We start from the raw sequence: 57,671 nt of genomic DNA on the forward strand, positions 1-57,671 counted from the left end.
ATATTTTGTTAACTTTGCAACTTGAAATTTAGTTCGTTGAAAATATTGAAATTACAAAATCCGTAGTACCCGAAAAACGAATCCTATGAACGTAATATGCTCATATGTAGGCAGATATAAAATATTGTTCTCAACTTGGGATAACATCTTTTATTTTCAACAGATTTTTATTAAACAACTTTTTATCATACTCAGTAGCACTAATTTGCTCAGCTTGTATTTCACCTTGTCGCAACCACGCTGATATTGCATGAGGTTCAAAAGTATGTTTTAATGATGTATAAGCTGCTACTTTTAATTCCTTTTCTATGTATAATTTTTTCCATGCTTCACATGATGATATTGAGAAGTACTCAAACAAGTTAATGGTTTTTTCTTCTATTTTTCTTGTTTTAGGCAACCAATTATTTTTTGACATTTCAGCATATGGAAACTTTCTTGTCCATACTTCAGCTTGTACAACTGCATATTTCCTTTGCTCTCTAGCTTTATATTCATTATATCTTGCTTGTTTATTAATCCAGAAATAAGCAGGAATTTTAGTAATATTTTCAAACAAAATTGCCATTTCAGGAGTAAGTGAACTATTACCTTTTAAGACTGCAATAATTGTCTGCTCTGGCTTTCCAGTACGTATTGCAAATTCTTTTCGGCTCATCTTCATTTCTTCCAATTTCTCATTAAGGGTCTCGCAAGGATGAAATACTATTTCAGGGTAATATTCATTTAATGTGGCCATAATTTATCCCTCCTTATGATAATTTGTTATTTCAATTATTTCTACACTTTTAATTTCAATTAAAACTTGTTTGCTATCATCATTCTTTGGTATTGGATTTTTAGCAGGCCTAAATATTAGCCTATACGGTTGATCCAAATCACAAGACCATTGGTCTTTTCTGTTTTCAGATAACTGATGAAAACATCCAGGCAAATGTTCTAAGTCAATAAAACTCTCAACAGCAACCATATCGTCTAATCTTTTTTTATAAAGCTTTGCTCTTCTTGCACCCATTTTTTTTTACTGCTATGCTATAATTGTTAGCATATTTTTTCAATTTCCTATCGGCAAAAATAATAATCATTTTTCAGAAATAAATATTATTAACAGAATGTATTAATTAAAATATCTTAGCTGATAGCAAATTCTTTTAAAAACCATTCTTTTCTATATGCAATGATAATCATTAAAAGGGAGATGCTGAAAAAATATTCAAAGTGTTAATTTACAATCAGTATCCTATGATTTTCTAATTTCAGGAACTAATTAAAGCCAAAGAAAATAAAAACTAAATTTCTAATTATTAAATTAAAAAAAATATCTATTTTTGCAGGCTCAAAATTTTTTGATAATTTTTAATGAATTAATAAATGGCAACATTAGAAAAAATAAGGAAAAAGGGACCATTAGTAGCAATTATTATTGGGATCGCATTAGTAGCATTTATTCTTGGCGATTTTTTGTCTTCAGGAAAATCAATGTTTACTGATTCACAAAACGAAATGGCAAAAGTTTTTGACAAATCAATTTCATATACCAACTATTTCGAGCAAATAGAAAGATTGAGACAAATTTATATAAACAATCAAGGAGGAAAAACTACTATTGATCCTGAAACAGAAGAAAGTATCAGAAAGCAAATTTGGGACGAAATTATCAAAACTGCTGCTATGGAGAATTCCTACAACGAGTTAGGATTAGGCATTCACCCTGAAGAACTTTTCGAACTTACTCAAGGTCAGAATTTACATCCTATAGTTCAGCAAATTTTTCAAAACAAAGAAACCGGACAGGTTGATAGAACCCAGATTATCAACTTTTTGAAAAACATGGATAGCGAAGAAGCAATAGATTCAAAAAATTATTGGTTATTCCTTGAAGAACAAATTGTTACTTCTCAAGTTTTTACAAAATATATGAACCTTGTGAAAAAAGGAATGTATGCAACCAACTTCGAAGCAAAAGCAGCATTAGAAGAAAAAACCCTTGAAGCAAATTTCGACTTTATTGTTCAAAAATATAATACTATTTCTGATAGTGCAATAAACATTTCAGAACAAGAGGTACAAGAATATTACGAATCGCACAAGAAAAAATATCAACAAGAAGCTTCACGCGATATTTCATATGTTACTTTTGATGTTATAGCATCGACTGAAGATGACAAACTTGCAAAAGAAGCATTAGACAAACTAATTCCAGAATTTGTGGAAGCAGAAAACGATATGCAATTTATAAATCTAAGCTCAGACGAGTCGTATGACGAAACAAACTACAAGCAAGGTGTACTTCCTGAAATGTTAGATACTTTTGCATTTAGTTCCGAGATTGGAGAAACGTACGGACCATATAAAGAAAATAATACCTACAAAATTGCTAAATTATCTGCAATAAACTTTTTACCGGATTCGGTAAAAGCAAGTCATATTTTGATAAAAGTTGAAACTCAGGAAGATTACACTGCTGCACATACTCTTTTAGACAGCCTAAAATTATTAGCAGAAGCAGGAGCAGATTTTGCCGAATTAGCAAAACAACATTCGCTTGATGGCTCAGCAGCCGGTGGAGGCGATATAGGCTGGTTTAAGGAAAATCAAATGTTGAAACCATTTAACGACTGGTGCTTTGAAGCAAAGGTTGGAGATTTTGGCATTATTGATTCTCAAGCTGGTGTTCATCTTGTTAATTTGAGCGACAGAGGAGAAGAAATTAAAAAAGTTCAAGTTGGGATTGTTCAGATAAAAGTAATTCCGGGAACTAAGACTTATAGAGATATTTACGCCAGAGCAAACAGTTTTGCAGGTAAAAACAGAAATCTTGAAAGCTTTGAAAGTGCTGTTGTTTCAGAAAATCTAACCAAACGTGTTGCTCCAAATCTTATAAAATCTGAGAAAAAAATTGCAGGATTAGAACGTCCTGATATTTTAATAAACTGGGCTTATCGTGCTGAATTAAATTCGGTTTCTCCTGTTTTCGATCTTGCAGATAAATATGTAGTTGCTGTTCTTACAGGATTGAGAGAAAAAGGAATTGCCCCACTCCAACAAATACGCCAACAAGTTGAAGCAGAGGTAATCAAGAGCAAAAAAGCTGAACAGATTATTTCAAATCTTGAGACAGAAATTGCTGCAAGTAAATCGCTTGAAGAAATTGCTGCAAAAATTGAATCGAATGTAGAAAAAGCTGAAAGCATTAATTTCTCTGCTTTTCAGGTGCCGGGAGCAGGAGTAGAGCCAGAATTAATTGGAGCAGTTTTAAATTCTGAAGAAAACAAAATTTCTAATCCTGTCATAGGAGCAAACGGAGTTTATGTTTTCAAAATAACTTCAACAAATAAAAAAGAAGAAGGCGATTTAGTTGCCGAGCAAACCAGACTAACAACAGGTGCCCAATCAAGATCTGAATATCAGACCTACGAAGCAATAAAAAAACTTGCAAATATTGTCGATAACAGATAAAAAACAATTTCTATACAAAAAAGCCCAGGTTAAATTTTAGCCTGGGCTTTTTTTGTTTTGGTAAAATCAAAACTTCTGTAACACAATAACATTTTTATAATGCTCGTATCGTTCCAATATTTCAGTTACATAATTATAAGTTTCAATTCCCCGACAGTATCCATGCTGAACAACAGGATCATGATAATATTTGGGTTGTGATTTTTTTATTAGATAATAATCAACACTTTCGTTCCAAACATCAGGATCTTTTCCATTCTTTTTTGCAAGGGCTCTGGCATCAATTACATGCCCAAGACCAACGTTGTATGAGCCTAATATAAATTTTATTTTTTCTTTTTCATCATCAATTTTTTCAGATAAAACTTGATCGAGCCAAATAAGAAACTTCACGCCAGCTTCTATGTTTTCTTCAGGATTTGCTAAAGAATCTACGCCATATCTCTCTGCTGTAGAAGGCATTAGCTGCATTAATCCATAAGCTCCAGCCCATGATCGTACATTTGGTTTAAATTTCGACTCCTGATAAATTAATGAAGCCAACAGTCGCCAGTCCCAATTTAGATTTTCGCTGAATTTTTTTATAAGTTCGTCATATTCAGAAATTCTGCCACCTGAAATAGAATTATATTCACTTTTTGCAATATTCGCCGAACGGCTATTTCGGAAATACTTATTATAAATATTTCGGAAACGAACTGTTTTCTTAAATTCTATCAACCATTTGTCAATTTCTGTGCGAAGATCATTTGCATCCTTTTTTACAGCCCAAGCCAGATTTTGCGGAAAACTTATAGTGGTTCCAACATCAATATTAGGATAATAAGTTTGATTGACCAAACCAACTATTTCGTCACATACAGTGTAATCTATTTCGCCACTTGCAACAAGAGAAATTAGCTGCTCAGTTTCATAATTCGATAATTCAACTACATTGATGTTTTTACCAATTTCATCAGAAAGCGTAATCAATCTGTCGTAAAAAATAGACTTTTTCTGAACAAAAACTGTCTTGCCTCCAATATCTAACTGATTTCTAATGAGATGATTTTCTAAAGAATGCTTTTTTAGTTTTTCCCAGCCTTCGGGTTTTCGTTGAACCAAAACTTGTCGGGTCTGGTTATGTGGCTCAGTGAATGCAAATCGTTTGGCCCTATCTTTTGTTACAGTAAGGTTCATTGCAATAATATCGCATTCTCCGTTTTGCAAACAATTGAAAGTTTCTTCCAAATCGTTACTCACAACAACTTCTAGTTTTACGCCAATATATTCTGCAAATATTTTCAAAAGCTCGTAATGGTAGCCCATTGGTTCGCCTTTATACACAAAATAATTTGTTGAATTATAATCGGTTACGGCAACAAATTTTCCCTCAGATAAAATGTTTGTAAGGTTTTCAGTTTTTGTAGTATCCTGAGTAATATTTTGTTTGCTGGATTTGCTATTGCATGAAAAAATTAATGGAAATATTACAAAAAATATTATTCTGACAAGAAATTTCTGCTTAATAATTAATACCATATCGCATATTTTAATAATATTTATAGTACGAATATAACCAAATAAGTTTATTATTCAAATTTTGCGGATTGTAGCCTCACAATTTTATTGGCAAAATCTTTTTTTGAGGTGCTGAAATGAAATGTTTTGGTGATAGCTATCTGTAAGCTAAAATACTAAATTGCATTATCATAGGCTGTTCTTCGAAAACCTTAGGAAACAAACTCCTTCGAAAGTTTCATGAAAATAACCTTTTTTGCCATCTAAAGGTAAATTGAATTTGTAAAAGGCTAAATGTCCGATTTGCGTTTTTACATGTTATTGCGTACTGAATATTAACAATTTAGATTAATTTTGTTTTCTTTTTCTTGATAAAAAGAAACAAAAATCAAGGCTACAGATAATTTTGATAAAAATTATAGGCGTTGGCCAGAAAAAATGGAGGGCGAGCGATGGCATTTGGGTTGTAGCATCATTTTTTCTTGACATTTTGTTACTTTTATGTCAAGACAAAAGTAAATGATAGGACAATAAACTGAACTTTATATTTCATAATTATAGGATGAAAGTTAATTTCCAGCACCTCAAAAAAAGATTTAGCCATTTTTAAAAATAAGACTCACAAACAACGATTTTTTATATATTTGCCAGATTTTTTAAAAATGATTATCAACAGAGATGGCAAAAAAATTTCCTGTATATAAACAATTAGATCTTTCACAAATAAATAAAGATATACTAAAGATTTGGGAAGAGAACAATACATTTGAAAAAAGTATAAGCTCGAGAGAAGGTCAAAAGTCTTTCGTTTTCTACGAAGGACCACCATCTGCAAATGGAAAACCTGGCATTCATCATGTAATGGCACGAAGCATAAAGGATATTTTTTGCAGGTATAAAACTATGCAAGGATTTCATGTAAAAAGAAAAGCTGGTTGGGATACACATGGTCTGCCAATAGAATTGAGCGTAGAAAAAACCCTTGGCATTACAAAAGAAGATATTGGAAAAAAAATCTCAATTGAAGACTACAATAAAGCTTGCCGAAAAGATGTAATGAAATATACCGATCTTTGGGAAGAACTTACATTAATTATGGGATATTGGGTAAATATGGACGATCCATATATTACCTACGATAACAGATATATCGAAACTTTATGGTACCTTTTGAAAAAACTTTACGAAAAAGGCTATTTGTACAAAGGACATTCAATTCAACCATATTCCCCGGCAGCAGGTACTGGTCTGAGCACTCACGAATTGAACCTACCCGGCTGCTACAAAGACGTGAAAGACACAACATGCGTAGCACAATTTAAGATTGTGAGAAATCAGGATTCTGAGTTTTTGTACGACAACTCAAACGATGATGTATATTTTCTGGCATGGACAACAACTCCATGGACACTTCCTTCTAATACAGCTTTAGCTGTAGGTCCGAAAATTGATTACGTAAAAGTCAAAACTTATAATCAATATACCGGAAAACAAATTTCTGTTATTCTTGCAGAAGATTTGTTTACACAGCATTTTTCTAAAAAGAATAAAGATTTAAAACTTGAAGATTATAATACAGGAGATAAAAAAATTCCATACGAAATAATTTCAGAACATATTGGTAAAGATTTCAATGGAATAAGATACGAACAAATATTGAAGTTTCATCAACCTACTGATGGAGATGCATTTAGGGTAGTACTCGGTGATTTTGTTACAACAGAAGATGGGACAGGAATAGTTCATATAGCACCAAGTTTTGGAGCCGACGATTACAGAGTTGCTGCACAAAATGGAATTGGCTCGCTTACTTTGGTCGATAAGCAAGGGAAATTTATTGATGGTTGTGAAGAAATAAGCGGCAGATTCGTAAAAAACAGCTACGATGAAAATCTTACTGAAGCCGATCCTACTGTAGATGTAGATATTGTTGTAAGACTGAAAAAGGAGAATAAAGCCTTCAATATCGAAAAACATGAGCACAATTATCCGCATTGCTGGCGAACTGACAAACCAATCCTATATTATCCATTAGATTCTTGGTTTATAAAAACTACTGCAGTACGCGACCGAATGATTGAACTAAACAACACAATCAATTGGAAACCACCTGCTACAGGCTCAGGCAGATTTGGAAAATGGTTAGAAAATTTAGTCGATTGGAATCTCTCACGTTCAAGATATTGGGGCACACCACTACCCATTTGGGTTTCGGAAGACAAAGAAGAAAAAATCTGCATTGGATCTGTAGAAGAACTAAAAAAAGAAATTGACAAATCTGTTGAGGCCGGATTTATGCACAAAAACCCAATTTCGGAATTTGAAGTTGGAGATAATTCAGAAGATAATTATAACAAAATTGACCTACACAAACCATTTGTTGATGATGTAGTTTTGGTTTCGCCAACTGGCAAAAAAATGTTCCGTGAGAAAGATTTGATAGATGTTTGGTTTGATTCCGGTGCAATGCCATACGCTCAATTGCATTATCCATTTGAGCATAAAGACGATTTTGAGCAATTTTTTCCATCCGATTTTATAGCCGAAGGAGTTGACCAAACTCGTGGTTGGTTTTTCACCCTTCACGCAATTGCTGTGATGCTCTTTGATTCTGTTTCTTTCAAAAATATTATTTCGAACGGCTTGGTTCTCGATAAAGATGGAAATAAAATGTCGAAACGCTTGGGAAATGCAGTTGATCCATTCAAAACAATCGAAAAATATGGTTCCGACCCGGTTAGGTGGTACATGATTTCGAATTCGCAACCTTGGGACAATTTGAAATTCGATATTTCAGGAATCGATGAAGTGAGAAGAAAATTTTTTGGCACATTATATAATACATACTCATTTTTTGCACTTTATGCAAATGTCGATGGCTTTGAATATAATGAACCCAATATTGTAATTAATCAACGTCCCGAATTAGACAGATGGATTTTATCGGTCTTAAATTCGTTAATTAAAGAAGTAGAATATTGTTACGAAAACTATTTCCCAACAAAAGCAGCGAGAGCAATTCAAAATTTTGTTTCAGAAAATCTAAGCAACTGGTTTGTTCGCTTAAGCCGAAAAAGATATTGGGGCGGAGAATATTCCACTGACAAAATCTCTGCATATCAGACTTTATATACATGTCTTGAAGCAGTAGCTCAACTTGCAGCACCAATTTCACCATTTTATACCGAACAATTATTTTTAGCTTTAAACAGCGTAAGCAATTCACATTCAGAAACTTCAGTCCATTTGTCATATTTTCCGAAATACAATGAAAAATATATCGACAAAGACCTGGAAGCAAAAATGGAGATTGCACAAAAAATATGTTCAATGGTGTTGTCTCTCAGGAGAAAAGTCAATATTAAAGTTCGCCAGCCACTTAGTCAGATTATGATTCCAATCTTAGACGAAAAGCATGTTGAAAAAATAAATGCTATTGAAAAAATAATTCTTTCGGAAGTAAATGTAAAATCAATTAAACTTATTACAGATGTTACAGGAATTATTGTAAAAAAAGTAAAACCAAATTTCAAAAAACTTGGCAGAAGGTTCGGGAAATTGATGAAACAATTAGCTTCAATAATAAACCATCTCAGTCAGGAAGACATTCTGAAAATTGAAAAGGAAGGAAAATATAGATTTTTTATAGACGACGAACCATACGAAGTAATGCTCGACGAATTAGATATTATTTCGGAAGATGTTCCTGGCTGGTTAGTTACAAGCGAAGGGAAACTTACTATTGCCCTTGATATTAATATCTCTCAAGAACTTAAAGAAGAAGGAATTGCTCGAGAGCTAATTAACCGTATTCAAAATTTCAGAAAAGATAGCGGTTTTGATGTTACAGACAAAATCACAATTGAGATTCAAAAAAATGAAGTTATTAATTCGGTAATAGAAAATTATTCCGATTATATTAAAACACAAACTTTATCGTTGAATATACTTCTTAAAGATGAAGTAGATCTTGCTGATGCAAAATTTATTGAAATTGATGATAAAATATCAACTATTGTAAATATAAATAAAATATAAGAAATTAAATAATTAGCTTATCTTTAACAAAATTTTATTGTTATGGCAGAAAAAAACAGATATTCAGATGAAGAGCTTAATGAATTTAAAGAACTAATATTAAGCAAAATAGAAAAGGCTCAAAGCGATTATGATACTCTTCGTAGTACTATTGCTCAAACTGACAATAATGACATTCAAGACACATCGCCCACATTTAAGGTGTTAGAAGAAGGAGCCTCTGTATTGTCAAAAGAAGAAGCTGGAAAACTAGCTCAACGACAGATTAAATTCATTCAACATTTGCAATCAGCATTAGTTAGGATAGAAAACAAAACATACGGAATTTGTCGCGAAACCGGAAACCTTATTTCAAAACCACGTCTAAAAGCAGTTCCGCACGCTACTCTTAGCATAGACGCAAAACGAAATCAAAAATAGCAATACCCGTATGAAGCGACCAATTATTGTTGTTCTAATCATATTGCTGCTCGACCAAATCTTAAAAGTATGGATTAAAACTCATATGCTTATGGGGGAAGAGCATAAAATTTTTGGCAATTGGTTTATTATTCATTTTACTGAAAATAATGGAATGGCATTTGGCATGGAGTTAGGCGGCCAAACAGGTAAAATGATACTAAGCATTTTCAGACTATTTGCTGTTACTGCAATCGGAATTTACATATATCATCTTGTAAAAAACAAAGCAAACCAAGGTCTAATAATTTCAATTTCGATGATATTTGCCGGAGCACTCGGAAATATTATAGACAGTATGTTCTATGGTATGATTTTCAACGACAGCTATCATCAGCTTGCAACATTTTTGTCTGCCGAGGGCGGATATTCATCTTTCCTACATGGCAGAGTTGTTGACATGCTCTATTTCCCAATATTTGAAGGACACTTCCCACAATGGTTCCCTTTCTGGGGAAGCGAGCAATTTATTTTCTTTAGACCGGTTTTTAACATTGCAGATTCATCAATAACAATAGGAGTATTCATTATCATTCTTTTTCAGAAAAAATTTTTCAAACATAAATAATGAATGATAATAATTATTTTATGCAAAGAGCAATTCGTCTTTCGGAAAAAAGTATTGAAAATGGAGGCGGTCCGTTTGGAGCAGTTGTTGTAAAAAATAATGAAATTGTTGCGGAAGCAGCAAACCAAGTTACACAAAATAATGACCCCACCGCTCATGCAGAAATTGCAGCAATTAGGCTTGCCGCAAAAAAACTAAATACTTTCGACTTATCGGGATGCACAATATTCACTTCCTGCGAACCATGTCCAATGTGTCTTGGTGCAATTTATTGGGCACATATCGATAAAATATTTTTTGCAAATGATAGAAGCGATGCCAAAAATATTGGATTTGACGATTCTTTAATTTACGAAGAAATAAAGCTTTCTTTAGAAGAAAGAAAAATTCCTATCAAGCAAATTTTGCACACAGAAGGACAAATTGCTTTTGAGAATTGGCAGAAAAAGGAAGACAAGATTAATTACTAAATAGTAATTAAAAGCATGAGACATATTCCAAACATAATCACATCCTTAAATATTTTGTCGGGATGTATTTCTATAATTTTAGCTTTCGAGAACAATCTTTTTTTAGCTTCAATTTTCATTATAATTGCAGCGGCATTCGATTTCTTCGATGGTTTTAGTGCCCGATTATTAAAAGCTTATTCCGAAATTGGAAAACAATTAGATTCGCTCGCCGATATGATAAGTTTTGGTTTGGCTCCTTCAGTAATAGTTTTTTCATTAATTCTAAAATCTCTTAACATAAATACATTTTCTTTCGAACTGCCAATTTATCAAATATTTCTTTCTTTATTAGCCTTTTTAATTACGGTTTTTTCTGGTCTAAGATTAGCAAAATTCAATATTGACACTCGTCAAACTGTCTCATTCATAGGTTTGCCTACACCTGCAAATGCTATATTTATAGCCTCCTTGCCAATAATTCTTTTTTACAACGAAGATTCAGTTTTTGCAACAATAATAGAGAATGTATATTTCTTAGAATTGCTGGTAGTAATATTTTCATTCTTACTGGTCTCAGAAATAGAAATGTTTTCGTTAAAATTTAAGACCTACAATTTCGGTGAAAACAAACTGAGGTATTTGTTTCTACTGATTTCAATTTTGACAATATTTATTTTTAAATCCATTTCAATTCCAATAATTATTATTATTTATATAATTTTGTCGGTGTTGAATAGCTATTTATTGAAACAAAAATAAAAATAGACAAATGAAATATTTTGCAGAAATAAACATAATGCCACTTAAAGCCTTATTAGACCCACAAGGAAAAGCCGTAACTTTGAGCATGCACAACATTGGCTACAAATCGGTAGAAAATGTAAGAATTGGGAAGCATATTACTTTAGAAATTGATGCTGAAAATATAGATGGTGCTAAAGAGAAAGTAAGAGAAGCTTGCAAAAAAATACTCTCAAATCCAATAATGGAAAGCTTTGAATTTTCGATTAAGGAGTTAGTTTAATTTTGAATAATTACAGCCAAACTAAGGTTGACAATTCCATTATTAAGCATTTTTTTCCAAAACTGCATAAAATTGATTTCTATAATGGCATGATTATTCATTTTAACTAATACAAAAAATGAAAATTACAGGAATAATTTTAGCAGGTGGCAATAGTAGCAGAATGGGGGAAAATAAGGCACTCATCAACTTTAATGGGAAAAGAATTATAGATCATGTTTACGGTACAATTTCCTCATTTTGCGAAGAAATAATTATCAGCACAAATTCACATGATTTCGATTTTTTACAAGCGCGAATAGTTGCAGATGAAATTAAAAACATTGGACCAATTGCCGGTATATATTCTGCCCTAAAAAAATCAAGTAACAAATTAAATATTATTGTAAGTTGCGATATGCCATACATTTCAGCCGATTTGCTCAAGTATTTAATAACTTCTTCTGAAAATTACGAAATTGCCATTCCGAAACATGATGGAATTAATGAGCCAATTACTGGAAAATTTTTAAAACATACATACAAATTTTTCGAAAACGCCATAAATGATGGAATTCATTCGCCTCCAAAAGTGATTTGTAATTCAAAATTAAAAGAAGTAAGCATTACACCTGATTTAGACTTCTATTCCGAAAAACTGTTTGTGAATATTAATGATAAAAAAGATTTATCGAAGGCTCTGAAAAAAATATAAAATGGAAATAAACATACTTTTCTTTGGGATTTTAAATGATATAGTTGGAACAAATCAAATAAAAATTCCTTTTGTAAAAAACATTTCTGAATTAAAAGATTACTTATTTCGAAAATATCCTGATTTAGAAAATCAGAAATTTATAATATCTGTGAACGAAGAAATTGCAGATAATCTTACGCAACTCAGTCCTAATGATGAAATTGCACTTTTGCCACCTTTTGCCGGAGGATAAAATTTCTTACTCCTTGGAATTTACTATTTTTAGAAGTCCCCTTATAAAATAAAATTTATGACAAATTATTTGATAAATAGTCCTATTTCGCCAGAAATTGTAGCTGAAAAAATAAGAGAAGAAAATCTAAAAGCATTCCCGGGAGGTTTTTCGGTATTTTATGGGCAAGTGAGAAACGATCAGATTGAGAATAAATATGTATCATCAATAGTTTATTCTTGTTACGAACAAATGGCAAATAAAGAAATTGAAACAATAATAAACAGCATTTCGCAAAAATATTATGATATAAAATCTATAACGATTTTGCACAGCATTGGCGAGGTAAAGGTTGGAGAAATTTCGCTTTTTGTGATGATTTCGTCAGGACACAGAAAGCAAGCCTTTGAAGCTTTGCCAGAGCTTGTGGACTTGATTAAAGCTAATGTGCCTATTTGGGGAAAAGAAATGTTTGAGGATAAAACTTATGTTTGGAAGAAGTAAACTCTTTTGAATTTTTTGGCATAAAAAAAAGGATACTATAAATAGTACCCTTTTTTTTTGTTTAAATTTTAGCTTTTATTCGATTATTAATCGTTTAGAAGAAATTCCTTCGTCTGTAATCAATTTAATTAGGTAAACACCTTTTGAAACATCTTGTAGTTCAATTTGTTTTTCAAAGGATCCGTTTTCGATTTCATATGAAGCTGAAAAAATTTCCTGTCCAATCAAATTATGAATTCTAACATTTAATTCACTGCTAAAAATATCATTTATTGAGATCATAAATTTACCATTGCTTGGATTTGGATTTATGCTCAATGAATTTAATAAAGAACTTGAATTGATGCTAGTTAGGGTAACTTCATATGTTGAAGTATCGGTTCCACATTCATTTTCAGCTATAAGCGTAATTGTATATACTCCTTCAAGAGAGTATAGATGAACAGGGTTCGCATCACTTGAAGTATTGCCATCGCCAAAATCCCATGAATAAGAAACTGCAGCGGTCGAATTATTAGTGGTTGTAATTTCAAACCAGCTTACGTCAACAGTGAAATCTGCCACAGGTGGAGTGCTCAATTCAAGCCAAATGGAGTTAGTACCACTACATCCATTATTATCTGTAACTGTAACATCGTAGGTTCCAGAACTTGTTATTTCAATAGATTGAGTTGTAGAACCATCGAACCATGAATATTCAGGAACTGCAATATCGGCAGTAAGCGTAATAGTTTCACCTTCGCATAACAAGCCTGTTGAAACTATTGAGAAACTTGGATTTGGGAAGAAAGTAACATTATGTGAATCTGTTCCTGAACAACCAAATATATTAGTAATTTCGCAACTATAGGTTCCTGATGCAGTTACATCAATAACTTGAGTAGTCTCGCCTGTTGACCATGAATAAAAATCAGCAACATTAACTTCAAGTGTAACTGTTTCGCCTTCGCAAGATTCACTCTCTCCTACTATAAGGGCAACAGGATTAGGATTAAATGTTACTTCAACTGTATCGAAACCAGAACATCCCATATAAACTACTTCAACCCAATAAGATCCAGTTGTATCGACTATTAAGAATTGCGTAAAAGATGGTATTGTATCATAATTCCAATAAAACATTGAACCAGGGCCAGCATCAAGAGTAACAGTTGCTCCTTCACATTCGTTAATTTCTACGGGGAAATTTGGTGTTGGTAGAGAAGTAAACTCAACCATAACATCATCAGCGGAAGAACACCCATTAATACTTGTTACTGTAACCGAATATGTTCCATCAACTAAAATATCAAGCGTATTATTGGCAGAACCATCTGACCACAAATATGAAGCATAACCTGCAGTTGCCTGAGCAGGAAATATATCTCCATCGCAAAGCGGAGTGGGCTGTGTAGTCAAATCAACTATAGGATTGTCAAATACTTCTGTTGTCATTGAATCCGATACAGAACATCCCGGATTTGAAACTGTATAAACAATAGTAGCTACTCCAATATTTGTAGGAAAGTATAAACCACTTGCAACTCCAATACCAGTATAAATACCACCTGCGGGAGTTCCTACAAGTGTATCAATCGGATCTTCGTAGCAATAACTTGTTTGCAATCCGGACATACTAACGATCGGTGTTAGATAGTTTCCAACATCGATGGCAATATCATTGTTAAAATAGTTTGTATCATTTGCTACTGCAACGTTTGCACTACACATCCATGTGGATCCAACAAGCGACATATCAACAGTTTGCAGAAATGTATAATTTAAGCTTGCACCAATATTTATAGTTTGATTAACTGTTTCAGTAGTAAAATTTAAACCACCATCGGTCGAAAATGATAAATCAAAACTATTTACAACAGCGTTTCCTACATTAGTAACTTGAACTGTAATTTGTTCGGTGGCACCGAGTGTTCCGCAAGCTGATAAAGGTGCAATCCAATCAGAAATTTCAAGGTCGGTTCCAAGGTAAGCTACTCCAATCAAAGTTGCAAGTCCGGATATTCCATTTGCGGAGAAAATACCTTGATTTGGAAATCCAATAGTTTGATATGTTGCAATTGCTTCGAATTCTGTATTATCTGCTTGTCTCCAAATTTTCCATTTGAAAGTTTCACCTGCTTGAAAACCATCGTTTCCAAGGTCTGCTCCCCAAGCTGTTATTGACATATTTCCTCCACTGGGTTCATACAAAGTATATCCTGCACATGCTAAAGTGCCAAGAGAATCAAAGAAAACACCAACATAATCTCCTGATACAACCTGAGTTCCATCAATGGTGATTGGAATTGAATTCAGTACCAAAATTGTATGATTTGATCCTGTACCACCACCGCTTGGAAAATTCCAGCTTGGAGCCATAGTTTGTATGATTGCAGAAAGACTGGCCAAACCACTAATTCCATTTACAGCAAATGTGCTACTATTTGGAAATCCTAGCTCATAACCTGCTGTAGCATCATATTCCATGTTAGCGGAAACATCATAAATCTTCCACTTAAATACTTCATTAGCACTCATTCCATCTGGGAATGTTGTTTGTCCATCGTCGCCCCAAATTGTAACTGCATCATTTACTCCTTGCCATTCTATAAAACCAGCACAAGCTAATGTTCCTGCAGAATCGTAAAAGGCACCGACATAGTCACCAATATCTATGCTATTTCCATCAATATCGATTGTTGTAGTTGCCTGTACCAAAACTGAATGATTACCGCTTGTAATAGCTACACTCCAACTTGGTGGTTGAGCCGAAAGATTAATAAATAATAATAAACTGAAAAATAATGCTAATGATTTATAAATATTTTTTCTTCGCATTCTAAATGATTTTAATTTGTGTTATTAAAAAAAGAATAAGAAATTAAGACATATCTCAATTTCTTATTCATGATAATTTTATTTTTTTATACTAATACTTCTTGTTGCTGAGTAATTTTCAGTACTGATTTTATAAAAATACGTACCCGAACTATAATTTTCAACATTAAACTCAACAGTATTCATACCTTGGTTGAAATTTGAATTTACAATTTCATCAAGCATTTCGCCAAGTACATTATAAATATCTATTACAACATGAGTTTCTTCCGAAATGTAAAATTTTATTTCAGTAGCTGTAGAGCAAGGATTTGGTGCATTTTGGAACAATTCAACATGACCAGATATTTTTAGATCATTAACTACACTTATCCCATTATTTGAGTAGGAATCATTTCCTTCAATCCAACTTACAATTTCTAAAGTTTCTTCTGAATTTAGCTTTGTATTCCATAATTTTAGACTAAAAGTTTCACCTTCATCAATTAATGTAGAAACATTCGAAATTTCATTGTTCCCCCAAACAGTAATAGCAATATTTTTCCCAGTGAAAACAGTACTACCAACAAGATTTCCATGAGAATTAAAAACTCCTATTTCATCACCAAATTCTGGTTGAATTTGCCATGATTCTAATGGAATTCCAATTGTCATATTATTTCCGGAATTTATTTTATTAATATAAATTTTATTCTCTTTTTCAAAAGAAAATATTTTTGAGAAATTAGTATTTGCAGGGAATGTTAACACTTGCGAGGAAACCATATTTATTTGATAACCTTCGCCGGGGTTCATATTCCCGATGTTATTTATGAAATATGCCGGCCAATAAACCAAACCTAAACCATTTTTAACTAAAGTAACACTTCCGTATATAGTTAGCGGAACAAGCATAACAGCAATATCTGCCGGTGCTTGACGTAAGTATCCCATAATGCTCCATCCTGCTGGAATTGTTATAGGAGTAATTTCAGGAACTACTGAAATTCCCTCAACAGTTAGTATCTGAGCTGAGGTTACATAAATCTGATAACCTTCGCCAATCACTAAACTACCAATATTATTAATGCCCCATGCAGGCCAATAAACCATTCCCATTCCGTTTTTAACTATAGTAACATTTGCTGCAATATCTGCAAGAACGCTATCTACACCAGGCTCAAAAGGATCGATGTATGTAGAAAACATACTCCAGCCTTGTGGGATATTTATTGTTTGGGTTTCAATTGTGAGAGCAACTAAAGAGAGCAAACCACTTATTCCATTGGTTACATATGTGCTACCCATTGGAAAGTCGATAAGATTATATGTTGCAACAGCTAAGTATTCAGATTCTGTAGAAGCATCCCACAATTTCCATGTAAATTCTTCGCTGGCAGCAAAACCATCATTTCCTGCATCGACTCCCCAAGCAGTTATAGAATTGGTTACACCTTCCCACTTAATGTATCCACCGCAAGCAAGCGTACCGAGCGAATCATAAAATACTCCAATATAATCGCCACTTTCTATCTGCATCCCATCAATAGTCAAAGGAACAAAATCAGGAATTAAAATGGTATGATTTCCTGAGGTTACAGTAAAGGACCATCCTGGACCACTGTTTGCAACAACAGCTTCAATCATAAATCTACCAAGTGTAGTATATTCTGTCAAAGATGTACCTGTAGTTGATGCTCCATAGTAGGCACCTGATCTTTCAATAAATTCGTCTTGAGTTGAAAGTGGGAAATATCCACTAGCTATTCCTGCTGTTTGAACAAAACCTACGAAGAAATATTCATTTGTAAATGTTACAGGACTTTGCAAATTGAAAGTTATTAATGTACCAAGGTCGGATGCTTGAATAATATAATTTGCCGATTGTCCTAAAATATTAGAATCAGTATCTAAAACAACAGCATACATTGTATTTCCAGTATTGTCGGTGCTGTTTGACAAATTGAAATTTACTCCAACAACATCGTTTGAGCCATTCATAAAATATTTGTTCAATAGCATACCTTCACCTGTGTCGTATCCAACAGAGCTTGCCGGAGCAGATGTATCAGCATATGCAAAAATCTCAGAATTTACTTCTTGATAATATGAATCACTAATATTCAAATCGTTTTCATCAGTTGGGACAGAAACAGTTACTGTATTAAAACCTGCATTGCTTGGAGAAAAAGTAGCAAATTCGATAAGAGTATCACCATTCGATGGCAATGTAACCGTTTTTACATCTGTAAAATTGTTTGCACCTGTAATATCTAAAGTAACATTAACATTTGTCTGAGTTGCTGTTCCATAATTAGTTATCAATGCAGAAACAGTATGTGGAATTCCGTTTGGTTTTGGAAGTTTACCGAGCGTATAAACTACATCTACTCCCAAATCATTTGCAGGACAACCATTCCCAATGAAATAAACTGCTTCGCCAGCACTGGCAAAATTGCCATTATATGCAATTTGATTTCCATTGAATAATACTTCATAATAAGCAGAGTCTAACAGTCCATCGCCGTAATCATCAAAAATGATAAATGTATAACAACCTGAGGATTGAACACAAACATCGGTGCTATATAAAGTATAATTATCGTATATTGTTTCGATACCTCCAGTAGCTACAATATTTTCTGAAATATCAAAAATTGCCCAATATGTTTCATATCCATATCCATCTGTAAATATATTTACAGTAATACTTGCATTTCCACTTAAAATTTGGAAATTATGAGCATCATTTGTAGTATCCTCATCATTTGCAAGGTTTGTATAACCAACAAAATTGTATGTTTGAAAGGCTGAAAGATTTACCGTTGTATTAAATGTATAATCGTAAGTCGCACCACTTGCAATTGAAGTTGATACAGTTTCGGTAACAGCAGTACCTCCATCTAAAGTATAGGAAACTGGGAAATTAGAAATTGCATTAGTTCCAAAATTCATAATTGTAACTGTAACACTTTCGGCATTTGTTAATGCACATGAACTATTATTATTTGGAGATACAAAATCAATTACTCCAATATCATTGGCATTTCCACCGCCTACAACTGCTTCACATACAAATCTGCCATATCCAGTAGCTTCTGCAAGACCAGAAGCATCTAATCCAGCTGTATAATATGCATTTGATCTTACATAAGATTCTTCTTGAGTTCCAAGAGGATAATATTCAAAAGGAATAGTTCCTTGAGTTTGAGCAATTCCAACATAAAAATCAGTACCGGTAATAGTTGGTGGGTTTGTAATTGCAAACGACTTAATTGTACCAATATCGGCTGTTTGGATTACATAATTGCTTGAGGCACCTACAATTGTTCCTAGAGCATCAAGAACCATAGCATATACAGTCTGTCCTACGCAATCTGCATCGAAAGATAAACCAACATTAACAGTTGGAATAGATTTAGATCCAAACATTGTATATTTACAAAACATTGCTCCCTCACCATCGGCATATCCTAATCCACTGAAACTTGATGTCGAATCGGCATAGGCATATGTATTCCCAACTTCTTGCCAGTAAGAATAACTGTTGTTTGTGTTATTATCATCGTTTGCAACCGAAACTGTAATATCGTTTATTCCAGCAACTGTAGGAGTATATGCTGCAAAAGTTACAACATCTAATCCACCAACAGCTAAAGCTGATAATACTTGTGTATTTGTATATGAATTTGCACCTGATACGGTTAGCGTAACACTCAAATTTGTCAAAGCATTGTATCCATTATTTTGAACAACTGCTTGAACTACATGTGGAGTATTTACAGGAATTTTTCCAAGAGCATAAATAAACTCTGTGGAAGCATCATTAGGTACTGCATCTTCAATACTTACATCATCAACCATCCATGCATAATCCCATTCTCCATCGTAGAAAAACCCAATTCGCACTGCCGGTTGGTTTCCTGCAATTGTTGAAATATCAACTTCAACCACATCTGCTCCCATATCGTTGGAAGCCACATTTGCATTTACTTCAATTTGCTGCCACTGACCTCCTGTGTGAACAATTACATAAGTTAAATCCAGATACCTTCTATAAAGTTGTTCAAATCTTATTTTTACATAAGGGTGCCCGGTAAGGTCAACTGAACCTACTGTTCTAATGAAACCTTTTTGTACTAAAGGAGTAGGGTTTGATTCATTAAGTGCATCGGAATCGAACATTGCAAAGTTTCCACCTGAAGTAGATGAAATTGCTCCCATACCAGCTGAATAAAAACCGGTAGGGGCAAGTGTTGTAATTACCCAGTTTTGATTATTCGAAGCAATATTACCTATTTCCCAATCTGCAGGAGTCGAAAAATTATTTGACCAAATAGACTGAGTTGATTTATTGCTATTCTTTTTTGTATTGTTTTTGACAGAAGATAACAAACGGTGCTCACGTCCATCAGAATTTTCTTCTATAGATGAATTTATATTCATTTTTTTGTCGGAAGAAGGAACATTAATCCGTTCCGGAAGAGCTTTGTGATAATCAGAAAACTCTTTTTTCAGATTCAATTCTGTTTCGACTTTTTTTGATTTTTCGGAAATTGAATTGACCTGTGCGAAACTTACAAAAACAAAACAAGTCAAAAATCCCAATAGAACAAGTTTTTTCATAAAAATAGATTTAGTTAAAAATTAAATATTTGAGTATTGTTATACAATAAATTTGATATTATTCGAGACAAGAAATTAAAATGCTTTGTTGCAAAACTTATTAAAAATCCTTAAAAAATGTAGCAAGTTAAATATTTTTTATCAATTATTTGCTCTTATGCTTGTAATAGTGTGATTATGAATATTTAATTAGTTTTATTAGCTTATATAACAGCATTTTACATGAAATTAAAATATTGATATTTAAATCTTATCTATTCAAATTAAAACATCTCAACCCCAATTAGTCTTAAGATATCGTTCAAGTTTGCATAAATCAAGAGTGTGAATAAAAGTATCATTCCAATTATTTGCGATATTTCGAGAAACTTATCGCTTGGTTTTCTTCTTGTAACAATTTCGTACAAGAGCAATGTTACATGTCCTCCATCGAGAGCCGGAATTGGCAGAACGTTCATAAAAGCTAAAATTATAGAAAGAAATGCAGTCATTTGCCAAAATACTGCCCAATCCCAGGTTTTAGGAAATAAACCACCAATTAGCCCAAAACCGCCCAATTGTTTTGCTCCTTCTTTCGAAAATACTAATTTCATTTGTTTTACATAGCCAACCAAAACATCTACTCCATAACTTATTCCGGCAGGAAAAGACTCTATGAATGAATATTCGGTGGTTTTTACTTCATAAAAATGTGAAGGAGGTTTTGCATAAACTCCCAACTTTCCTTCTTCTCCAATTTCTGCTTTTAAAAATATTTCATTGAAATTTCGTTGAAGTTTCACTTCAATTTCCTTATTTCGATGTTTACTTATTTCATATGCAAATTCATAAAAAGAAGGAGTTTCAATACCATTTATTGCAAGCAATTTATCGTTTCTTCTTATTCCTGCTATGTCAGCCGCGCTATTTTCAATTATGCTGTCGGCAATATATGGATATCTAAATCCTCCGAAAGGAGTGGTTCTAACTCCTCTTTTTAGCATCATTTCCGGAAAATTTTCAGGAACAGGAATTTTTTCAATTTTGTTATTTCTTTTTACGGTAATTGTTTTTACATTATCAACTAACAAATGTTCAATTATGTCTCGAAATTGTTCAATCTTGTAAGTATCAACATACTGGACAATATCCCCGTGCTGCAAACCAATTTCAAGCCCAAGCGTATCCCAAACTGCTCCATCGGTTCCGTTTTCTACTGGTACGTACGATTGTCCCCATGTAAATAATATCATAGAGTAAATGAAAAGTGCTAAGACAAAATTAACGAGCACACCGCCAAGCATAATTAATAATCGTTGCCAGGTAGTTTTAGACCTAAATTCCCAGTTTTCCGGCTCTTTTTGCATTTGCTCCATATCGAGCGATTCGTCAACCATACCAGATATTTTTACAAAACCGCCCAAAGGAATCCAGCCCATACCATATTCAGTAGTAGTAAATGGTTCAGTTTCTTCCTTATTTTTTTCAAAAAATTTGATTTTCCAGCCGTCTTTTGTTTTTTTCAACTTGAGAATAGAAAACCAAGCATTGAAAAAAAGATAAAATTTCTCAACTCGTGTATTAAAAATTTTAGAGAATGCAAAATGTCCAAATTCATGAAGAATAATCAGCAATGACAGGCTTAAGAAAAAGCCTAAAGTTTGATATTTTATACTTGCCAAAAATTCAAACGCTTGTAAAAAAAAGTCCATATGATATTTTAAATTTCAGATTAAAATTGATTTTATATTTATAGTATATCGCGATGCTATCGAAAGTTTTCACCTATATTTTATATAATTAAGTCTCCAATAAACATTAAATTATAAAAAATATTGTTTGCATAAATCATTTGCAATTTGCCGTGCTTCAATATTGGTTTCAACATAATCGTCGTAGCTTGGGTTTTTAATAAAACTTACCTTGCCCATGGTCGATTCTATGATTTCCGACATTGATAAAAATCCAATTTTTTCATTTAAAAAAGAATTCACTACAATTTCGTTTGCAGCATTGATTATACATGGCATATTTCCTCCCGTTTTCATCGCCTCAAAAGCGAGCACAAGATTACGAAATTTTTTGTTATCAACTTCCTCAAAAGAGAAATTTGGAAAATTAGAAAAATTGAAACGAGGAAAATTCGATTTAATCCTTTTTGGATAAGAAAGAGCATATTGTATTGGCAGTTTCATGTCGGGTAGTCCGAGTTGTGCTTTAATGCTGCTATCGGAAAATTGTACCAGAGAATGAATTATAGATTGTGGATGTACAATAATTTCAATTTGTTCGGGTCGTACATCGAACAACCATTTTGCTTCTATAGCCTCAAAACCTTTATTCATTAAGGTTGCAGAATCTATGGTAATTTTATTTCCCATGTTCCAATTTGGATGCTTGAGTGCATCATTTTTTGTTACTTTTTTTAAGCTTTCAAAATCTAATTGACGGAAAGGTCCACCAGAGGCTGTTAGAATTATTTTTTCTATTTGATTATGCATTTCTCCAGTAAGGCATTGGAATATAGCCGAATGCTCGGAATCAACCGGAATAATATCTACTTGTTTTTTCTTGGCAAGCTGCATTATCAAATCGCCGGCAATCACAAGAGTTTCTTTGTTGGCAAGAGCAATATTTTTTCCCCAGGAAATAGCATTAATTGTTGGAAGAAGCCCTGAATACCCCACCATCGCAGTTAGTACAATATCTATTGAATCGTACTCAACAACCTGAGAAATTGCTTTTTCGCCGGCAAAAACTTTTATCTGGCTTTTGGTTAGAGCCGTTGAAACTTCATTATACTTGTTTTCATTTGCAATTACCACTGTCGATGGCTTAAATTTCAGAGCTTGAGAAATTAAAAGTTCGGCATTGTTATTTGCAGTAATCACTTCTACCTCGAACAAATCGCTATGATTTTCAATAACTTCCAATGCTTGTTGTCCTATTGAGCCGGTTGATCCTAAAATTGCTATTCTTTTTTTCATTTGCGTTTTTTTTCGATTTGTCAAAAAATTAGAAAACTATGTGATTTTGCGGATCCAATGGAATTCCGTTGTGCCACAACTCGAAATGAAGGTGCGGACCGCTCGACAATTCTCCCGAATCGCCAACAATAGCAATTGCTTCGCCAGCAGATACCTCATCGCCTACATTTTTAAACAATTTTGAATTGTGCTTATAGATTGACAACAAATCGTTTTCGTGTTGAATTTGAATTATATATCCATTCTCTATCGACCAGGTTGCAATAATGACCGTTCCCGGTAAGGTTGAAGAAACGACTGCATCTTTTTCGGAAACGATATCTATACCAAAATGCTCATTCATTTTTTCAAACTTAGATATTATCAAGCCACTTACAGGTTTATAGAAATGAATATTGCTAAATACATTTGCACGCTCGTTGTTTTCGAAAGCAGTAATGTTATACTGGGCTTCGTTTTCAATTTTTCTACGCAAAGCGGAATCCTCCTTCGATCGTTCGAACTTTATGTCGCTGTACACTACCTCTGCTTCCTTTTCAGGAACGTGTACGACTGGCTCTTTTCCTTCAATTATATTCTTCAGATTTTGAAAATATTGGTCTTTCAATTTTAGTTGATAGTTCAGAGAATCTACCTTCAGAGCATTGGAAATAATCATACGTCTCATATTTCCATCAGGATATCCTGGTATAAATTCTCGTAAACCCGTGAAGGCAATCAAAACCGTAACTAAGGCTATTAAAATTATAATTGAAAATCCTATTGAAGCAAAAACATTCAACCTCGACAAACGAAATGAAAAAACCTCTTCGAAAGTATTTTCATTATATATTTTAAGATGGTACTTATTTTTTAATTTTTTTATTAGTTTTTTATCTTTTTGGCTTTGTTCCATTTTGGACAATTTAATTATTCTTTGTTGGCTATTTGTAATTAGCAATTAGTAATTTAAAATCAGTGGGCTTCAAGCCAATTTTCCCCAACTCCATATTCAACAATTAAAGGAACTTTTAATTGTACGGCATTTTCCATTTCGGCAATCACAATTTTTTTCACTTCTTCCAATTCAGGTTTATAAACATTAAAATTAAGTTCATCGTGTACCTGAATAGTCATTTTCGATTTCATATTTTTTTGCTGGAATTTTTTATAAATATTTATCATTGCTATTTTTATAATGTCGGCAGCAGTACCCTGAATAGGTGCATTTATTGCATTGCGTTCAGCAAGCCCGCGAACAATTCCATTTCGAGAATTTATATCTGACAAAATCCTCCTTCTATCGAAAATAGTTTCTGAATATCCTTTACTCCTTACTTTTCTAATAGACATTTCCATGTATTTTTTTACTCCCGGATAGCTTTCAAAATAACTATCAATTAGTTGCTTGCTTTCTTTTCGCGAAATGTTAAGCTGACTTGCCAATCCGAAAGCAGAAATTCCATAAATTATTCCGAAATTAGCAACCTTAGCCATATTTCGCTGAGTTCTATCAACTTCATCGAGTTCAATTTTGTATATTTTTGAAGCTGTGGAAGCATGAATATCTTCTTGCTTGTTGAATGCTTCAACTAATGATTCGTCATTGCTCATGTGCGCCATCAATCGCAATTCAATTTGCGAATAATCTGCCGAAAAAAAAGTATAATTTTCGGATGTCGGAATAAAAGCTCTCCGAATTTCCCTTCCGTTTTCATCTTTTATTGGAATATTTTGCAAATTCGGATTGTTCGAACTTAAACGACCGGTTGCTGCAACTGCCTGATTGAACGAACAATGGATTTTTTGGGTTTTTTTGTTAACAAGTTTAGGTAGAGCTTCAACGTAAGTTGAATGAAGTTTTTTTAAGGATCTGAACTCCATAACTTTATCAACTATTGGATGCTTATCTCTCAATTTTAAAAGTACGTCTTCAGAAGTTGAATATTGCCCTGTTTTGGTTTTTTTTGCTTTTGTATTAATCTTCAATTTATCGAACAATATTTTTCCTAATTCTCTCGGAGACGATATATTAAATTGACTTTCTGAAAGGTGATGAATCACCTTTTCAATTTTGTCTATTTGCAAAATCAATTCTTTGGAAAAATTTTTTAGTGCATCTGAGTCTAATTTTACACCATAATCTTCCATCGATGCCAAAACATAAATTAGCGGCATTTCGATATCGTGAAAAAGCTTTTTTGCATTGGATTTTTCTAGATCAGCATCGAGAATTTTTTTCAACTGAAATGTTAAATCGGCATCTTCGCAAGCATACTCTTTGACTATTTCGACAGGAACCTGCCTCATATTTTTTTGATTTTTCCCTCTTTTACCAATCAATTCCTCAATCTGAACTGGTGAATAATGCAAATATTTTTCCGAAAGGAAATTTAAATTGTGCCGAAAATCTGATTCAATTAAATAATGTGCAATCATTGTATCAAACAAATTTCCATCAACTTCAATATCATAATTTTTCAGAACCGAAATATCATATTTTATGTTTTGTCCGATTTTAGAAATTCTGGCATTTTCAAACAAATTTTTAAACTTCAAAAGCAAAAGTTTTGATTGATTCTGGTCTGTGGGAAAAGGGACATAATATGCTTTGTGGTTTTCGAAACAAAAAGAAATTCCAATCAATTCTGCGTTTTGGGTATTTAAACTTGTAGTTTCGGTATCGAAACAAAACTCCTTGAGATTTTGAAGTTCGGAGATTAAATTATCAATTTTTTCATCAGTATCGGAAATGAAATATTTGTGCTCTACGGAATTTATGTTTTTTAAGCTTTCGCTTACTTGTATTTCTTCAGCCTCGATAGTATTAGCAAACAAATTTCCCTGAGTGTATTGCTCTTTTTTCTCAGGAAGAATATCCAATTTTGGTTCTGATTTCTCTGTAGTATTTAAACGATTCAAAAATGTTCTAAACTCTAATTCGCTAAAAATCTCTTTCAGTTTTTCATTATTAGCATTTTTCATTTTCAAATCTTCCAATTTGCAATCAATTGGAACATTGGTATCTATCGTTGCCAATACCTTTGACATTTTTATTTGCTTTTCGAAATTTTGGAGAGTTTCTTTTTGTTTGGGTTTTAATTTGTCGAGATTTTCGTAAAGTCCTTCCAAACTGGCAAATTCAGAAATAAGCTTTTTAGCCCCTTTTTCGCCTATTCCGGGAGCACCAGGAATATTATCTGAACTGTCGCCCCACAGTGCCAAAATATCAATAACCTGCTTTGGTTCAGAGACTTGAAATTTTTCTCTAATTTGTTCAACTCCCAAAATTTCCGATTCTTTTCCTGATCGTCTCGGTTTATACATAAACACATTTTCTGTAACCAATTGTGCATAATCTTTATCAGGAGTCATCATAAAGACCTCAATATTTTCATTATCGGCAACTTTTGCAATTGTCCCTACAATATCGTCTGCCTCAAATCCGGGAACTTCAATAAGAGAAATATTATAGGCTTCAATAATACCTTTTATATAAGGTATAGATAATTTAATATCTTCGGGAGTTGGCGGTCTGTTTGCCTTATATTCCGAAAATATTTCGCTACGAAAAGTAAGACTTGAATGATCGAAAGCTACGGCAATGTGTGTAGGTTTTTCTTTAGTTAAAATTTCTTGTAAAATATTTGTAAATCCAAAAGTTGCTGAGGTATTTAAACCTTTAGAATTGCGTATAGGATTCTTAATAAACGCATAGTATGATTGATAAATCAAAGCATACGCATCAAGTAAAAACAACTTATTTTTCATAATTCCAGACATTTCATTTTGTTGCAAAAATACTTAAAGCTGTGAGATTGAAAAATTGGCAATGTGAATTTACAATTTACTGTAATTTTATATGTTTGAATATTTATATATTTGCAGCCTAATTTTTTTTGATAATGACTAATAAAAAAGACAAAATAACTATTTGGAAACTAAGAAATTCGTACCTAACAACTATTGTCAGTATTTTTTTAGTTTTGTTTTTATTAGGATTGTTAGGAATGCTGATTTTGAATGCAAATAAATTATCTGTCTATATAAAGGAAAATATTGGTTACTCAATAATTCTTAACGAAAATGCCAAAACACTTGATATTCGTAGATTGCAAAAAGAATTTGATGCTTCGAATTATGTAAAATCATCGAATCATATTTCGAAAGAACAAGCTGCTGAAGAATTGCAAAAAGAATTAGGCGAAAATTTTATAGATTTTCTTGGCTACAATCCTTTGCCTGTTTCCATTAATATTCAGCTATTTGCAGAATATTCAAACACAGATAGTTTACGAATAATAGAAGAAAAACTTCTTAGCTATCCACAAGTTAAAGAAGTAATTTACAAGAAATCTCTTATCCACGAAATTGATAAAAACATCAACAAGATAAGTTTTATAATATTGAGTTTTAGCGGATTACTATTTTTAATATCAATTGCACTAATCAACAATACTATTCGCTTATCAATTTATTCGAACCGTTTTTTAATAAAAACAATGCAACTTGTCGGAGCAAATGGAAGTTTCATCAGGAAACCTTACCTTTTCCAAAGTGCATTTCAAGGAATTATTGGAGCCTTGATGGCAATATCTTTGCTGATTGTAATAATTCATTTTGCACAAGATATGTTTGAAATAGTAAGTTTTAATGATCTTAATGTATTGATAACATTATTTCTATCAATAGTTGTAATCGGAATTATTATTGCAATATCTTCTACATATTTTGCAATCAACAAATATCTTAGAATTAAAACAGAAAAAATATATTACCACTAAAAAGTATTTTATGTCGAAAAAACAAGTTAAAAGTCCGAAAAAGAAAAGTCTAACAGACACTCCATCAAACAAATCAGTTCCAGCAGGAACTTCGAAAACAAGTAGCGTTGAATTTGCTCTAGGCAAAGAAAATTACATTTTACTGACAATAGGATTTATAGTTATTATCGTTGGTTTTTTGCTCATGATCGGTGGAGCACCTGAAAATCCGAACGATTTTAATCCGGAAGTTTTCAGTTGGAGGCGCATAACTTTGGCTCCGGTTGTTGTACTTTTTGGTTTTATTTTCGAGATATACGCAATTATGAAAAAACCCGACGATAATAGTTTTATTGCTAATTTGTTTTCTAAAAAACAATAAAGCTAAATTATTTTTTTATCTGTCTTAAATTATTTTTTCTAATACAATAAATATGGAGTGGTTTGAAGCATTAATTTTAGGAATTGTTCAAGGATTATCGGAGTTTTTGCCAATCAGCAGTAGCGGGCATCTCGAATTGGGAAAAGTAATCCTTAATTTAGACGATGCTGCCAGAAACAACATAACATTTGCAGTAGTTGTTCACGGAGCAACTGTTCTGAGTACTATTGTAGTTTTCTGGAAAGATCTAATCAGTATTTTTTCAGGCTTATTCAAATTTCAGTGGAACGATTCCTCGAAATATGTTGCTAAAATTGCAATTTCGATGATTCCTGTTGGAATAGTTGGAGTATTTTTTAAAGAACAAGTCGAAAGTTTTTTCACTGGAAATTTATTGTTTGTTGGCTCTATGCTTTTAATTACCACTACATTACTTGCATTTACATATTATGCCAAGCAAAAAGAAAAGGACATTTCTTTCCGAGATTCATTTATCATTGGAATTGCTCAAGCATTTGCAGTAATGCCAGGAATTTCACGCTCAGGCTCAACAATCGCTATTGGTCTCCTTCTTGGAAACAAAAAAGAACATATTGCAAAATTTTCTTTTCTGATGGTTTTAATTCCAATAATTGGAGCTAACCTAAAAGATCTTTTTAGTGGAGAATTTACAAACGATACAAGTGTTGGAGCTTTTCCTTTAATTGTTGGATTTGTATCGGCTTTTGTAACCGGCTGGCTCGCTTGTACTTTGATGGTAAATATTGTTAAACGAGGCAAACTAATATATTTTGCGATTTATACATTTATTGTTGCCATAATTGCAATTACCATCAGTTTTTTATAAACAACATTATAAAATCCCTCATATTTTTTTTATCATAAAATTTTACTAAAAGACGAATTGTTTGGAAACTTTCCGATAAATTCAATTTTCAAAACAACAATGGATTTTCAAGCAGGACAACTACTATTGATAAATAAATCTAAACATTGGACTTCGTTTGATGTTGTAAAAAAAATAAAATATTTAATAAGGAAAAAATATGGGTTTAAAAAAATAAAAGTCGGTCATGCCGGCACATTAGACCCATTAGCAACAGGACTTTTGGTGGTCTGTACAGGAAAATCAACCAAAACAATCCAAGAACTTCAAGCCAAAGAGAAAGAATATATTGCAAAAATTAAACTCGGCGCAACAACACCATCCTTCGATTTAGAAACCGAAATAAATGAGCAATTCGAGGTCGAACATATCACTAAAGAGTTAATATGCAATACCTTAAAAAAGTTCGAAGGAGATATTTTACAGGATCCACCAATTTATTCAGCAAAAAATATAAATGGAGAACGAGCATATAATTTAGCAAGAAGAGGCGAAAAAGTAGAATTAAAAGCAAAAAAAATACACATAGAAAAAATTGAATATATAAGTTATGATTCCGCTGTTTTGACAATAAAAATTCACTGTTCATCCGGAACATATATACGCTCTTTAGCAAACGACTTAGGTTATGCCATGCAAAGTGGTGCACATTTGATTGAACTTATAAGAACTAAAATAGGAATTTTTAACATTGAAGAATCGGTCGATATAAAAGAGTTTGAAGAAAATCTTAAATTATTGTAACAAAAACTACACCCTTACGTAGAAGTTACCCCAAAAAATAAATATAGAAATATTATGAAATTATCTCAATTCCGGTATGAATTACCTGAAAAATTAATCCCATTGCATCCAACAAAAAATAGGGACGAATCGAAGCTGATGGTTGTACACAGAGACACTGGCAAAATTGAACATCGTATTTTCAAGGATGTAATCGAATATTTTGACGATAAAGATGTTTTTGTTTTCAATAATACAAAAGTTTTTCCTGCAAGAATATTTGGCAATAAAGAAAAAACAGGAGCAAAAATAGAAGTATTTTTACTTCGTGAGCTTAGTAAAGAAAACCGATTATGGGACGTTTTAGTTGATCCTGCGCGAAAAATAAGAATTGGGAACAAATTATATTTTGGCAACGACGAACTTGTTGCAGAAGTAATAGACAATACCACTTCACGAGGCAGAACACTCCGATTTCTTGGTGATGGTGATTATGAAGATTTTAAAACAACGCTTTATAATCTTGGTGAAACACCTCTTCCAAAATTTATAAACAGAAAAACCGAAGAATTAGACAAAGAACGATATCAAACACTTTTAGCCAAGCACGAAGGAGCAGTTGCAGCACCTACTGCCGGAATGCACTTCAGCAGAGAGCTGCTAAAACGCCTTGAAATTAAAGGAATTGATTTTGCTGAAATTACACTTCATGTTGGATTAGGAAACTTCCGTAACGTTGAAGTTGAAGACCTCACTAAACATAAAGTAGATTCTGAACAAATTTTTGTATCGGAACAAGCTGCAAATATTGTGAACAATGCAAAAAACAATAAACACAATGTGTGTGCGGTAGGAACCACAGTTTTGAGAACATTAGAAAGTTGCGTAACCACACAAAAGTTACTTAATCCATTCGAAGGTTGGACAAACAAATTCATATTCCCACCATACGAAGTAAAAGTTCCGAACCGCATGATTTCCAATTTCCACCTTTCCAAATCTACTTTACTTATGATGGTGGCTGCTTTTACTGGTTACGACCTAATTTTTAAAGCCTACGATGTGGCAATAAAGAAAAAATATAGATTCGGAACCTATGGCGATGCTATGTTGATATTATAATTTGCCTTATAAATTAATATTACAATACTTCTTTTCTTAAAATAGTTAGTTTACAAAATACACAAAGTCATATTTAGCTGATTTACAGTTTATAACACAAAATATTTATACTTCATAAATCAATCTAATTTAAATAATAAAAAAATATTTTTTTTATATAAATATTTACATTTTATTAATAAAAACTTACATTTGTTGCCTGATTATTATGATTATTTAATTTATAAATTAATACTTCTAAGGCTAAGAAATAGATTAACTTTTTAGATTCATTACAACATAATATATAACTATATCTTTCATAAATCCCCTTGAAATATAATTAATAAACTATCAAAAGATTATGTCAAAAACAAATGAAGTTATTGATATTGAACAGGTTGTTGTTCGTTTCTCCGGAGACAGTGGAGACGGCATGCAACTCACTGGCACTTTATTTTCAGACACATCAGCACTATTAGGAAATAATTTAGCCACATTTCCCGACTACCCGGCCGAGATTAGAGCACCTCAGGGTACAGTTGGAGGAGTTTCCGGATTTCAAGTAAACTTCGGAAACACAACTATTTATACACCTGGAGACATGGCAGATATTCTGGTGGCAATGAATCCGGCAGCACTAAAAGCAAATTTAAGATGGATTAAACCAGGTGCTACAATTATTGTAGATAATGATAGTTTTACAAAGAAGTTTATAGAAAAAGCCGGTTTCGAAACCGATGACCCTATTAAGGAAAGTAAGCTTGAAGATCATAACATAATTAAAGCGCCTATTTCCTCTCTCACAAAAGAGTGTTTGAAAGATTCTGGAATGGACAATAAAACCATCCTAAGGAGCAAAAATATGTTTGCTCTCGGAATGGTTTATTGGCTTTATAACAGAACATTAGATTTTACAAATAACTTTTTTGAAACTAAGTTTAAAAAAACTCCAGCTCTTGTTGAAGCGAATAAAAAGGTGCTTCATGAAGGATACAACTACGCCGAAACAACAGAAGTTTTAAGCTTTAGCTACAAAATAAGTCCAGCGAAAATTGAAAAAGGCACTTATAGGAATATTAATGGAAATACAGCCACAGCTTGGGGAATGATTGCAGCTTCTGAAAAAGCCGGACTACAACTTTTTTGTGGCTCCTACCCTATTACTCCAGCCACTGAAATTCTTATTGAACTTTCGAAAAGAAAAGACCTTGGAGTAAAAACATTTCAGGCAGAAGACGAAATTGCAGGAATTTGTACAGCAATAGGTGCTTCTTTTGCAGGAAATTTAGCTGTTACCACAACTTCAGGACCTGGTCTGGCACTAAAATCAGAAGCTATTGGTTTGGCAGTTATTACTGAGCTGCCGCTGGTTGTCGTAAATGTTCAGCGTGGTGGACCTTCTACCGGATTACCTACAAAAACCGAACAAGCCGACCTAAATCAGGCTCTTTATGGTAGAAATGGTGAAAGTCCAGTAGTAGTTTTAGCTGCAAGCACGCCATCAGATTGTTTCGATTTTGCGTTCAAAGCAAGCAAGATAGCTTTGGAGCATATGGTACCTGTGATTCTTTTGACAGATGGATTTTTGGCAAATGGTTCAGAACCTTGGAAATTTCCAGCTATGGCAGACCTTCCGGATATAAAACCTCGAATTGTAGATGAAAACACAAAAGAATACTTGCCCTACAGAAAAGATAAAGAATTTATGGCAAGAGAATGGGCAATTCCGGGAACAAAAAATTTAGAACACAGAATTGGAAGTCTTGAAAAAATGATTGACACGGGCGCTGTTTCTTATGTTCCTGAAAATCATCAAATAATGACAGAACTACGTGAAGAGAAGGTACAAAGAGTTGTAAAATCTATTCCCGAATTAGAACTTTATGGCGATCGCGAAGGAGATTTATTAGTTATTGGTTGGGGAAGTACTCGTGGGCATTTATTGACTGCTATCAACGAAATGCGTTCCAAAGGCGCTAACATTAGTTTAGCACATTTCAACTATATAAAACCACTTCCTAAAAATACACAAGAAGTTTTATCGAAATTCAAGAAACTTGTTGTTTGTGAATTAAATATGGGTCAATTTGCCAACTACCTCAGAATGAACTTTCAAGAGTTTCATTACAATCAATATAACAAAGTGCAAGGGCTTCCTTTCACTATGAATGAATTAACTGAAAATTTCCACAAATTATTAGAAGAGAAATAGTCATGAGCGAAATTCAAACTAAATTAAGTCCAAAAGAATTTAAAAGCGACCAACAAGTAAGATGGTGTGCAGGATGTGGCGACCATGCCATTTTAAGTGCAGTTCATAAAGCGATGTCGGAACTTAGAATTCCGAAAGAAAAATTTGCTGTTGTTTCAGGAATTGGTTGTTCATCTCGATTTCCATATTATATGGATACATACAGTTTTCATGGAATTCATGGCAGAGCTGCCGCAATTGCATCGGGCGTAAAAGTTGCAAATCCAGATCTTAGTGTATGGGAAATAACCGGCGATGGAGATGCTTTAGCAATTGGAGGGAATCATTTTATTCATGTGATAAGAAGAAATGTTGATATAAACATTCTCCTTTTCAACAATGAAATATATGGCTTAACAAAAGGACAATACTCTCCTACTTCTAAAGATGGGCAAGTAACAAAAACTTCTCCTTATGGAACAATTGAACATCCATTTCATCCGGGAGAATTAGCTATTGGTGCACAAGGAAAATTCTTTGCACGTGCTGTTGATACAAATATGAAACTCGCTACCGAAATTTTTGTTGAAGCCGAAAAACATGAAGGAACTTCTGTGGTTGAAATATTGCAAAATTGCATAATCTTTAATGATAAAGCTTTCGGGCATATAACTGACAAAGAACATAAAGCAGACCGCCAAATTATTCTAAAACATGGAGAACCAATGATTTTTGGAAAAAACAATGACAAAGGACTCGTCATGGAAGGTATGCACCTTAAAGTTGTAAATATTGGAGAAAATGGAATTCCCGAAAAAGATATTTTAATTCATGATGCCCATGAAGAAATTCCATTTTTACATCTTATGCTTGTGAATATGTCTTATCCTAATTTTCCAGTTGCTTTAGGAGTTATACGCTCGGTTTCTGATTCTGTATATGATGTAAGAATTGAAGAGCAAATTGAAAATATCAAAAGCAAATCGAAAATAAAATGTGTTGACGATATGCTCAACAGTGGAAGTACATGGGAAGTGAAATAAATTATCTTTCATAATACTTGCTACTAAAAAACAGAAAAATTAGGAACAAAAAAATACCTTTCATAATAAATTATGAAAGGTATTTTTTTTGCTATATGTTGAGTGAAATATTATTCTAAAATCTATTCTGATTTCGAAATGTTTTTCAAATAATCATACCAGTTCTCTATTCCTTCACCGGTTTTCACCGAAACTTCAAGAAAGTCCAACTTATGGTTAACCTTTTTGGCATATTCTTTTGCCTTCTCAATATCGAAATCTACATATGGCAACAAATCGATTTTGTTAATAATACAAAGGTCCGAAGATTGAAACATTGAGGGATATTTCAATGGCTTATCTTCACCTTCAGTAACACTAATTACAACAACTCGTTTTGTCTCTCCTAAATCGAATAATGATGGGCAAACCAAATTTCCAACATTCTCAATAATTAAAATTGAATTATCGGAAATATTCAATTTTTTCACAGCTTTCATTACCATATCGGAATCGAGATGGCAACCATTTCCGGTATTTATTTGTATTGCCGGTGCTCCAGCTGCTTCAATTCTCTCGGCATCGTTCATGGTTTGTTGGTCGCCTTCTACGACAAAAAATTCTTTTTCAGCTTTTAAGTCTTTAATTGTTCGCTCCAGCAAACTCGTTTTTCCTGAACCAGGCGAACTAACTAAATTGAAAGCAACAACATTTTTTGCTTCAAAATATCCCCTATTCCTTTCAGCAAGAAGCTGATTTTTCCCCAATATATCCTGCTCAATTTTTATTTCGGTACCATGAGAATGATGATGATCGTGAGAATGGTGATGATGATTGTGAGAATGAGAATGCTCATGCTCCTCACCATCGTGAGAATGAGTATGAGAATGTTGGTGATTATCTTCAATATTTTCACCTGGTTTCCTGAAAGTTATATTATTTCCATCGCCTTCACAGCCACAAGTACTACACATAATTTCAATTTTAATTAAAAGGGAATTTGTTTAATGAAACGCCGAAGCGAATATTTTTCAATTCTGAAATATATTTGAAAAAAAAGAGGTCGCGAGCGGATTCGAACCGCTGTAAAAGGTTTTGCAGACCTCCGCCTAACCACTCGGCAACGCGACCAAAAATTAATGAGTGCAAAGATAAATATTATTTCAATTTATCAAGAGAATAAAAAAATATTTTTCTTCAATTTAAACTCTACTAAATCATAAACAGACAATAACAAATTTTTGCAAATTCAATCAAAGATTTAATGAAATATTATGGAAAAAGAATAGTTTTGTAAGAAATAAATAAAGTGAATTATGGGAGTACCACGACTATTCAGATTGCCTGGCTATAAGAAATTTAGTTTCTTTCCAAGATATTACGATGCTCAAAAAGAAGAACTTCAGGATAGAGTAAGAAATATAAAGAACGAATTAGAAAAGAATGATAAAAAAACCGATGAAAGAGCTCCAATAATTAAAGGGCAAATGAGAGAATATTTTCATAGAGCAAATACCGCAAAAATAAAACGACAATCGAATATCAGGCTAATTGTGATTATTGCTGTTCTATTCATTGTTTTATATTATTTGCTATATTTTTAATTTATCGAATGTCAGATATAATAAATTTATTGCCTGATTCGGTTGCAAATCAGATTGCTGCAGGCGAAGTTATTCAACGACCGGCTTCGGTTGTAAAAGAATTGATAGAAAACTCTATTGATTCCGGAGCCACAGAAATTAAAGTCAATATTAAAGATGCAGGAAAAACCCTGATACAAGTGATTGACAATGGTTGCGGAATGTCTGAAACTGATTGTAGGATGGCTTTTGAGCGTCATGCAACATCAAAAATAAAAAGTGCAAATGACCTTTTCGAAATCCGCACTATGGGATTTCGGGGAGAAGCACTTGCGTCAATAGCTGCCATTGCCAGAGTTGAGCTAAAAACAAAACTTTTTGACGATGAACTTGGAACACACATAATTATAAGTGGATCGAATGTAGAAAATCAGAATATTATAAGTTGCCCAAATGGCTCGAACTTCATAATTAAAAATTTGTTTTATAATGTTCCTGCACGCCGAAAATTTCTAAAAAAAGACACAACAGAATTTTTTCATATCATCAACGAATTTAAGAGAGTAGCTTTAAGCAATCCCGAAATCTCGTTCAGCTTAATTCACAACGAAAATACAATTTATAATCTACCTTCATCGAATAGAAAACTTAGGATTTCAAATATTTTTGGAAAATCGATAAGCCAGCATTTACTTTCAATAAATACTCAATCTGACATCTTAAAAATATCAGGATTTATTGGGGCACCAAAACTGGCAAAAAAGAATTTTGGCGACCAATTTTTCTTTGCTAATAACAGATTTATGAGACATACTTACTTTCATAAGGCTGTTGTTATTGCTTTCGAAAATATTATCTCTTCAGAATTAATTCCCTCATATTTTTTATTTTTAGAGATAGATCCTGCGGAAATTGATATAAACATTCACCCAACAAAAACTGAAATAAAATTTGAAGACGAATCAAGTATTTGGCAGATTATTCGACTTGTTGTGAAAGAAGCACTGGGAAAATTTAATATAGTTCCAACACTCGATTTTAGCACTGAAAATCCAATAAATATTCCAATTTTAAATCAAAATAGCAATTTGCAGCCCCCATCAGTGGAGGTAAATTCTGCATATAATCCTTTCAAAAATGAGAAGATGGAAATGCAAGGAAAATTTGCACCATCAGGCTCACAAAAACAAAATACTGCAAACTGGGAAAAACTATACGATGGAGTAGAAAAAGATTTCGACATGAACCTAAGGCCTGCCGAAACTCATTCTCAAACCAAAATAGATACTTCTAATAAGATCCAAATTAATAGAAATACTATTCAAATAAAAAATAAATATATTCTGATTTCTGTAAAATCGGGATTAATGATAATTGACCAAAAAAGAGCTCATGAAAGAATTTATTATGAATATTTTCAAAATATTTTCAACAAAAAAAACTTTACAATTCAAAAACTTCTTTTCCCAAAAACAATAGAGTTATCACCAGATAATTATGAGATATTCAACGAAATATATTTATCAATAAATTCACTCGGTTTTAATATAGAATTCAAAGAAAAAAATAATATTTGCATAAATGGCGTACCTTCGGTTTTTGAAATTCAGGAACCGGAAGAATTCATAAACTTACTCATCGAAAATTATAAAGAGGCAGAACATGATATTGCTGAAAAAATTACAGATAGCGTAGTAATTTCACTCGCAAAAACGGCAGCAATAAACTATGGCACACCACTTTCTTCCGAAGAAATGAATAATATTGTTGATAGACTTTTTGCATGCAAACTGCCAAATTATTCGCCTGGTGGAAAAATAATTATTTCGATATTAAAAATCGAAGATATAGAAAATAGATTTGAAAATATGAAAGCTTAGAGATGCAATATTTTCTTCACAAATATTTCGTTTTTTAAGCTTAATTTTGAGAAATAAACACCACCGGATACTTTAACATTTTGCCCATCGGTGCAATCCCATTCTATCGAATGAACACCCTTTTCTTTAAATTCTTGCAACAGAGTTTTTATATGTTCACCACTAATATTGTAAATTTCCAATTTTACAAAACAGGCGTTTTCATTTGTAAAAACTATTGATGTTTTTTCAGCAAACGGATTTGGGAAATTTTGCTCAAGTTTTCCAACAAATTTTTGTACTTGCAATTTGTTAGTAGTTTCAACATTTAGTGAAGTTTTAGTATAAGTATTATTGTCTGAAACTCTAATATTTATATTCCAATTCTTATTGTTAATAATTGGCATGAAACTAATTAAACCAGAACCAGACATTTCAATTTCGTTTGGGAACTCTGGCGGAATGAATCTTAGCGAATAATTTTCAGGTATTTTACATATGTTTGAACAATCTGATATATGATAATGTTTTTCGTCTCCATTCGAGATTCCCGAATACCAATAATGATTTTCAATTATCGAATTTGTTGAATCGCTGTCAGAAATTTCGTCGTAATAAAATTCTATCACACCCGAAGGATACAATTTTACAGCAAAATTTACCAAAGTCTTAAGTGGATTTATTTCGGTGGACATCTGCCATCTGAAACAGGCAACATTTTCATTTCCTTCATACCAAACTGCATCGCCTTGCGTAGGAATAATCCGCAAATTGCTGCCAAAAGGTGCAATAACTTTATTTATTGCAAGCGAACTCGCCGTATTGTTATAGTATGGAATTATATCAGTTAAATTAAAAATAATTGTTCCTTCGGTCGTAACGATTACACTATCATACGAATTTTGAAAGAACGGAAAACTAAAATCTAATTCTTGAAAAACTGCACCTGAAATTAAATTACTGAATGCAAGCTCCTTGCCATCAATATTTGGAAAAGAATGCTGAAAACTTTCCTGTTCGTAAGACAAATCTAAAGTCCATGAATATGGAATATTTCCTCCTTCGGCAAATAATTGAAAATAATATTGTTCAAAAACCTGTGCCTCAGGCAATTCTATGGTTTCAATTTTTATGCAACCAGAATTTTTCCTATATGGCATACTGATTTTAGTTAGATTATTATTTATTATTTCAACCGATTTTTCAATAAAATTGCTTTTTTTATTTTCCTGATAATCAATAAGATTAGCCGCAAATATTTTACCTTCCGATATACTATCTACGTCTTTTTCGTATATCAAAGTAAAAATTTTCAAATCTTTATCTGCTTCCATTTCATCTAATAAAAATGAAATATCAAGCCCAATTTCGATATGCTTTGACCATGCCTCATTAAATCCTTGCATCGAATTTGAGCCTCCCTGAAAATTAAATATTGGGAATTCAAATATTTCATCTGGTTTGTCGCTCTTAAGATTGTAACTAAAACCAGTGGCAATTTTAATCATATTTCTCTGCTCATGTTCAAGTTGCAAGTCTAAAGTTAGTTTTGGTTCATAGTTTGTTTTGGGTTGTAAAATGTGGACTGCATTATTCCAAATTCCACCATCATCCAAAGATTCTGCCAATAGTTTATACATGAAATATGCTTTCCCAGAATCTGCCCATGAAGCTCCGTAGCTGTTAGCAAATAAAACTCCTCCAATTTCCCAGTCTTTCATATCAAGGATGCTATCGCCATTTAAATCAATATTATTTGAAAAAATACCATCATTGTTGTAATCAAATCTTATCGAATCATTGTATCCAACAATTGTCATTGCATGTGATATTGTGCTACTCCACCTGGTTATTACCCACTTGCCAGCCTCATGAGTTCCTTCGGGCAATTGATTTATTTGGCTTGGCCAGATTGTGGATGAGTAAAAATTTGCAAGACCACCAAAATTCGAGCTGTCAAAATGATTAAATAGCCAATGTTTCAATACATTCAATCCATCCTCTGAACTTACATCTATTGCATAGAAATCCTGAACTCTATTTTTCATTGAACGATGGTATTTATCGTATCCAGACATCCACATGGTATGACTTGTAAAATCGTCTTCGAAATCGGCATAAAAATCATTGTAGTTTGGGCTTCCAAACTGTTTCAGAATATTCCAGCTATCGAAATAACTAACTCCTATGCTACTTGAAATTCCTTGATTTAAAAAATTGAAGGTAAAATCTGGGGGATATTGATTTTCACTTTCTTTTGAACTTAAGTCTCGAAGCAAATTTATTTCGTACGTAAAAGTGTATCCTACACCACTTTGTTGCCCACAGTTCCAAAATTCTTGATTCCTGATTGGTGGGAAAAAACTATTTAAAGAATTGTCAAGTTTGTATGGAAAATGATTAGTATCAAAACTTTTCGTAGAATAAGGATAAGCAATTTCTTTTAGCTTTTCGTATCTATATAAAGATTGTAGGAAGTTTTTGTTGTCTGAACTTTGGCTATAATTTTGAGAGAAAACTATTTTTACTGAAAAGAAAAATAAGATGAAAACCACAATTTTTAGAATTCTAATCAAGGCAATTTCTCTCACAATAAAAATCTAATTAAAAAAAGAAATTATATATTAAATTTCTGCTTTAACAATTGAGTATTTGCTTTTGCTATATATATTTGCTTATACTCGTTAATAAATGATTCAGCCTAATAGGTTTTGTTAGAAAATCGTTGCAACCGGCTTTGTAGCAATTAGCTTCTGCATTTATGAGTAGATGAGCTGTTTGAGCAATAATTGGGACATCTTTCCGAAAGCTTCTAATCTGACGACTTGCTTCGTAGCCATCCATTTCTGGCAATTGTAAGTCCATCAAAATCACATCAATATCTTTGTTTTTTTTACAGATATCTACAGCTTCTATACCATTAAAAGCATATATCAATTTTGCTTGAGTTTTCCGTAAAGCGGCTTCAAAAAAAATATTGTTAATATCAATATCTTCAACAATTAATATTGTTTTATCAGACCATTCAAATAGATTAGCATTTTTCATTACGATAATCATTAAATTCTCAACAAATATATAACAATATTAATTGAAAAGTAGAATTAAAAACTTAAAGTCAAATTCTATAACTATAAGTAATTATAAACTAATAATAAAAGGTATGATTTTTTTTGCTTTGTAAATTGCATCTGTAAAAAAGCATATCAGGATTTACGGCTTGTCGAAGAAAATTACAGATCAGCTATTAGGGCAATATTTCGAGATAAAAATCTTCTTTTTGCGTCATAATTTCTTTCTCTTCATCGGTTTTGTCATCATATTTTAACAGATGCAAAACACCATGCAGTGCAACTCTTGAAAGTTCGTTTTGGAAAGACACCGAATATTTTTCCGCATTTTCTTTTACTCTGTCTAAACTAATAAAAATGTCGGCAGAAATTTCGCTTCCTTCAGAATAATTGAAAGTTATCACGTCAGTGAAATAGTTGTGGTTGAGATGTTTTTTGTTTAGCTCTAAAAGATATTTATCGGAACAAAAAATATAATTTATTTCGGCTATAATGCTGTTTTCATTAATTACAACTTTACTTATCCAATCTTTAAGAAATTCAAAATCAGTAAAATCAAAATTCGTTTCTTCATTAAAAAAATTGACAGACAATGTTTTAATTTAATTTAAATTTGATTTCAATTTTCCTTCCTTCATCAAAAAATTTCAAGTCGTCTGAAAGATGTTTCATTAAAAATACACCACGACCATGAGGCTTTTCAATATTTTCTGGTGAGGTTGGATCCGGAATTCTATTAAAATTAAATCCTGTTCCTTCATCTACTATAGTAAAAACTAAAAAGTTATCGTCGGTAAAAGAGCTTAAAACAACCATTTTAGAACCATCTAATTTGTTACCATGGAATATCGCATTGTTCACTCCTTCGATTATGCTAACCTGAATTTTCCCGTATATTTCATCGCTAATATTTAATTCAGTAGAAATATCATCAATTAACTTTTCAACGAGGCAAAGGTTCTTAACTTCCGACAGGAATTCAATTTTCTTTCTCATCAACTAATTTTCATTTAATTTGACTAAATACTCTTTGTATTTTTTGTTGTAATAATTTATCAATTTTATATTTGACGTCTTCAATATTTCATTAAATTGCAAATTTACATCTTTATACTTAAATATCTCCTCTGGGTTACTAAAAATATTTTCATTTCCTTCTTTCGATTCTCTTTTCTTTTCAATTTCTCTTTGATACTCGGAATTTTCTGCATCGAGCAATCGAGTCAATATAAGCTCTTGTCGTTTAAGAGTTTGAGGAGTAATATTTTTGTTTATTAAGTCGTTTTCTGTTTGGTCGATTAGCTTTTTTATCTCGTTCATAATTTTTTTTGTTCCAGACTTAAGCGACTGATTCTTTGCCATTTCGCTCATCATTTTCTGAAATATTTCTTGCTGAGCGAGCATTCTTGCCAATTGTTTATTCATTCCGTTTTTGTCTGGTTTTCCTTTGCCGTCCTTTTTTTTCATCTGGTCTATCAAACTCTGAAGCTGAGATTTCAATGATTCTTGCATTCCCTGCATTTGTTTCATTGACGGTTTTCCTTTTCCTTCTTTCTGGCATTGTTGCTGTCCTTGCATATCCATCGACATTTGGTTTTGCATAGATTTTAAAGCTTCTGCTAAAAGCAATGCTAAATTGTTGGCCGAAGTCATCACGAATTGTTGCTTAATACTTGCCGGACCTTTTTTTCTATCCTCAATTAATAGATTTGTTTTCGACAGATTTTTTTCAATAGAAAGCAATTCTCTATTTATTGTACTACTCAGCTGAGGTGTACGTTTTGCCAAGGCATAGAGCGAATCTTTGATAATCGTAAAATCGTCGGCAATTTTGTTTTGACTACCAATTAGGTCGATATATAGTGGATCTTTGTCGCTAATCTTTTTTGTGATTTTTAACAATTCTTCCTGATCGAATGAAAAATTTATCAAATTGTCTAAAATTTGTCGCAAATTATCCATGTCCTCCATTGCTTGTTGTTGCTTGTTAGAATTTAGCATTTGTTGCATAGATTGCGACATTTCTGAAAGTTGCTCGGAATTTTTTTTCTGATTTCCTGAAGCTTTTTTTGATTTTCCTTTTTGGAGATTTTCCGATCCTTTTTGAAACTCTTCATTAATATCTTGGATTTCCTGATCGAGATTTTCCATTTTCATCGGATTTTTTAACTCATCGTTTAATTCTTGAGTTTTTTTAATCTCTTCAGTTAGCTTTTCAAATTTTTCTGATTGTTCATTTTGCTTTTTTTGCAGTTCGCTATTTTCCGATTTTTTATCTTTTGTTTCTTCAGAAAGCTCTTCTTGTTCTTTGGCAAGTTCGTTTAGATCTTCGATGTTTTTCTCTACTTTTTGTTCAACTTCAAATTCTTTAAGCATCTCAAGATTTCTGTCTAATTGCTCCATTAAATCGTCAAAAGACATTTCCAAATCGTCTGAAAGTTGGTTGAATTTGTCTTCATTAAATTTCTCCTGAAGTTTATTTAGTTCATCCATCAATTCTTTTAGTTCATCAGTCATTAGATTTTCCAGAAGATCTTCAATTTGTTGTTGCTTGTCAAGAATTTCCTGTTCTTCTTCAGAAAAAGAGTTTAAAACATCATTTTTAAGTTCGTTTTCATCGGCAATTTCTTGCATTAGCTCTTCGAGCTTGCTCTGATTTTTCATTATCTCTTCAACCATTTGAGTTTTTTCCCAAGTGGTTGAATTTTCATTTATGTTTTTTTCTTTTAGCTGTTTGATGTCTTTTTTTAGTTTTTCAGCCAATTTCATACTTTCGTCAATTTTTGCAAAAATATTTTTATTAGCATCGTCCGAAAGTTTTTGCAATTCTTCTTCAGAAGGGATCGAATATTCGTAGGTTCTTGTGCGGCTTGATTTGCTTCCTAAAACAGCATCGTTGTCCCAAACCATAAAATAATATTCAATTTTATCTTCGTTACTGATATTCAGCTTTGCAAAATCGATAGAGTAATAAAATTCCTGAATAGTTAGATTTTTACTTATCGGGATATTAACAATCGAATCGTTTTCCTCATTTTTTGAAAATACAAAAGATAAATTTTTAAATCCATAATCATCATCAATATTTCCTTTAAAATAAAAGACTGATGGTTTAATAGAATCAACTATTGAGGCAACTTGAATATTTGGGTATAAATCAGGAATCACATTTACAAAATATTTGACAATTTCTTTCTTTATATAGAAGGAATTTGAAATTGTTAATGCGTATTTTTTGCTTTCAAGGAATTTTTTCTCAAATTTGAATTCATCATTAGAAAAATCTGCTGGTTTTTTCTCATTCTCAAAAATAAAAAACAACGAGTCTATATCAATAGTTTTAAAATTCCAAATAATCTTAGAACCAAATGGAACAGTAAGATCGCCCACATTATTCAATATTCTGTTAGGCTCTTGAGTATATGTAGGTGAATTTATTGAAACGACAAAATCGAGAATAACCGGTGCCGGTAAAACTTCAATTGTATAATTCTGTGAGTGATAATTATCTGCATTGAAGAAAAATTCTAATGAGTTGTTCAAATTTCTGAATTTATATGAAAATTCAGAATTGTCTATTTTCTTCATTATGAAGGAATTACTTCCAAAGCTGATAAATATTTTTTTTGGGACATATTCTCCCTCAATTTTTGCAAAAATTTCAATATCGCCACCTTTTTCAGCAAATAGAGAATCATTTTTCAATATAAATTTGAAAGGTACTTTTGGTTCGTAATAAGTGTCATGATTGACAATTCGTTCGGCACCTTCTGTTAGTAGAGCTGGCGAAATTATAAAAATTGCTGCAAAAACAATTGCAATCAGACCAATATATTTGAAGTAGGAAAAGTTTCTCTTGAAATTGATTGCTCGTCTGAAGGGGATTGGTTTTATTTGCTCAATTCTTTGATCTATACTTGCATAAACCAATTGTTGCGAATATGAATTTTCTTCAGCAATATTCGCTAATTCTAAAGTATTCAGCAATTTATCTTGTATATCGGAAAAATGATTCGATATAATTCTCGAAGCTTGTTTGTGCGAAATTGTTTTTCCAATTTTAAAAAACGATAGAATTGGAACTAAGATGAACCAGATGAAAATTATTGAAAAAACCGACAGCAAACTATAAAAAATACCGGTTCGAATGCCTATAGAAAAGTGCCCGTAATATTCAGAAATACTTACACTTATATAAAAAACCAAATACAATATAAGCGACAATAACAGACCTCTAATTACCTGATTAACATAATATTTACGTATAAACTTATCAAGTTTTGAAAGTAATATTTTATATTCTTCGTTCATTAATTTTGCAATATTAAATTTAGATTACAAAAAGCCAGTAGCAATTTTCAATTTTTCATGTTTTTGAAATCCAATATTTGGGATTCAATTTTGAATTATTTTTCCATATTTCAAAATGAACTTCCGTTGTATTTTCTTTTTTTTCGGTACTAATTACACCTATTGTCTGTTTGGTAGAGATTTTATCTCCGGAACTCACAATTACATCTTTCAAATTAGAATATACGCTAAGATAATTTCCATGACGTATGATAACTGCCTGATTTCCATCGGGTGTCATAAAAACCTTACTTACAGTTCCGTTGAAAATTGCACGAACTATTGAACCTTCAGTTGTGCTGATGTCAATTCCATTGTTCCGTATTTTTATTCCACTCAAAACCGGATGCGGATGCTCACCAAAAACACCTGTTATAACTCCTCGCTCGGTAGGCCATGGTAAATGTCCTTTGTTTTTTCCAAAATTATCGGAAATTAATTTGTCTTCTGGCGTAAGTGCAAAATTTGATTTTCCTGAAGAATTTCCTTTTGAGGCTGCCAACCTGGCTCTTTCAGCAGCTTTACGTGCCTCTTCTGCAATAATTTTTTCAATTTCTAATTGAAGTTTGTGCGCAACCAGTTCTTTCTCTTTTATCTTGCTTTTAAGGTCTTTTTCTTGAGACTTTAGCTGATTCAAAACCGTTGATTGTTCTTGCTTTTCGCCATAGAGTTTGTCTTTAACGTCTTCTGTTTCATATATTAGAGTTTGCTTTTTATTTTTTTTTGCCTCCAAAACATTGATTTTTTCGTTCAACTCGTTTTGCATGGCTATGATAGTGTCTGCCTGCGACTTTCGGTATTTCGTGTAATACTGGAAATATTTTATTCTTTTATATGCCTGATTTATATCTTCTGCCGACAAGATAAAAGCCAATTTATCATAAGAATTAGAATTTTGATAGGCATAGTAAATCATTTTTGCATAATTCTCCTTAATCGAATTAAGTTCCTTTTCAAACGTTTCAATTAATTCACCATTGTTTTCGATTTCGCTTTCAATAAATCCAATTTCTTTATTGATGGTTGATATTTGATTTTTTCTGCTATTGATTTTTGTATTAAGGAGTTTCAGTTTATTTAATGAACTGGATTTATTCTTTTTAGTTTGTTTTAAAAGTTTGTTGGTATAGTCAATTTCCTTTTGATTTTTCTGTTTTTTCTTTTCAAGATCCTGTCTGTTTTGGGCGAATAGATTGTCTGGAAGTGCAAAAAATACAGCAAATATTAGAGCAAAAAAATAGATAGTGCGAGCTTTCATTTCTTATTAATAAATGCGTTTATATTTTTTTGAAATTTTAAAAGGAAATCTCATTTTTTTATCGACCACAACTTTTGAATACTTTAACGAAAAATCCATCGAATTGCTTTCATTACTGATATTTAGGTTTATCAATTTTGGAAAAAGTAATTTATTAACTTTTTGAAATTCGTTATAATCAATATTCATTTTCTTCTTTTCAAAATTATCTGCTATTGATATTTTTGTTATTTTATTCAACTGCCTATCAATAAATATTTCTTGAAGGATTTTTGATCCTTCAATCGAAGCTAAGACCTGATTATTCGCATCAATTGGAATTTTAACACAAACAATATTACTATCTGTTTCTTCGAAAATCATATTTTTATGAATACTATTGATTTCTGTATCATCGTACTGGAAATACTTGTTCAGCAAAATTGATTGAAGTAGAAAAAAGTCAATTTGTATTTTATAATTTCTATTAAAATACTCGTAATCGCCTATATAATAGGTAGAATTTATTTTGTCAATAATTTTTACAGAATCGCGGCTTAAAACAATTCGAGCCAGCTCTATGCCTATTCCAGGATTGACTGAAATCCAAATTAGGCTATCTTTTTGAATTTTGATAGTTCCTTTTATCCCAATTTTCGATTCATCGTTTATCAATTTTCCTGAAAATTTCAAAAACAAATTATTGAAAGGAATCTGAGCTGAATTTACTTCTTTAACTATCAAAAGTGCTTTGGATGGAGTTTCCGGAATTTCAAACAAATGCTTCTGCAATTTGCATGATGAGGCAGAACCTATAATTAAGATTATAAGAAAAATATTTGCTATTTGTTTAAATTTACTCACACTTCAAATTTTACTCAATAAATATCCCTTCTTCCATTTTTTTTTGCAAAAGCTCTGATCCTTTACCTGTTTCAACAGCATTTTTCCATTGTTGTTTTGCCTTATCTTTTTGCCCGTTTTTGTAGAGAATATCGCCGTAGTGTTCAATAATTACGGCACTTTTATCTCCACTATTTAAAATAGCTTTTTCAATAATTTCTAATGCTTTTTCGAAATTTGCCATTTTAAATAAAATCCAGGCATATGTGTCGAGATATGTTGCATTGTTAGGCTCTGCTTCAATTGTCTGCCGGCTCATTTGCTCGGCTTTTTCAAGAAATTCTTCTCGTAAAGACAAATAGTAACTATAGTTATTTAATACTAAAATATTGTTTCCATCTATCTCTAAAAGCTTGTCGAAATATTCATCAGATTTCTTGTTTTCTTTGAAAATATGAAAAATCTCGCCAAGATAAAGATAGAACTGGACTTTTAGCTGCTTACTATCAGCCACTAAATCTAAGCCCATTTCTAAAACCTTTTTAGCTTCTTCGTATTTCTTAATTTCTTTTGCAGCAATTCCATTAAACAAATAGATTAATGGCTGATTAGGGAAATATTCCAATGCCTCTTTGCTATCTATGTACATGGTATCATAATTTGCCAATTGGCTTTCGATGAGTAATGTTTGTTCCCAAATCAAATAACTTTTTTTATCGATACTTAAAACTGTTCTATATTCTTTAAGTGCTTGTTCAAAATCCTTTTCAGAAACCAAAAAATCGGCATACACCGAGTGAACAACTGCATTGTTTTGATGAGTTTCGAGCAGAATATTTAATAAGGTATATTTTTTGTCGGAATTTGCAAATTCGTTTGATTCGCTTAAAAAATATAGAAGTGAAGTTACTTTTGCCATTACATTCAAATTCTCCGATTTAAATGCAAGTTCCAATTCTTTAAACCAATTTTCATAATCCTTTTTTAATCTATACAAATCTGCCAACGACAAATGAGCTATCGAATAATATGGATCAATTTCAAATATTTTTTTGAAAATTTCGAATGCTTCATAGTAATTTTTATCGGCAATATGTAGCTCTGCAATCTGCCCTAAATATTTGGTTTCCTTAGGATATAGTTCTACTAATTTTTCTATTTCGTCAATTGCCTTTTCGAATTTTCCATCCATGAAATAAATTGTTTCTTTTTGCAATGAAATCTGTTCAGAGATTCCATTTTTTTCTTCAATTTTATTCAGAATTTCTATTGCTTTTTTAGTTTTCCCAATCTTTGAATAAATGATAGCCAAATCAATATAATAGTCGGTTTCTTCAGGATTAGTCTTAATTAGATTTTTATATATATCAATTGCTTTAGTTATTTCATTGTTGTTCAAATATATATGCCCAAGCAAAAGTTGATACCAAATATTTGACGGATTTTTTTCAACAGCAAATTCTGCATATTTTTGAGCTCCTGAAAAATCTTGTTGATATACATGAATATTTGCAATTTCGTAATTCGCTAGAGCACTATTTGGTTTAATTTCTAAGCATCTCAAATATAATGACAAAGAATTCAGATAATCTCCGAGCATTTTATGTTTTGAAGCCTCTATCAACGAAAACCTAAATTCCTGCTCTTTCTTTTCAGTAAGAATTTGGTTTGAATCCTTAGCTTTTCCTGCTGGCTTCAATGTTGAACATGATGCCAACATTATCAAGGCCAGTAAAGATATGCAATACTTCAAACTTATTATATAATTATATTTCATGAAATTTTAGCGATTAGAAAAAGCGAAAAATTTACTCTCGAATTAGCACTTCAAAATTAAAATTGCTTAATGCAATAAACGATTAGTTTTGCATTTTCTTACAAATTTAGAATCAAGCAGCAAATTCATTGTATCAAAAACACCTACATAAATATTAGTTTAGTCGATAATTGTAGTAAAATCACCAATACTCATTTCCGGAACGTTTCCAACAATTTCTACTGAATTACCTATCATTGAGTTTTTTATATTAAAATCTTCAACTTTAGAATTTGATTGAATAATACCATTTCTAACAATTGAATTAATTATTTGTGAATTTTCTCCAACAGACAAATGAGGTCCAATTATAGAATTTTTTATTACTACATTTTTACCTATAAAACAAGGTTCTTTGATTAGTGAATTTTGAATATTTGCAGTATCAGAAATTAGGTTTTCGTTTTTATTTAGTTCAAGAATTCGCTGATTTGTATAAACTGTTGCATCTTTATTGCCGCAATCGAGCCATTCTTCAACTTCAGATGTTTTGAATTTTATATTATTATTCTTCATATTTTCCAAAGCATCGGTAAGCTGATACTCGCCATTCACAACAATATCATTATCGAATAGATACTTTAATTCTTTGCAAAAATTCTTGCCGTCTTTAAAATAATATATTCCAATAATTGCCAAATCGGAAATCTTATCTTTTGGTTTTTCAATAAAATCAGTAACAATATTTTCGTTGTTGGTTTTCACTACTCCAAACGAGCTTGGGTCGTCAACTTTTTTCACCCAAATTATTCCATCGCTACTACCATCCAAAATAAAATCTGCTTTTAGCAAAGTATCTGCATAAGCAACAATAACTTTTCCACAAAGGGATTCTTTTGCACAATAAATTGCATGAGCTGTGCCTAAAGCTTCAGTCTGATAATATATTTTAGAATCTGCCCCAATAGATTTGGCAATATTGTGAAGATGGTTTTCTACATCTTTTCCAAAATCGCCAATTACATATGCAATCTCTTCAATTTTTTCATTCAAATTTTTTCCTATCTCTTCAACCAATCGTTGAACTATTGGTTTTCCGGCAATAGGTATCAAAGGTTTCGGAATGGTGAGAGTGTGAGGTCTCATTCGTTTTCCCATTCCAGCCATTGGTATAATTATTTTCATTTAGAAGTTTTTAATATTAAGTTTATTTAAATAATTCTATGCAGAAATCAGCAAAATGCTGAGTTTATATCACTTTTAGAAGTGTACTAATTTTCCCCTGTATGTCCGAAACCCCCGGCACCTCTGCGAGATTGAACCAATGATTCAACTTCATCCCAAACCACAGTATCGTGTTTAGCAACTATCATTTGACAAATACGCTCTCCATCACTAATTTCTACCTCATTCTCAGACAAATTAATAATTATTACACCAACTTCACCTCTATAATCCGAATCAATGGTTCCCGGGCTATTCAAAACGCTCAAACCTTTTTTTATAGCTAAACCACTACGCGGTCTTATTTGCGCTTCGTAGCCAATAGGGATTTCGACAAAAATTCCAGTAGGAATAAGTTCCCTTTGCATAGGTTTTAACAATATAGGAGAATCAAGATTTGCTCTTAAATCCATGCCAGCAGAAAAATTTGTGCTATATTGTGGCAAATTATGTTTAGACTTATTAACGATTTTTACTTTCATTTACCTTTAATAAAATTTGCAAAAGTAGTGATAATATTTTTGTCATCAACTCAAGATGCTTACATTTGAATTGCAATTTATGTATCAAAATAGTTAAAAAATAAAATACTGAAAACTTAAAATGTTTTGCTTATCTTTATTCTCAATAAAATAATTGAAACATTATAAATGTTATAAAGTATTATATAATTAATTTAGAATAATAATATTTAATGAAAATGGATATAGAAAAAGCCAATATTTTATTAGTTGAAGACGATAAAAATTTAGGTTTCATCTTAAAAGATTATCTTGAAATGATTGGTTATTCAGTTAGTTTAGAAAATAATGGAGAAAAAGGATTTGAGGCATTTCGCATCAATCCATACGATGTTTGCATCTTAGATATTATGATGCCACTAAAAGATGGTTTCACCCTTGCAAAACAAATTAGAAGAAGAAGTAATATCCCCATTATTTTTGTTACTGCAAAATCAATGGACGAAGACAAAATTAAAGGATTTAAGATCGGAGCCGACGACTATCTAACAAAACCTTTTAGCACAGAAGAATTAAGCTTAAGAGTTGATGCTATATTAAGAAGGTATAAAAGTCCACATAATAATCCACTTTCTAAAGAATACAAAATTGGAAGTTTTACATTTAAATTTCTTGACCAATTGTTGGTTTGCGATTCCTTTGAAAAACGACTTACTAAAAGAGAATCTTCCTTATTGAAAATTTTAAGTGAAAATGTAAATAGTTTAGTAGAGAGAAAAACTATCTTGAAAAATATATGGGGAGAAGACGATTATTTTATGGGCAGAAGCATGGACGTTTATATTGCAAAACTTAGAAAATATCTAAAAACCGACAGCAATGTTTCCATAACTAATGTTCATGGCTCTGGTTTCAAACTGGTTGTTTCATAATAATTCGTAAAAATTCATTCTGATAAATAATCTAAATAAGACTGTTAACTTTTAAATTGTTATCCCGCTACGGCGGGATTATTTTTTTCAAAAAAAAGAAATGACCATAGAGAATAAAATTAGAATTGATAAATGGTTATGGGCAGTGCGAATTTTTAAAACTCGCAATCAGGCAGCCGAAGCCTGCAAAAAAGGACAAATTCAAATCAATAAAATTAGTGTAAAACCTTCGTATAGTATAAAACTTAATGATATAATTGAAGTAAGAAAAAATCCCATAATAAAAACATTCAAAGTTGTTGGATTGTTAGAAAAACGACAATCTGCAAAAATAGTGGTCGATTATGTCAAAGATTTGACTACAGAAGAAGAAATGCAGAAATTAAAGCAATCGAAAGATTCCTGGTATTATAACAGAGAAAAAGGTGCTGGCAGACCAACAAAAAAAGAACGAAGAATAATTGATAGTTTAAACCAAAATTTGTCGATCAACAACGACAATTTATGATAAATATCATAATAATAAATTGTTGATTTACTGCACATATATAACTATTTATTGGATTATTATCCTCAATTCTAATCTATTAATAAATTTTAACTAAAATATTTTATTATTCCGAAAATTAGTTTTTATATTTGCCCACTATTATTAACTAAATTTTAAGTGAAATGAAAAAATTCACATTATTATTCTCAATCTTTGCTATTTTAGGATTTTTCACCCTAAATGCACAAAGTATTTTGACAGAGGATTTTCAAGCAGGAACACAACCTGCGAATTGGGGACAAGTTACTTTAGCGACAGATGGAGGCTGGCTGTTTGGAGATGCAACTGCTATGAGTAGTGCATATTTTCCAATTCCCGATCATACAGTTTTTGCCTGTACAAATGATGATGAATGTGATTGCGACAAAAGCGATGATTTACTTTATACATCGACTCTTGATTTTAGTACTGCCACTTCTATTTTGATGCAATTTGACTATTTCTTTTATGCTGCGACATGGGATGTATCAACAGAAATTGCAACAATTAAAATTTCAACTGATGATGGAGTTACCTGGACAGATATTGAACTATTAGATGGAGTAGCGGACTGGACATCTCATACTATTGATCTTACTGCCTATGCTGGAAATTCAACCGTAAAAATTGGATTTCATTATAATGATGATGGGGGCTGGTTATATGGCTTTGCACTTGATAATTTGTCAATATTCCAACCTCTTCAATTTGACGCTAAAATACTTTCTTCTGACATGAGTCCATTTGTAATGACAGGAGATTATGACATTTCAGGAATGTTTGAAAACGCCGGAAGCGATGCTTTAACAAGCGTTGACGTAAATTATAGCATTGATGGTGGAACAGTTAATACATTTAATATGACCGGTTTAAATATTAATATGCTTGAAACTGAAGCATATTCTCATAATGTACAAGCAAATTTTCCAGCAACAGGATCCTATGAATTAACTATATGGCTTTCGAATCCAAATGGAAATGCTGACATGAATACCTCAAATGACTCTTTAACAATGACGGTTAATGTTTTAGATCAAATTGCTAATAGATTAGTTCTCATCGAACATTTTACCCAAGCTTCATGCGGACCATGTGCAAGTCAAAACCCTGCATTAGATGCTCTTATTTCTGATCCTCAAAATATTGACAGAGTTGTGCACATCGGTTACCACACAAGCTGGCCAGGTTATGATCCAATGTATGATTTTAATAATACTAATGGATTAGGAGATGCAAGAGTTGGTTATTATGGTGTATCTGGTGTTCCTGATTGCGTAATAGCAGGAAATCAAGGACAAGGCGCACCAAGTATAGTTTCTCAAGACAAAATTGATACTGAATATAATAGACCAGGATATTTCGAAATATCAGGACTAGCATATGCTGCAAACGGTGAATTAACTATCAATTTAACTTGTGAAGCATATGCAGATTTTACAACTGGAACTATAAAAGCTCATGTTGTTCTTGTAGAATACGTTAACTATAGTTCAGCCCCAGGATCTAATGGAGAAACATCTTTTCCAGATGTTATGAGGAAAATGTTCCCTGGAGAAACAGGAACAAACCTTAATAACCCAACAAGTGGAACTATATCTAATTTAGATTTTACATATACAATTCAAACTCCTATTGATATTAACAATTGTCATTTAGTAGTATTTGTCCAAAACGATTCTGATAAAGATATTTATATGGCAACAAAAATTGAGATTGGCAGTTGTTCTATGACTTTAGACGTTGTTTCAACTAATGTAACTACTCCAGGTGGAGCAGATGGAACTGCTACAGTTACTGCTAACAACGGAACTGCACCTTACACTTATCTTTGGGATGATGCTAATGCACAAACAACTGAAACTGCAACTGGCCTATCAGAAGGAACATACAATGTTACAGTAACAGATGCTGAGAATTGCATAACAGTAGTCTCAGTTGATGTATTAGATTTAACTTTCATTAATGAAGTGAATGGAAAAGAAATTGGAATTTATCCAAACCCAACTAAAGGTAAATTAAACATTACTAATGTAGAAAATACAAGTGTTTATATTTATAATGTTCTCGGAGACGAAATTTACAGTAATCAAAACCCAAATAGTTTCAATACTGTTGACATCTCTCAATATGCAAACGGAACTTATATTGTGAAAATTATTGCAGAAAATGGTGTTTATACAAAACCAATTTTCTTGAATAAATAAAATTTAATGTCTAAATAATAAAAATCAGCAATTTGACACAATAATTTGTCATTTTGCTGATTTTTTTATTTATATAAACTAAAGAAATTTAATTATGAAAAAATTATTGCTTTCAGGAATACTATCTGTGTTCTTTCTTTTTTGTTTTTCACAAAACCAAAAAGCTCAAATTCCATCGGTAGAGGTAAAAACTTTAGAATTAAAAACATTTAATACTTCAGAAATTTCAAACGATAAAAAACCAATAGTGCTAAGTTTTTGGGCAACATGGTGCAAACCATGCATAAAAGAATTGGATGCCATTGCCGAAAATTATGAAGACTGGCAAGAAGAAACAGGCGTGAAAGTCGTTGCCATTTCCATTGACAACTCACGAAGCATGGGACGAGTATCACCTTTTGTAAACGGCAAAGATTGGGATTACGAAGTATATTTAGACCCAAACGGCGATTTCAAACGAGCAATGAATGTTGTAAACGTTCCTCACACTTTTCTTATTGATGAAAATGGAAAAATTGTATGGCAACACACAACCTATGCCGATGGCGACGAAGAAGAACTTTACGAACTAATTAAAAAACTGGCAGCAGGAGAAGAAATAAAACACTAATCGAAATACTTTTTCATAACGATTTACAAAGTATTTCAAAAATGGCTGGCACAATAATCCATTTCGATTCAGACTATTTTAATAAAAATGAAAACCTATGAAACAAATTCATTACATAATACTTATAATTCTCTGTCTTTCTATACAAAAATTAAATGCCCAAAACAATCAAGGGCAACTAAGTGGAAATTTTCAATTAGACGCTCAGACATATACTGAAGATATAGATATAGGAGCAGCAGCAGCTCCTGAAAAATTGCTTTCAAATTCTTATGCAAACTTTAATTTCATTAAAGGAAACTTTTCCGCAGGACTTCGATTTGAAGGATATTTGAACACTCTTCAAGGTTTCGACCAAAATATAAATGCAGTTGGAATACCATATAAATATTTGACATATAAAGCGGGCGACCTCGAAGTAACAGTCGGAAATTATTACGAACAATTTGGCAATGGACTCATTTTTCGCTCCTATGAAGAAAAAGCCATAGACATTGACAATGCAATGGAGGGCATCCGCCTGAAATACAACCCACACAAAGGAGTTTATATAAAAGGTTTCGTTGGCAAACAAAGAGACCATTTTGAAGTGGACGAAAGTGGATTTTCAAAACTAATAAACAGCGGCTTGGTTAGAGGAATTGATGGCGAATTATTTGTAAACGAAATATTTAACTCACTTTCCGAAAATAAAACCCAAATAATTCTGGGAGGAAGTTTTGTAAGCAAATTTCAGGAAGGCGATTCATACACACAATCCATTAACGATACCACCATTAGAATATACAAATTACCGGAAAACGTGGGCGCCTATGCCGGAAGAATTAGTCTGTTGCGAGCTGGGTTCAATCTTTCCGGAGAATATGCTTATAAAATTGCTGATCCTTCTGGAGAAAATCACAATATTTATCGTCATGGCGAAGCATTTCTGATAAATGCAACATACTCAACAAAAGGTTTAGGAATATTCCTAACTGCAAAAAGAGTTGATAATATGGCTTTCCGCTCCGACAGAAGCGCCCAACTTAATAGCCTTAATATGAATAACTTACCGACAATCACAAAAAATCACACCTACAGTCTGGCTGCTATGTATCCTTATGCAACTCAGCCTAATGGCGAAATTGGTTTTCAGGGAGAAATTATTTATAAATTAAAAAAGAAATCTACCCTTGGCGGGAAATATGGCACAAACATTTCAGTAAATTTTTCGCAAGCAAACAGTATTGAAAAAACCCAAATTGATGAAAATACAGCTATAGATCAAGAATGGACAGATGGTTATAATTCCGATTTTTTTGCCATTGGTAACGAAAAATACTTCCAAGATTTTAATATAGAAATCAATAAAAAAATCAGTAAAAAATGGAAGGCTCTTTTCACCTATCAAAATCTATTATACAATTATAATATCATTAGAGGAACTTCCGGTCATGAAGATGTAAAAGCCAATATTTTTATTGCTGATATTACTTTTAAACCAAAGAAAAAACATGCTATAAGAGTTGAATTTCAGAGCCTTACAACCAAACAAGATAAAGGCGATTGGGCAATGGGACTTATCGAATATTCAATTTCTCCACATTGGTTTTTTACAGTTATCGACCAATATAATTATGGAAATCCAGAAGAAGACAAACAGTTTCACTACTACTCGGCATCTATTGCATTTAATAGGAATGCCAACCGATTTCAAATTGGCTACGGAAAACAACGAGAAGGAATTATGTGTGTTGGAGGCGTTTGTCGTGCAGTACCAGCTTCCAACGGATTGACACTTTCAATTACAAGTAGTTTTTGATATTCGAAATTAGAAATTAGGAATTGGAAGACAATTCATTTTTGTTGCCTAATATCTAATTTCAAAAAAACAAACATAAAATATTAATAAAAATGAAAAAACTCAATTATTTACTTTTTATATTTATCAGTGCTTCAATATGGATTTCCTGCGATGAAATTGATGATCCATATTTTGAGGAAATAATACAAGCAACTTGTCCGTCTCCTGAAAGTTTCCCGCCTGCTTCAAGCGAGCAAAAAGTTCTAATACTTGATTTTACCGGACACAAATGCGGCAATTGTCCTGAAGCTCACCTCATTATCGAGAACCTAATAAACCAGCACCAAAACAAAATAATTCCTGTAGCTATTCATTGTGGCTACTATGCCGAATTTGATACTACTGCCGACAAACACAATTACAATTTCACAACACCAACCGGCGAAGAATTTGGTGGAGATGGAGTTACAGGAACTGGACATTTCGATATTTTATCTCAACCGATTGGTTTAATTAACAGCCTTAGCAAAAACAATAAGGCCGGACGAAACCAATGGTCAGATTTAACTGATATTGAGCTACTTAAAACTCCAAAAATAGGTTTATCAATTGTGAACTCTTTTGATGATGACTCACGAAAATTATGCACACATATTAATACCGAATTTCATGAAAATTTAGATGGAAATTACTTTCTGGCAGTTTATTTAATTGAAAGCCACATAATAAATTGGCAAACTGATTACAGTCAATCGCCTGCCGATATTCCTGACTACGAACACAATCATGTTTTACGAGGAGCCATTAACGGTAGCTGGGGTCGCGAAATTGCATCAGACACAATAGTTGCAGGCTCTTCTATTGTAAAATCTTACGCAT

The 57,671-nt window shown here is 32.3% G+C and carries 44 protein-coding genes, 1 tRNA gene and 1 pseudogene (1 of these 46 running past the window's edge); 25 read left to right on the plus strand and 21 right to left on the minus strand.

What is annotated here, in order from left to right; translation table 11 throughout:
- Positions 1-130 precede the first annotated feature (130 nt).
- On the minus strand, positions 131-658 hold the full coding sequence (locus HN894_17020) for a hypothetical protein (protein ID MBT7145027.1): 528 nt from the start codon (positions 656-658) through the stop codon (positions 131-133).
- Positions 659-742: 84 nt separating this feature from the next.
- A pseudogene (locus HN894_17025) lies at positions 743-1,085 on the minus strand (killer suppression protein HigA).
- 286 nt (positions 1,086-1,371) lie between these two features.
- On the opposite strand from HN894_17025, the gene HN894_17030 reads away from it, so the two are divergent.
- Complete coding sequence (locus HN894_17030) at positions 1,372-3,459, plus strand: hypothetical protein (GenBank protein ID MBT7145028.1); 2,088 nt, start codon at positions 1,372-1,374, stop codon at positions 3,457-3,459.
- Positions 3,460-3,525: 66 nt separating this feature from the next.
- Here the strand turns inward: HN894_17030 and HN894_17035 are convergent, their stop codons facing one another.
- The gene (locus HN894_17035; GenBank protein MBT7145029.1) at positions 3,526-4,980 is read right to left on the minus strand and encodes a transporter substrate-binding domain-containing protein; all 1,455 of its coding nucleotides are present in this window, start codon (positions 4,978-4,980) and stop codon (positions 3,526-3,528) included.
- A 657-nt stretch (positions 4,981-5,637) separates the two neighbouring features.
- On the opposite strand from HN894_17035, the gene HN894_17040 reads away from it, so the two are divergent.
- The 9 genes from HN894_17040 (at position 5,638) to HN894_17080 (ending at position 12,912) form a co-directional block, all read left to right on the plus strand.
- Positions 5,638-8,997 carry an isoleucine--tRNA ligase gene (locus tag HN894_17040; GenBank protein MBT7145030.1) on the plus strand — a complete coding sequence of 1,120 codons (3,360 nt, stop codon included), beginning with the start codon at positions 5,638-5,640 and terminating at the stop codon, positions 8,995-8,997.
- Between the two features lie 42 nt (positions 8,998-9,039).
- Positions 9,040-9,417, plus strand: a complete 378-nt coding sequence (locus HN894_17045) for a TraR/DksA family transcriptional regulator (GenBank protein MBT7145031.1) — start codon at positions 9,040-9,042, stop codon at positions 9,415-9,417.
- A gap of 10 nt (positions 9,418-9,427) precedes the next feature.
- On the plus strand, positions 9,428-10,024 hold the full coding sequence (locus HN894_17050; GenBank protein ID MBT7145032.1) for a lipoprotein signal peptidase: 597 nt from the start codon (positions 9,428-9,430) through the stop codon (positions 10,022-10,024).
- Positions 10,024-10,494, plus strand: coding sequence for a nucleoside deaminase (locus tag HN894_17055; protein MBT7145033.1), 471 nt, complete (start codon positions 10,024-10,026; stop codon positions 10,492-10,494). Before HN894_17050 ends, HN894_17055 begins: the two co-directional genes overlap by 1 nt.
- A 15-nt stretch (positions 10,495-10,509) precedes the next feature.
- Positions 10,510-11,235 carry a CDP-diacylglycerol O-phosphatidyltransferase gene (locus HN894_17060; GenBank protein ID MBT7145034.1) on the plus strand — a complete coding sequence of 242 codons (726 nt, stop codon included), beginning with the start codon at positions 10,510-10,512 and terminating at the stop codon, positions 11,233-11,235.
- Positions 11,236-11,245: 10 nt separating this feature from the next.
- Entirely contained in the window at positions 11,246-11,500 is a 255-nt protein-coding gene (gene purS / locus HN894_17065; GenBank protein ID MBT7145035.1) for a phosphoribosylformylglycinamidine synthase subunit PurS, read from the plus strand.
- Positions 11,501-11,618: 118 nt separating this feature from the next.
- Positions 11,619-12,194, plus strand: a complete 576-nt coding sequence (locus tag HN894_17070) for a molybdenum cofactor guanylyltransferase (protein ID MBT7145036.1) — start codon at positions 11,619-11,621, stop codon at positions 12,192-12,194.
- A gap of 1 nt (position 12,195) precedes the next feature.
- A complete protein-coding gene (locus tag HN894_17075) occupies positions 12,196-12,429 on the plus strand; it encodes a MoaD/ThiS family protein (GenBank protein ID MBT7145037.1) in 234 nt (77 codons plus the stop codon).
- 57 nt (positions 12,430-12,486) lie between these two features.
- A complete protein-coding gene (locus HN894_17080) occupies positions 12,487-12,912 on the plus strand; it encodes a molybdenum cofactor biosynthesis protein MoaE (protein ID MBT7145038.1) in 426 nt (141 codons plus the stop codon).
- Between the two features lie 75 nt (positions 12,913-12,987).
- On the opposite strand, the gene HN894_17085 is transcribed toward HN894_17080, so the two are convergent.
- From HN894_17085 to polA, 6 genes are all read right to left on the minus strand, one after another.
- Complete coding sequence (locus HN894_17085) at positions 12,988-15,729, minus strand: T9SS type A sorting domain-containing protein (GenBank protein MBT7145039.1); 2,742 nt, start codon at positions 15,727-15,729, stop codon at positions 12,988-12,990.
- Between the two features lie 78 nt (positions 15,730-15,807).
- Positions 15,808-20,334: a T9SS type A sorting domain-containing protein gene (locus tag HN894_17090; protein MBT7145040.1), complete on the minus strand. Its 4,527-nt coding sequence runs from the start codon at positions 20,332-20,334 to the stop codon at positions 15,808-15,810.
- A 263-nt stretch (positions 20,335-20,597) separates the two neighbouring features.
- The gene (rseP, locus tag HN894_17095; GenBank protein MBT7145041.1) at positions 20,598-22,025 is read right to left on the minus strand and encodes an RIP metalloprotease RseP; all 1,428 of its coding nucleotides are present in this window, start codon (positions 22,023-22,025) and stop codon (positions 20,598-20,600) included.
- Positions 22,026-22,136: 111 nt separating this feature from the next.
- Positions 22,137-23,300 carry a 1-deoxy-D-xylulose-5-phosphate reductoisomerase gene (locus tag HN894_17100; GenBank protein ID MBT7145042.1) on the minus strand — a complete coding sequence of 388 codons (1,164 nt, stop codon included), beginning with the start codon at positions 23,298-23,300 and terminating at the stop codon, positions 22,137-22,139.
- 28 nt (positions 23,301-23,328) lie between these two features.
- Complete coding sequence (locus HN894_17105) at positions 23,329-24,195, minus strand: M23 family metallopeptidase (protein MBT7145043.1); 867 nt, start codon at positions 24,193-24,195, stop codon at positions 23,329-23,331.
- A gap of 59 nt (positions 24,196-24,254) precedes the next feature.
- Positions 24,255-27,062, minus strand: coding sequence for a DNA polymerase I (gene polA / locus HN894_17110; GenBank protein ID MBT7145044.1), 2,808 nt, complete (start codon positions 27,060-27,062; stop codon positions 24,255-24,257).
- Between the two features lie 122 nt (positions 27,063-27,184).
- Between polA and HN894_17115 the strand changes: the two genes are divergently transcribed.
- The 7 genes from HN894_17115 to HN894_17145 all read left to right on the plus strand — a co-directional run bounded on the left by HN894_17115 (position 27,185) and on the right by HN894_17145 (position 34,371).
- Positions 27,185-28,063 carry a cell division protein FtsX gene (locus tag HN894_17115; protein ID MBT7145045.1) on the plus strand — a complete coding sequence of 293 codons (879 nt, stop codon included), beginning with the start codon at positions 27,185-27,187 and terminating at the stop codon, positions 28,061-28,063.
- Between the two features lie 10 nt (positions 28,064-28,073).
- The gene (locus HN894_17120; GenBank protein ID MBT7145046.1) at positions 28,074-28,424 is read left to right on the plus strand and encodes a DUF3098 domain-containing protein; all 351 of its coding nucleotides are present in this window, start codon (positions 28,074-28,076) and stop codon (positions 28,422-28,424) included.
- Positions 28,425-28,476: 52 nt separating this feature from the next.
- Positions 28,477-29,271, plus strand: coding sequence for an undecaprenyl-diphosphate phosphatase (locus tag HN894_17125; GenBank protein ID MBT7145047.1), 795 nt, complete (start codon positions 28,477-28,479; stop codon positions 29,269-29,271).
- Positions 29,272-29,370: 99 nt separating this feature from the next.
- On the plus strand, positions 29,371-30,054 hold the full coding sequence (gene truB / locus HN894_17130) for a tRNA pseudouridine(55) synthase TruB (protein ID MBT7145048.1): 684 nt from the start codon (positions 29,371-29,373) through the stop codon (positions 30,052-30,054).
- Between the two features lie 54 nt (positions 30,055-30,108).
- Positions 30,109-31,155 carry a tRNA preQ1(34) S-adenosylmethionine ribosyltransferase-isomerase QueA gene (queA, locus tag HN894_17135; GenBank protein MBT7145049.1) on the plus strand — a complete coding sequence of 349 codons (1,047 nt, stop codon included), beginning with the start codon at positions 30,109-30,111 and terminating at the stop codon, positions 31,153-31,155.
- Between the two features lie 343 nt (positions 31,156-31,498).
- Entirely contained in the window at positions 31,499-33,349 is a 1,851-nt protein-coding gene (locus HN894_17140) for a 2-oxoacid:acceptor oxidoreductase subunit alpha (GenBank protein ID MBT7145050.1), read from the plus strand.
- Positions 33,350-33,351: 2 nt separating this feature from the next.
- Positions 33,352-34,371 (plus strand): 2-oxoacid:ferredoxin oxidoreductase subunit beta, encoded by a 1,020-nt coding sequence (locus HN894_17145; protein ID MBT7145051.1) that lies wholly within the window; start codon positions 33,352-33,354, stop codon positions 34,369-34,371.
- A gap of 122 nt (positions 34,372-34,493) precedes the next feature.
- Here the strand turns inward: HN894_17145 and hypB are convergent, their stop codons facing one another.
- Positions 34,494-35,324, minus strand: a complete 831-nt coding sequence (hypB, locus tag HN894_17150; protein ID MBT7145052.1) for a hydrogenase nickel incorporation protein HypB — start codon at positions 35,322-35,324, stop codon at positions 34,494-34,496.
- A gap of 86 nt (positions 35,325-35,410) precedes the next feature.
- A tRNA-Cys gene (locus HN894_17155) sits at positions 35,411-35,481 on the minus strand.
- Between the two features lie 185 nt (positions 35,482-35,666).
- On the opposite strand from HN894_17155, the gene HN894_17160 reads away from it, so the two are divergent.
- Together HN894_17160 and mutL are read left to right on the plus strand one after the other, a co-directional pair.
- On the plus strand, positions 35,667-35,954 hold the full coding sequence (locus tag HN894_17160; GenBank protein ID MBT7145053.1) for a hypothetical protein: 288 nt from the start codon (positions 35,667-35,669) through the stop codon (positions 35,952-35,954).
- Between the two features lie 8 nt (positions 35,955-35,962).
- Positions 35,963-37,813 carry a DNA mismatch repair endonuclease MutL gene (mutL, locus tag HN894_17165; protein ID MBT7145054.1) on the plus strand — a complete coding sequence of 617 codons (1,851 nt, stop codon included), beginning with the start codon at positions 35,963-35,965 and terminating at the stop codon, positions 37,811-37,813.
- On the opposite strand, the gene HN894_17170 is transcribed toward mutL, so the two are convergent.
- From HN894_17170 to dut, 10 genes are all read right to left on the minus strand, one after another.
- A complete protein-coding gene (locus HN894_17170; GenBank protein MBT7145055.1) occupies positions 37,810-40,383 on the minus strand; it encodes a T9SS type A sorting domain-containing protein in 2,574 nt (857 codons plus the stop codon). The genes mutL and HN894_17170 overlap by 4 nt on opposite strands.
- Before the next feature lie 70 nt (positions 40,384-40,453).
- Positions 40,454-40,840 carry a response regulator gene (locus HN894_17175; GenBank protein MBT7145056.1) on the minus strand — a complete coding sequence of 129 codons (387 nt, stop codon included), beginning with the start codon at positions 40,838-40,840 and terminating at the stop codon, positions 40,454-40,456.
- Positions 40,841-41,039: 199 nt separating this feature from the next.
- A complete protein-coding gene (gene ybeY / locus HN894_17180) occupies positions 41,040-41,456 on the minus strand; it encodes an rRNA maturation RNase YbeY (protein ID MBT7145057.1) in 417 nt (138 codons plus the stop codon).
- A gap of 4 nt (positions 41,457-41,460) precedes the next feature.
- Positions 41,461-41,862: an ATP-binding protein gene (locus HN894_17185; protein MBT7145058.1), complete on the minus strand. Its 402-nt coding sequence runs from the start codon at positions 41,860-41,862 to the stop codon at positions 41,461-41,463.
- A complete protein-coding gene (locus tag HN894_17190) occupies positions 41,863-45,174 on the minus strand; it encodes a hypothetical protein (protein ID MBT7145059.1) in 3,312 nt (1,103 codons plus the stop codon).
- A gap of 55 nt (positions 45,175-45,229) precedes the next feature.
- Positions 45,230-46,471: a peptidoglycan DD-metalloendopeptidase family protein gene (locus tag HN894_17195; protein ID MBT7145060.1), complete on the minus strand. Its 1,242-nt coding sequence runs from the start codon at positions 46,469-46,471 to the stop codon at positions 45,230-45,232.
- 6 nt (positions 46,472-46,477) lie between these two features.
- Positions 46,478-47,314 (minus strand): DUF4292 domain-containing protein, encoded by an 837-nt coding sequence (locus HN894_17200; protein MBT7145061.1) that lies wholly within the window; start codon positions 47,312-47,314, stop codon positions 46,478-46,480.
- Between the two features lie 10 nt (positions 47,315-47,324).
- Entirely contained in the window at positions 47,325-49,070 is a 1,746-nt protein-coding gene (locus tag HN894_17205; protein ID MBT7145062.1) for a tetratricopeptide repeat protein, read from the minus strand.
- 159 nt (positions 49,071-49,229) lie between these two features.
- A complete protein-coding gene (locus HN894_17210; GenBank protein MBT7145063.1) occupies positions 49,230-50,234 on the minus strand; it encodes a nucleotidyltransferase in 1,005 nt (334 codons plus the stop codon).
- An 86-nt stretch (positions 50,235-50,320) separates the two neighbouring features.
- Positions 50,321-50,755 carry a dUTP diphosphatase gene (gene dut, locus HN894_17215; protein MBT7145064.1) on the minus strand — a complete coding sequence of 145 codons (435 nt, stop codon included), beginning with the start codon at positions 50,753-50,755 and terminating at the stop codon, positions 50,321-50,323.
- Positions 50,756-50,973: 218 nt separating this feature from the next.
- Here dut and HN894_17220 point away from each other — a divergent pair, with 218 nt between their 5' ends.
- The 6 genes from HN894_17220 to HN894_17245 all read left to right on the plus strand — a co-directional run.
- Complete coding sequence (locus HN894_17220; GenBank protein MBT7145065.1) at positions 50,974-51,666, plus strand: response regulator transcription factor; 693 nt, start codon at positions 50,974-50,976, stop codon at positions 51,664-51,666.
- A 100-nt stretch (positions 51,667-51,766) separates the two neighbouring features.
- Positions 51,767-52,174, plus strand: coding sequence for an RNA-binding S4 domain-containing protein (locus HN894_17225; GenBank protein ID MBT7145066.1), 408 nt, complete (start codon positions 51,767-51,769; stop codon positions 52,172-52,174).
- A gap of 164 nt (positions 52,175-52,338) precedes the next feature.
- A complete protein-coding gene (locus HN894_17230; protein ID MBT7145067.1) occupies positions 52,339-54,399 on the plus strand; it encodes a T9SS type A sorting domain-containing protein in 2,061 nt (686 codons plus the stop codon).
- Between the two features lie 94 nt (positions 54,400-54,493).
- On the plus strand, positions 54,494-55,009 hold the full coding sequence (locus tag HN894_17235) for a TlpA family protein disulfide reductase (GenBank protein ID MBT7145068.1): 516 nt from the start codon (positions 54,494-54,496) through the stop codon (positions 55,007-55,009).
- Positions 55,010-55,106: 97 nt separating this feature from the next.
- Entirely contained in the window at positions 55,107-56,810 is a 1,704-nt protein-coding gene (locus HN894_17240) for a hypothetical protein (GenBank protein MBT7145069.1), read from the plus strand.
- Between the two features lie 92 nt (positions 56,811-56,902).
- Positions 56,903-57,671: the 5' portion of an Omp28 family outer membrane lipoprotein gene (locus tag HN894_17245; GenBank protein MBT7145070.1), read on the plus strand. The gene runs 119 nt beyond the window's last position; 769 of the gene's 888 nt are visible here — the first part of the coding sequence; its start codon is at positions 56,903-56,905; its stop codon lies beyond the right edge, outside the window.

This window comes from Bacteroidota bacterium (assembly GCA_018692315.1).
In the GTDB taxonomy this organism is placed as follows: Bacteria; Bacteroidota; Bacteroidia; order Bacteroidales; family JABHKC01; genus JABHKC01.

Bases quoted from the DNA above. Each gene is read 5' to 3' on its own strand.
- HN894_17145 (MBT7145051.1), top strand. From the start codon at position 33,352: ATGAGCGAAATTCAAACTAAATTAAGTCCAAAAGAATTTAAAAGCGAC.
- HN894_17045 (MBT7145031.1), top strand. From the start codon at position 9,040: ATGGCAGAAAAAAACAGATATTCAGATGAAGAGCTTAATGAATTTAAA.
- HN894_17115 (MBT7145045.1), top strand. From the start codon at position 27,185: ATGACTAATAAAAAAGACAAAATAACTATTTGGAAACTAAGAAATTCG.
- HN894_17075 (MBT7145037.1), top strand. From the start codon at position 12,196: ATGGAAATAAACATACTTTTCTTTGGGATTTTAAATGATATAGTTGGA.
- HN894_17195 (MBT7145060.1), bottom strand. From the start codon at position 46,471: ATGAAAGCTCGCACTATCTATTTTTTTGCTCTAATATTTGCTGTATTT.
- HN894_17070 (MBT7145036.1), top strand. From the start codon at position 11,619: ATGAAAATTACAGGAATAATTTTAGCAGGTGGCAATAGTAGCAGAATG.
- dut (MBT7145064.1), bottom strand. From the start codon at position 50,755: ATGAAAGTAAAAATCGTTAATAAGTCTAAACATAATTTGCCACAATAT.
- HN894_17085 (MBT7145039.1), bottom strand. From the start codon at position 15,729: ATGCGAAGAAAAAATATTTATAAATCATTAGCATTATTTTTCAGTTTA.
- HN894_17230 (MBT7145067.1), top strand. From the start codon at position 52,339: ATGAAAAAATTCACATTATTATTCTCAATCTTTGCTATTTTAGGATTT.
- HN894_17220 (MBT7145065.1), top strand. From the start codon at position 50,974: ATGGATATAGAAAAAGCCAATATTTTATTAGTTGAAGACGATAAAAAT.
- HN894_17210 (MBT7145063.1), bottom strand. From the start codon at position 50,234: ATGAAAATAATTATACCAATGGCTGGAATGGGAAAACGAATGAGACCT.
- HN894_17160 (MBT7145053.1), top strand. From the start codon at position 35,667: ATGGGAGTACCACGACTATTCAGATTGCCTGGCTATAAGAAATTTAGT.
- HN894_17035 (MBT7145029.1), bottom strand. From the start codon at position 4,980: ATGGTATTAATTATTAAGCAGAAATTTCTTGTCAGAATAATATTTTTT.
- HN894_17120 (MBT7145046.1), top strand. From the start codon at position 28,074: ATGTCGAAAAAACAAGTTAAAAGTCCGAAAAAGAAAAGTCTAACAGAC.
- truB (MBT7145048.1), top strand. From the start codon at position 29,371: ATGGATTTTCAAGCAGGACAACTACTATTGATAAATAAATCTAAACAT.
- queA (MBT7145049.1), top strand. From the start codon at position 30,109: ATGAAATTATCTCAATTCCGGTATGAATTACCTGAAAAATTAATCCCA.
- HN894_17105 (MBT7145043.1), bottom strand. From the start codon at position 24,195: ATGGAACAAAGCCAAAAAGATAAAAAACTAATAAAAAAATTAAAAAAT.
- hypB (MBT7145052.1), bottom strand. From the start codon at position 35,324: ATGTGTAGTACTTGTGGCTGTGAAGGCGATGGAAATAATATAACTTTC.
- HN894_17240 (MBT7145069.1), top strand. From the start codon at position 55,107: ATGAAACAAATTCATTACATAATACTTATAATTCTCTGTCTTTCTATA.
- HN894_17040 (MBT7145030.1), top strand. From the start codon at position 5,638: ATGGCAAAAAAATTTCCTGTATATAAACAATTAGATCTTTCACAAATA.
- HN894_17190 (MBT7145059.1), bottom strand. From the start codon at position 45,174: ATGAACGAAGAATATAAAATATTACTTTCAAAACTTGATAAGTTTATA.
- polA (MBT7145044.1), bottom strand. From the start codon at position 27,062: ATGTCTGGAATTATGAAAAATAAGTTGTTTTTACTTGATGCGTATGCT.
- HN894_17055 (MBT7145033.1), top strand. From the start codon at position 10,024: ATGAATGATAATAATTATTTTATGCAAAGAGCAATTCGTCTTTCGGAA.
- HN894_17080 (MBT7145038.1), top strand. From the start codon at position 12,487: ATGACAAATTATTTGATAAATAGTCCTATTTCGCCAGAAATTGTAGCT.
- HN894_17100 (MBT7145042.1), bottom strand. From the start codon at position 23,300: ATGAAAAAAAGAATAGCAATTTTAGGATCAACCGGCTCAATAGGACAA.
- HN894_17225 (MBT7145066.1), top strand. From the start codon at position 51,767: ATGACCATAGAGAATAAAATTAGAATTGATAAATGGTTATGGGCAGTG.
- HN894_17090 (MBT7145040.1), bottom strand. From the start codon at position 20,334: ATGAAAAAACTTGTTCTATTGGGATTTTTGACTTGTTTTGTTTTTGTA.
- HN894_17125 (MBT7145047.1), top strand. From the start codon at position 28,477: ATGGAGTGGTTTGAAGCATTAATTTTAGGAATTGTTCAAGGATTATCG.
- HN894_17140 (MBT7145050.1), top strand. From the start codon at position 31,499: ATGTCAAAAACAAATGAAGTTATTGATATTGAACAGGTTGTTGTTCGT.
- purS (MBT7145035.1), top strand. From the start codon at position 11,246: ATGAAATATTTTGCAGAAATAAACATAATGCCACTTAAAGCCTTATTA.
- HN894_17235 (MBT7145068.1), top strand. From the start codon at position 54,494: ATGAAAAAATTATTGCTTTCAGGAATACTATCTGTGTTCTTTCTTTTT.
- HN894_17020 (MBT7145027.1), bottom strand. From the start codon at position 658: ATGAGCCGAAAAGAATTTGCAATACGTACTGGAAAGCCAGAGCAGACA.
- HN894_17030 (MBT7145028.1), top strand. From the start codon at position 1,372: ATGGCAACATTAGAAAAAATAAGGAAAAAGGGACCATTAGTAGCAATT.
- HN894_17205 (MBT7145062.1), bottom strand. From the start codon at position 49,070: ATGAAATATAATTATATAATAAGTTTGAAGTATTGCATATCTTTACTG.
- HN894_17050 (MBT7145032.1), top strand. From the start codon at position 9,428: ATGAAGCGACCAATTATTGTTGTTCTAATCATATTGCTGCTCGACCAA.
- rseP (MBT7145041.1), bottom strand. From the start codon at position 22,025: ATGGACTTTTTTTTACAAGCGTTTGAATTTTTGGCAAGTATAAAATAT.
- HN894_17175 (MBT7145056.1), bottom strand. From the start codon at position 40,840: ATGAAAAATGCTAATCTATTTGAATGGTCTGATAAAACAATATTAATT.
- mutL (MBT7145054.1), top strand. From the start codon at position 35,963: ATGTCAGATATAATAAATTTATTGCCTGATTCGGTTGCAAATCAGATT.
- HN894_17060 (MBT7145034.1), top strand. From the start codon at position 10,510: ATGAGACATATTCCAAACATAATCACATCCTTAAATATTTTGTCGGGA.